The following is a 57,671-nucleotide window of genomic DNA, read 5'->3' as shown; positions in this document are numbered from 1 at the left end:
CAGAGCCGAGACATTCACCGAGGACGACACGCCATGAGCAACAACAACGATCACCAGGCCGCCCTGGAGTATCACCAGTTCCCGACGCCGGGCAAGATCTCCGTGACGGCCAGCAAGCCGCTCGTCACGCAGCGCGACCTGGCGCTCGCCTACACGCCGGGTGTTGCCATCCCGTGTCAGGAAATCGCGGCCGATCCGGCGCAGTCGTTCAAGTACACGGCGCGCGGCAATCTGGTCGGGGTGATCACGAATGGTTCGGCCGTGCTCGGTCTGGGCAACATCGGTGCGCTCGCCTCCAAGCCGGTGATGGAAGGCAAGGCTGTCCTGTTCAAGAAATTCGCCGGAATCGATGTGTTCGACATCGAAATCACCGAGAGCGATCCGGACAAGCTCGTCGAGATCATTGCCAGCCTCGAAGCCACGTTTGGCGGTATCAACCTGGAAGACATCAAGGCCCCGGAGTGCTTCACCGTCGAGCGCAAGCTGCGCGAGCGGATGAAAATCCCTGTCTTTCATGATGACCAGCACGGCACCGCCATCACCGTGAGCGCCGCATTCATCAACGGCCTGAAGGTCGTTGGCAAGGACATCCGCGAAGTGAAGGTGGTCACCTCGGGGGCCGGCGCTGCCGCGCTCGCTTGCCTGGACCTGATGGTCGACCTGGGCCTGCCGGTCGAGAACGTCTGGGCGACCGACATCGATGGCGTGGTCTATGAAGGCCGTGCGGCCGGCATGGACCCGGACAAAGCGCGTTTCGCGCAGAAAACCGATAAGCGCACCCTCGCCGAAGTGATCGAGGGCGCCGACGTGTTCCTCGGCCTGTCCGCCGGTGGCGTGCTCAAGCCGGAAATGCTCAAGACGATGGCGTCGCGTCCGCTGATTCTGGCGCTTGCCAATCCGACGCCGGAGATATTCCCCGAAGAGGCTCGCGCCGCGCGCGACGACGTGGTGCTCGCCACGGGCCGTTCGGACTTCCCGAATCAGGTCAACAACGTGCTGTGCTTCCCGTACATCTTCCGCGGCGCGCTCGACGTTGGGGCGACCACGATCACGCGCAGCATGGAAATCGCCGCCGTCCACGCGATTGCCGGTCTGGCGCAGGAAGAACCGAATGATTCCGTCGCCACGGCCTATGGTGCGTACGACCTGTCGTTCGGGCCGGAATACCTGATTCCGAAGCCGTTCGATTCGCGACTTATCGTACGTATCGCGCCGGCCGTGGCGCGTGCCGCCATGGAAGACGGTGTGGCCACCCGGCCGATCACCGATTTCGACGCGTACGCCGAACAGTTGCAGCAGTTCGTGTATCACTCGGGCGCGTTCATGAAGCCGATCTTCTCGGCGGCCAAGCAACTGGTGCGCGACGGCGGCAAGGCCCGTATCGTGTTCGCGGAAGGCGAGGAAGAGCGCGTGTTGCGCGCGGTGCAGGTGATCGTCGACGAAAAGCTGGCCCGCCCGATTCTGGTGGGCCGTCCGGAAGTGCTGCTTGCGCGCATCGAGAAATTCGGTCTGCGCCTGCGTCTGGGCGAAGACGTCGAAGTCACCAACCCGTACTACGACGAGCGCTTCCATCAGTACTGGACCAACTATTGGGAACTGCGCTGCCGTGATGGCATCACGAAGGAAATGGCGCGCGTCGAGATGCGCCGCCGTCTTACGCTGATCGGCGCGATGATGGTGCGTCTGGGAGACGCCGACGGCATGATCTGCGGCACCGTGGGCGCATACCACGACCACCTGCGCTTCGTCGACGAAGTCATCGGCAAGCGGCCTGGCGCGAACACCTACGCGGCGATGAACATTCTGCTGCTCGACAAGCGCACCGTGGCACTTGTGGATACGCACGTCAACGACGACCCGACGGCCGAACAGATCGCCGAGTTCACGCTGGCGGCCGCCAAGCAGATGACGTGGCTGAACCTCAACCCGAAGGTCGCGCTGCTCTCGCGCTCGAACTTCGGCTCGGGCAGCGCGGCGTCGGGCACGAAGATGCGCCGTGTGCTGGAGATGGTCACGGCGCAGGCGCCGGAGCTGGAGATCGACGGCGAAATGCACGGCGACTGCGCGCTCGACGAAGCGCTGCGCAGCCGTATCCTTCCGCATTCGCGTCTGAAGGGCGCCGCCAACCTGCTGGTGTGCCCGAACGTGGACTCGGGCAACATCGCCTACAACCTGCTCAAGACGGGCGCCGGCAGCAATGTGGCCGTGGGACCGTTCCTGCTGGGCGTGGGCGCACCGGTCAACGTGCTGACCTCAAGCTCGACGGTGCGACGCATCATCAACATGACGGCCCTCACCGTTATCCAGGCCAATCGTGACTGAAGTCCACACGGCGCTCGCGCTCGGGTAGTTTTCCCGGTGCGTGGCGCCGGTCGCGACGGCCCCGGCAGGTCAGATTTTTCAGACCGTTCGTCAGCCCCGGCAGGTTTGGCAGCCGCATCGACGTGATGCGCCGCCAGCCGCGCCGGGGTTTTTCCGTTTTCGCTATCCCTGCCTCGGGCCGCAACGGCTTGCCGAGCAGCGTCGTGCAGAGCCATTCGAGCAGGCCGCACATCACGAAGTAGATCAGCGCGACGAACGCAAAGACTTCGGCCGGATAGACCATCAACCGGCTGTTGACCTGCGTGGCGACGAAGGACAATTCCGCCACGCCGACGATGTACGCGAGCGACGTGTCTTTGACCAGCGACACCCACTGATTGATGAACGATGGCGTCATGATGCGCAGCGCCTGAGGCAACACGATGTGACGCAGTGTCTGCGCGCGCGTGAGCCCAAGCGACATACCCGCTTGCCACTGCGCCGTGCCCACGCCGCGAATTCCCGCGAAGACCGTATGCGACAGGTACGCGCCGCCGATCAGGGCGAGCGCACAGGCCACCGTGGCCAGGCCGGGCACATTGACGTTGAACAGGATCGGCAGCAGAAAGTAAGTCCAGAAGATCAGCATCAAGACGGGAATGGCGCGAAAGAAGCCGATCACGAACGTGAGCGTCCAGCGCGCCGGGCCGCCGAGCATCGCGAGCGCGATGCCGCCCGCGAGTCCCAGCACGCCGGAGGCCAGCGCACTGATCGTGGCGAGCACGAGTGTGAGTGCCGCGCCCGAGAGCGGGCCGTCGGGAAAGTCGCCCCAGAGCAGATAGGGCAGGTTGTCGAGTACGGCGGAGAAATTCATGAAGGCTTCCGGGAGGTCGCTCGGGTGGCTGTCTCAGCGCGACGGGGCGGCGGCATGACGATGCGTGGTGGCGACACTCACGGCTTCGATCAGCGCAATCGCGCCGATATAGAAGAGCGTGGCGATGCCGAACGCCTGAAACGTCTTGAACGTTTCGGTCTCCACCTGCCGCGACGCATACGACAGTTCGGCCAGCCCGATGGCCATCGTCAGCGATGAGTTCTTCACTACGTTCATGTACTGGCCGAACAACGGCGGCATGGCGATGCGCACGGCTTGCGGCAGCACGACGTGACGAAAGACGGCAACGCGGCTCAGTCCAAGGGCGGCGGCGGCCTGCGTCTGTCCGGCAGGCACGCCGCGCAGTCCCGCTCGAATTTCTTCGCCGATGAACGCCGTCGTGTAGATCGTGAGCCCGATGAAGCCGGCGAGCGTCTCGAGCGTGGGCCAGCGAATGTCGAACAGCACGAGATGCCAACGGTGAGGTTGTGAGAGCCACAGCACGGCACCGGCGGGCAGCAGTGCCGACACACCGAAGTACCAGAAGAACAGTTGCACCAGCAGCGGGGTGTTGCGCATGAGCGCGACGAAGGCGGTGGCGGGGCGTGCGAGCAGTGCGTTACGCGAGTCTCGTGCGAGTGCCAGTCCGAAGCCAAGCCAGGTGGCGGCGGCGCTCACGGCAATCGCAAGCGCGAGCGTGACGCCGAAGCCTTGCAGCAGCCAGCCGACATATTTCGGGGCGAGCCAGTCGATCATGACGGGAATTCCAAGGCAAAACGCCGGGTGCGCACGGGGCTTTCACCGCGTGCGCCCCGGCGAGGCCGACGGGCAAGCGTCAGGCCTTGTCGCCGATCTTGAACAGACGCGGAAGCGGCTGGGCCGTGTTCGGGCCGAACCAGCGGTCGTAAATGTTGGCGGCGGTGCCGTCTTTCTCGAGTCCGCGCAGCGTATCGTTCACGAAGGCGGTCAGGCGTGCCTCACCCTTGGGAACGCCCACGCCCATGTAGTCGTTCGAAATCGTGAACGCCGGGATCTCGTAGTTCTGCTTGTCCGGCACGTTGGCCAGCAGGCCGACGAGCTTCGGACCATCCTGCGTGATCGCCTGGACCGTGCCGGTGCGCAGTGCGGCGAACGCGAACGGCGTGTCGTCGAACGCCACGATCGTCGCCTTCGGGAATTTCTCTCGCAGCGTGATTTCGTTGGTCGTGCCCTTGTCGGCGCCGATGCGCAGCGCGCTCAGTTGATCGGGCGACGACAGCGTGCCCTTCTTCGCGAGGAACTGCTGACCCGACGAGAAGTACGGAATGCTGAAATCGATCTGCTTGGCGCGCTCGTCTGTGATGGTGAAGTTCGCCAGCACGAGATCGACCTTCTTCGAGGTGAGGAACGGAATGCGGTTGGCCGGGTTTGTCGGCTGGATTTCGAGCTTCACGCCGAGCTTGTCGGCCAGCGCTTTCGCATAGTCGACGTCGAGGCCGACGATCTTGTGCGACTTCGCGTCGACGTAGCCGAACGGCGGGTTGCTGTCGAACGTGGCAACGCGCAGCACGCCGGCCTTTTTGATGTCGTCGAGCTTGTCGGCGTGCGCGGCAAGGGGCGCGAAGGCCGCGACCGAAAGCAGCGCGGCAGCGAGAGTCGACACAGTGAGTCGTGCGCGTGGTTGGCGAGTCTTGTTTTGCATGGCCTGTTGGGCTCCGTTTTGCGTAGATCCGTCTCGAGTCCCGGTCTTGCCAACGCAAACGGCGGACAGACATTGGCGGGGACCGGCTGCGGGTAGCAGCGAGCGGGTTCTCTACGATAACGGCGCACCCACGCGCGCCCAACCAATCGATTTTTCTTAGCAAAACGCCGGCGCTGATAAGCGCCGGCGTACAGGCCATGCTGAGGAACAAGGGAAAGGGATCAGTCGCGATGACCGTAACCGTTCCCACGATCGTGGTCATCGTGACGATCCGGTCCCCGGCCGCGATCCCCATGATCTCCGCGATCCCCATGATCTCCACGATCTCCGTGATCCCAGCCACCGCGGTTCAGCTCCCAGCCATGCGGACCCTGATGCCAGGCCGGTGCGCGATAGGCATACCCCGGACGTTCAAGTTCCCAATGGCCGCCGTGCCACACGTGGCGGTGGCCGTCCCAGTCCCAGAATCCCGGCGCCCAGACATACCCGACGCGCGGCGGCGGAACCGGCTCGTAGCGCGGTGCGGGCGGCGCCCCGATGCTGATCGAAACGCCCACCTGGGCATGTGCCGGTGCCACGGCAAAACCGCCGAGCGTGGCAGCAACGAGCGCAATGGTCAGAGTCAGTTTTTTCATATTCGCCCCCTTTGAAAGCGATGTTTTGGTACATCTTCATCGTAAGAGGGGAACGCGTCCGTTACGAAGCAAATAGTCGTAAGAAAGTGTTGAAAATGTTTCGTTCCATTCGCCGAAAAGCCCGTAGGCTCGGCGTTCGCAGCGGTTGGCGCGTGATCGGGATGGCTCGCCGATCGCTGCGAACGTTGGGTATTACACCTTCGACGCGCGCTGATGACGGAATTCCTGCGTGCGTCCGCCGTATCCATAGGCCGCAGCGCGGGCGTCGATGACATGAATGTAGGAGCACGTGTGCACGTTACCGAGCAGCCCCGAGAGCGTTTCGAAGACCTGTGCGATGAACTGCGCCTTCTCGGCTTTGGTGTTGGTCTCGTCCGTCACGCTGATATCCAGATGGAAGGCGTTTTTCCCTTGTTCCGACAGCGGCGCACCGCCGATGAACCAGCGTGCATGCGGAATATAGTCAACGGTCACGGCAATCACCTCGGGTGCCTTGTGCAGCGTGTCGACGGTCAATTGCGACACGGCGCGCACGGCCTCGCGGGTGAGCGTGTCGTCGGGCGTGCCAGAAAGTTGCAAAACGATGTGAGGCATGGTGCGACTCCCAAAGGTTGAGTGATGTGCGAAGACAACGACGTCAGTCTAGGGAGAGGTTTGACATCGGAAAAGCGGGAATTTATGATTCCATCCATCGGTTTCTTCAATGGGTGGGATGATGGCTCCCGGATTCGATTTCGATCAGTTGCGTACTTTCGTCGCCGTGGCCGAAGCGGGCAGCCTCTCGGCGGCTGCGCCGCGCGTGTTTCTGTCGCAGTCGTCGGTGAGCGAGCAGGTTCGCAAGCTCGAGGAACGCGTTGGCGTCGCGTTGTTCACGCGCAGTAAGCAAGGTGTGGCGACGACGCCGGCAGGCGAGCGCCTTCTGACCCATGCGCGGCAGTTGATCGCACAGGCCGAGCGGGCGTGGCACGACGTGCGCGGGTTCTCGCTCGCGGGCGAGTTGCGGCTGGCGATCACGGATTACTTTCGCCCAGGCGACGTGGCGCGCATGCTGCGGCACCTCAGCGTGGCGTATCCCTCGCTGCGCATTCACGTGACGATTCTGAAAAGTGGCGTGATCGAGTCGGGCTACGACGGCGGCGACTTCGACATCGGTCTGTCGATGCGTGTGCTTGGCAAAGCCCTCGGCCGCGACACGGTCACTGGCACCCGGACGTTGGGGCGAGAGTCGCTCGACTGGGTGGCGTCGCCCGATTTCGTGCTGGGGGAAGGGACCCCGCTACCGCTGCTCGTGCTGCCGGACACCTGCGCGTTGCACCGCTTTACCACGCAATGGCTTGACGAGCATCGCGTGCCTTACACGATTGCGCATGTGGCGTCTGGGGTGGCGGGTTTGCAGTTGGCGTTGAGCGCGGGGCTGGGGGTGGCGTGCCTGAATGCGTCGGCGGCGGGGCCGGCGCTTGCGCGCATCGAGACGCTGATACCCGGGCGGCGCTTGCCTTCGCTGCCGCACGCAGAGTTTCATCTGCTACCCCCGCGCCGTGGCGAACCCGGATGGGTCACGCAGGCGCGCGATGCGTTGGCCGAGCAGCTTACAGCGCGTTGAGCGGAATCTTCAGATAGCGCGTGCCGTTAGCCTCCGGCGCGGGCATGTCGCCTGCGCGAATGTTGACCTGGACGGCGGGCAGGATCAGCGTCGGCATGTCGAGCGTCCTGTCGCGGGCTTCGCGCATGGCGACGAAGGCGTCCTCGTCGATGCCGTCGTGAACGTGGATGTTTGCCCGGCGCTGCTCGCCGACCGTCGTCTGCCAGTTCGCCGCGCGTCCGGCCGGCGGATAGTCGTGGCACATGAACAGCCGGGTCGACTCGGGCAACGCCAGCAGTCGGCGAATCGAGCGAAACAGCGTATGGGCATTGCCGCCGGGGAAGTCACAGCGTGCGGTGCCGACATCGGGCATGAAGAGCGTGTCGCCCACGAAGACGGCGTCGCCCACGCGATAGGCCATGTCGGCCGGCGTATGGCCCGGCACGAACATCGCCTGCGCCTGCAATGCGCCGATGGCGAACGTCTCACCGTCGTCGAACAGGTGGTCGAATTGCGAGCCGTCGGGCGGTACGTCGGCGCCCAGATGAAACAGCTTCTTGAAGACATGCTGGACGTCGCGGATGTGCGCACCGATGGCGATGCGCCCGCCCACATGGTCTTTGAGCCAGCGCGCCGCAGACAGGTGATCGGCATGCGCATGCGTCTCGAGAATCCAGTCGACCGTCAACTGGTGTGCCGCGACGAAGTCGAGGACACGCTCGGCCGACGCCGTGTGCGTGCGGCCCGCTTTGGGATCGTAGTCGAGCACCGGATCGATGATCGCCGCGTGTCCGCCCGGCGCATCGAACACGACATACGTTACCGTCGCGGTAGCGGTGTCGAAGAAGGCTTCGATGTGTGCTGGCGTGGCTGACATGACCGGCTCCTGCAAAAATTTATCAATTCATATATTATAAATCAGTAAAGTGTACGCAATCGACGTGACATCGCGTCGCGCCGCGACTTCCTGATTTGCATCGATCCTGCCATGCCTCGAGTGACTGCGCTATCCCCTGTCGGCCGGGCGAGCGTCTCCGCAGACGTTGCGCCGCTTGACATCGCGCGCTTGCGAACCGCCGCGCGCGACGCCACGGCGCTGCTGCGCGCGCTCGCCAACGAAGACCGTCTGCTGATTCTGTGCCAGCTCACGCAAGGGGAGTTGTCCGTCGGCGAACTGGAAGCGCAACTCGACATCCGGCAACCGACGCTCTCGCAGCAACTTGCCGTACTGCGCACCGAGGCGCTGGTGAGAACGCGTCGTGACGGCAAGCGCATCTACTATTCGGTCGCAGACGGCGAAGTGCTTGCCGTGCTGGCTTGCCTCTACGATCAGTTCTGTCCGAAATCCTGATGGCTTTGTTTCCCACCGCCACGTTTGCTTGACGAAAGGCTTCGCCCATGACTCTGGATACCCTTCATTTCACGCCGTGGACCGCGTTGGCCGGTGGCGTGCTGATTGGACTCGCCGCCGTCTGGCTCATGCTGGCGGCCGGACGCATCGCCGGAATCTCCGGCATCGTAGGTGGCCTGCTGCGCCCCAGCGCCGGGGATGTGGGTTGGCGCGTCACATTCATCGCGGGACTAGTGGCAGCGCCTTGGGTGTATCGCGCCGTGGCTGTCGTGCCCGAAGCGCAGATTGATGCCGGCACCGCCATGCTCGTCGCGGCCGGTTTGCTGGTTGGCTTCGGCACACGGCTCGGGTCGGGCTGCACAAGCGGCCATGGGGTGTGCGGTCTCTCTCGATTGTCTTGGCGCTCGCTCGTCGCCACGCTGTGTTTCATGGCGACCGGCTTTCTGACGGTGTTTGTCGTGCGGCATGTCCTCAACGTGGGAGGTGGCGTATGAAGAAGCTGGTTTTTGCATTTGCTGGCGGGCTCGTCTTCGGGCTTGGGCTGATTCTCGCGGGCATGGCCAATCCGGCAAAGGTGCTGGGCTTTCTCGATGTGACCGGCAAGTGGGATCCGTCGCTGGCGTTTGTCATGGGCGGGGCCATCGCCGTGGGGCTCGTCGGATTCCGGCTGGCGCGTTCACGGCCAATGGCGTGGACGGGCGAGCCGCGTGTCTGGCCTGCCTCGCGCGGTCTCGACAAACGGCTCGTGCTCGGCGCGTTGCTGTTCGGTGTCGGCTGGGGAATGGCCGGGATTTGCCCGGGCCCGGCGCTCGTATTGCTTGGCGCGGGGTCCGGCAAAGGGCTGCTGTTTGTCGTCGCGATGATCGCCGGCATGGCGCTGCACGCGGGTTTCGCCCGCGTGAGCGCGAAATAAGGCACGAAATAAGGCCGGAAATAAGGCTGGAGATGGCGCTCCCGGCTCAGTGTTTGCCTGCCAGCTCCGTGCCCGCGTCGGCGGGTAGCTGGCGGGTGACCGGGATTGATAGCCACGAGAACAGCCCGATCACGAGGAACGCCGGGAGGAAGTCGCTGGCCGTCAGGTGTTCGTGACCAGCCAGCCGGCTGCTCGCCTGCAGCACCATCCCCGAAATCGTCACACCCAATCCCAGCGACAACTGCTGCACTACGCTCGCGAGGCTAGTTGCACGGCTCGCGTCGGCACTCGCAATGTCGGCGTACACGATCGAGTTCAGGCAGGTGAATTGCAGCGACGGGAAGAAACCGCCGAACGCCACCACGCCCAGCATCACGAGCACCGGTGTGTCGTGCGTGAACAGCCCATAGGACGAGAGCGCCAGTCCTGCCAGTGCCGCGTTGACGATCAGCACACGGCGGAAGCCGAATTTCGCCAGCACCCGTTGCGCGATGGCCTTCATGAAAATCGCACCGAACGCCGACGCGCAGGTGATCATGCCGGATTCGAACGGGTCCATCTGCAGCCCCTCCTGCAGCGCCAGCGGCAGCAGAAATGGCACTGCCCCCAAACCGATGCGAAAGAGCGAGCCACCGACGACACTGGCGTGGAACGTCGGAATGCGCAGGAGACGGAAGTCGAGCAGCGGCGCTTCCACGCGATTCGCGTGCCGCCAGTAGGCGTAGACAAACCACGCCCCTAATACGCACATGGCGATCACGACGCTGTCGGCGACCTGATGTTCGCCGATCATCGCCAGCCCCAGCATGAGCAGACCGCTGCCGAGTGCAGAGAGAACAAAGCCGAGGGTGTCGAGGCGGCCGGCGTCGCCCCCGCGCTCGTTGTCGATGTACTTGCCCGCGAGGTAGATGCCGAGCAAGCTGACCGGAATGTTGATGAAGAAGATCCAGCGCCAGTGCAGATAGGCCGTAATGGCACCGCCGAGCGGCGGGCCGATGACCGGGCCGAGCAGCGCGGGCATCGTCAGATAGCCAATGGCCTTGACCAGATCATGCTTGGGCACCGCGCGAAAGATCACGAGGCGGCCGACCGGCACCATCATTGCGCCGCCGACACCTTGCAGGAAGCGGGCGAACACGAACGTCGGCAACGAAAACGATAACGCGCACAGGATCGATCCGGCCATGAAAATGCCGATCGCGGTGCGAAAGACGTTACGCGCCCCGAAGCGGTCGGAGACCCAGCCGCAGATCGGGATGAAGATGCCCAGCCCGACCACATAGGCGGTGAGCGCCATCTTCAGTGAGATCGGGTCTTGGTGCAGATCGCGTGCCATGGCTGGCAGCGACGTAGTGATCACCGTGGCGTCGATGTTCTCCATGAACAGAGCGCAGGCGATGATGAGCGGGATGATGACGGCGCGCGACACGATGGGGGAACGGCTGGCGCAAAGATTCCGATTGTCACACGATTTAAGCGTTCGCTTCAATCGTAAAGGCGACGCTCATCGTTTGTCGGTCGCCAATTCGTTGGCATCCAGCCGATACAGCACGTGACGGCGCAGCCGATGGCCGGGCGGAATCAACGGATGGAGAAAGTCCTCGTCCGGGCAGTGGCGCATGCCGATACGCTGCATGACCGCTCGTGAGCGGACGTTGGCGGGCACGGTGAACGAAACCAGTCCGTCGAGGCCCAGCGTTTCGAACGCGAACCGTACCGCGGCGCTCGCCGCTTCCGTTGCATATCCCTTCGACCACCATGGGGATGCGAGCCGCCAGCCGATCTCCACCGCCGGCACGAAAGGGGCGTCGAAACCGACGCGCATCAACCCCACGAAGCCGGCGAAAGGCGTCACGCCCGGAATCTCCAGCGCCCACGGGCCGTAGCCATGCGTCTCGATATGCTGCGCCAGCCGGTGGGCGACGGCGTCGCTCTGGGCCCGATCGAGCGTCGTCGGAAAATGGCGCATGACTTCGCGATCGGCGTTGAGTGCGGCAAAAAGCGGCAGATCGTCTGTGCGCCACTGACGCAAGATCGTGCGCTCGGTCGTGAGCGTAGGCGCGGGTGTGCCGAAAGGCGAGGGAGTATCCACGGCAATGTTCGAAGTCGTCATGCGCTCAAAATCCCTGTTGAATCAGTTCGAATTCAGACGGCCATTGCCGATCAGCACAAATCAGGATTTGCTTAATTTCAACCGCGCCAATACAGCCGTCTCTCCGGTAACCCTTGTCGCATGGGCCTTGGCCGGTATCCGGGGGGCAACAATTCTCCTATCTTACGAAAACGCTTCCAATTCGGGAAATGAGATCGATGCATGAGATTGACGTATACGTCAACAATTTGGTGCGGGTATCGCTATGTCCCGATTTATCAGTATGTCGACACCCGGATGGTCATAGAAAGATTATTGTCGCCGATATCGGCAAAACCCTCATTGGGAGGAACGATGGGCCTGGTATCCGCCGATATCAATCCGATGTCGGGCAAAAGCCGTCTAATTCTCGAGGAAATCGTCAACTCGGCTTATCCGTAAATCGCGGTACCCGATACGCGTGCTTCGAATGAACAAGGTGCTTCGGATAACAGAATGATCGGAATGAAATTAAATATTTATGATCGTATATCTTGAGTCGATCGAATGATCGCCACATCGGTGTTGCGGGCAAGAGAACCTGATGTCGGTAAATACTTACCAAATCTTGCTGGATGGCGCGTGAACCTATAGTGCCGCGAGGAGTCCTGATCACTGCGCGTAGCATTCGTTCCATATTGCAGGGAAATTGGCATCGCTTATCGAGGGATATCGGTGACGCAGGCGCGGCGGTAATCCTCGATTCGTGCCCCGATTCTGTGCATTTTCTGAAGCACCGATCGGACAATTCAATGAGGTTTGTGCGTGCGCAGACTCATTTGCCGGAAATGCCGTTTTCAAATTATTAAAACTCGTGCTATTTTAAGTGGCGATCCATTTTAACAACGTAAGGACACGCCAGATGGCAAGCTACAAGGAACTCGTCGCTCAACGCGAGAAGATCGAAAAGCAAATCGAAGAGGCCCGGACCCGTGAAGTGGCTCAGGTCATCGCCGAAGTCAAACAGAAGATCCAGGAATACGAACTGACTGCGAAGGATCTGGGTCTTGCCGTGACGGAAGGCCGCCGCCGCGCCGCTCGTGCACAGATTGCGCCGAAGTACATGAATCCGGCGACCGGCGAAACGTGGTCGGGCCGCGGCCGCGCGCCGAAGTGGGTCGGGAAGAATAAAGAGAAGTTCCTGATCAAGTAATTCGCCGGCGTCAGCCGGACTGGCATTGCCGGTCACATGCCAGGGAGGTCGGGGAGCCGACAGCCGCTGCGACCCCCTGAGGTCGTAGCGTCTTGCCATCTCAACCGTGTCCCTGAGAGCAGTAAAGCAGCAGCCCAGTAGTCGCAGCGCCCCCAACCTTGGATCGCCTGGCTGTGGCTTGATGTGATGCAGTGCCCGAAATGAAAAACCCGCCGTTCGTTTATCGACGGCGGGTTTTTTCATTGGGCGGGAATCGGCACGCGGAGCGTGTGAGGCGAGCGGAACGAGGGGGCGCCCGGCGCCGACGCCTTGGCTAACCCTGCACCGGGTGGCTTACTCCGCGCCCGGATCGTCCGGGGGGAACATCAGTGTGACCTGCAGGCCGCCCGAGGTGCGGTTGCTGAACGATACGCGCCCGCCCAACTGCTGGGTGAGCTTGTCGACGATGGCGAGGCCCAGTCCGCAATGGGCATTGCCGCCGCGCGCCGGGTCCAGGCGCACGAAGGGGCGCACGATCCGGTTGATGTCTTCGTTCGGAATGCCCGGACCGCTGTCTTCGATCACGAGACGCCAGCCGCTGGCGTCCTGCGAGGTGCGGATCGCGAGCGGCGCCCGGCCGTATGTCACCGCGTTGTCGAGCAGATTGTTCACGATACGCTCGAGGTAGGTCTGGCGTAGCTTGAAGCCCGGCCCGGCCTGCAAGTCCAGTTCGATGGCGTAGCCCTGATCGAGGAACGGGGCAATCAGCGAAGGAATGCGGGCTTCCACCGGCGACGCCGCGCTGTCCATTTCAATGCCCCTGGCAAACAGCAGGAACTGATCGACGATCCGGGTCATCGATTCGGCATCGCGCGTAATACCCTCGCTCATATGCACATCGTCGATCATTTCGGCGCGCAGGCGTAACCGTGCGAGCGGCGTTTTCAGGTCGTGGGCGATACCAGCCAGCATCGTATTGCGCTCGCGGTCGGTTTGCACGATGTCGTGACTCATGCGATTGAAACGCTCGGTCAGTTGACGCAACTCCAGCGGGCCGCGCTCCTTGACCTGCGTTCGAACGCGATGGGTCGCGAGTTGCTCGGCTGCCGCGGCCATATCCCGCACGGGCCGCTGCAACTGCCAGGCGGCAAACAGCGCAAAGATGACAGTAATGCCGAGCACGGCGGCCAGACCCGGCAGAATCGTGGCGGTGCCCGGCGGATTGCGCACGGACAGCACTGGCGTGGCGATCCAGTAGTCGCGGCCCGGCAACCGCGCCCAGATGCGCGGTGGCGGCGTGCGCTCCACGCGCAATTGCGTGCCGGCTGGCAGGCGCCGGGCCAGTTCGGTCGTCAGGCGGGCGTTCTTGCTGGTCGGCTCGAAGACGTCGCCATGCGCGAACGAGGCCGGTACGACTTGCACGAGATCGGGCAGCGTGAGCGTCGAGTTGCCGTCATGCACTTGCGACGCGGCCTTGATGATGAACGCCATTTGTTCGGCGGCGTTCTGCACGCGCGTGTCGTCATGATCGCTGCGCAGGATCGTGAGATACGAGAAATGGCTGATGACCAGTGCGGCAATGATGAGCACCGCCAGCCGGCCAAACAGCGTGTCGAAACGGCGCTTCATGCGATGCTCCGCATGTGCGCCGGGGTAAGCAGTGTCGGCTGCATGCCGGAGTCCTTGTCAGACCGGGAGATGACGTCTTCGAACCGGACGGTGACCGAACGCAACGGTGATAAAAGGCCGCGTTCGGCACCGGTCCATCAACCGATGGCCATATCGGCGCGTTGGCCGTCGGGAACGAAGATGTAACCACGCCCGCGCACGGTCTGAATAAAGCGCGGGCTCTGCGCGTCTTCGTCGAGCAGGCGGCGCAAGCGCCAGATCTGCACGTCGATGCCGCGGTCGTTGACGTCGCTGTCCGCGCCGTAGAGCAATTCGATGATGCGTTCGCGCGACAGCACTTGCATGGCATGGTTCACCAGCAGTCGCAGCAACCCGTATTCACCGTCCGAAAGTGTGAGCAATTGGGCATCGCGAGTGAGCGTGCGGCTACGGAAGTCGAGCACGAACGGGCCGAATGCGTAGTTTTCGCGCTGCTCGGGCACAGCGGCGTCGGGCGACTTGCGACGGCGCAGCACGGCGTTGATCCGGGCCAGCAGTTCGCGCGGGCTGAACGGTTTGCCGAGATAGTCGTCGGCGCCGATTTCCAGCCCCACGATACGGTCGATCTCGTCGCTGCGCGCCGTGAGCAGGATCACCGGCACGTCGTCGTTGCGCGCACGCAAATCACGCAGTGCCGTGAGACCGTCAACCTTGGGCATCATCAGGTCTAGCACGATCAGGGCGGGACGCTCACGCTCGAGGCGTGCGGCCAGCCCATCGCCGTCATGCATCACCGCGACCGAGAAGCCATGGCGGCTCAGGTACTCGCGCAGCAGATCACGCAGATCGGGATCGTCGTCGACAACAAGAATCTTCATATTCGTTCGGACAGGTAGTGTCGTCATGATAGTGGCCTCCCCGCGCGGCTTTACACGCGTTTTGTTTCCGGGCATTACAGTCTTGGTCATCTGTAACGATGCGTAATAATAGAGCCAGCTTTGATTACGCACGAATTTCGCGCCTGTCACGTAAGCTTCGCTCTACCCAATGCGCCGCCGTTTGGGCGGCAATTTCGGTCTACCCAATCGCACATCTCGCGCCGCGAGAGCGCTGCGACAAGGCAATGCCCGGCCCGGCACCGCGCCGCAAGACACCGCGCAGGGGAGCCGATGCGAACCATCGGCCACGCTGCCGGTCTTTCAGCAGCAACGCCTTCGCTTGCCGGCACGGAAAGCTGTTGTAATCGGCCATCGCATCGGACTTTCACAACGGTCTGCTATGCTGATCAGCCGAAACCGGCACAAGGCGCCGTCCAGGATGATACCGGGCGTTTCCGGGCAATTTGCCGCGCCGCAGCAATCAGATAAAAAAGTATGTCGTCCGCATTGGACGAATCCGCTAACTACTCCGCTGTTACGAGGAAGTCATGACCGAGCACGGTCCCCACGGTTCGGAACAACCGAACGGTTCTGATCGGCCCACGTCCCCCACCCCCGGGGCGCAACGCAACACAGGGGCAGTCCAGGCGCCATCACGTATGCGCCGCTGGCTCGTGCCCGGTGTCATCGGGCTGATCGTCGTGCTCATCGCGGGCGGTGTCTATTACCGGCTGCACGCCCAAAATGCCCAGGGCCCCGCTCAGGCGGGCGGCCGCCGTGGCGGTCCGCCGGCCGGTATGGCCGGGGCGCCTGCCACGCCTGTCACTGCGGCCGAGGCGAAGACGGGCGACTTGCCGGTCTTCCTCAGCGGGCTGGGCACGGTCACTCCGACGCGCAGCGTCACCGTGCATTCGCGGGTCGACGGCCAACTCATGAAGGTGCATTTCAAGGAAGGCGACATGGTCAAGGAAGGCCAGTTGCTTGCCGAAATCGATCCGCGTCCGTTCCAGGTGCAGGTCACGCAGATGGAGGGCCAGCTCGCCCACGATCAGGCACTGCTCAAGAACGCCCAGCTCGACCTTGCCCGTTACGAGACCCTCCTGAAGCAGGACTCGATTGCCGGACAGACCGTCGATACCCAGCGCGCGCTCGTTAAGCAGTACGAAGGCACGGTCAAGTCCGACGAAGGCCAGCTCGGCAACGCCCGCCTGCAATTGAGCTACGCGAGCGTGACCGCACCGGTCTCCGGGCTGGCGGGGCTGCGTCAGGTCGATCCGGGCAATATCATTCACGCTTCGGACACCAACGGTATCGTGATTATCAACGAAGTCACGCCGATTACTGTCGTCTACACCATTCCTGAAGACAATCTGCCAAAGGTGGTCAAGCGTTCGCGCAGCGGCGAGACGCTGCTTGTCGAAGCCTTCGACCGGGCCGGAAAGATCAAGCTCGCGAGCGGCAAGCTCGCCTCCATCGACAACCAGATCGACACGACGACCGGAACCGTCAAGCTCAAGGCCGAGTTCGCCAATGGCGAGGGCTTGCTGTTCCCGAACCAGTTCGTCAACGTGAAGATGCTCGTCGACACGCTCAAGGGCGCCACGCTGATTCCGAGCGCGGCTGTGCAGCGCGGCACGCAGGGCAGCTTCGTCTACGCCGTGCAGCCGGATCAGACCATCAAGCTCAAGACCGTGAAGCTCGGGCCGACCGACGGCACCCACGTGGCAGTGGAGTCGGGCGTCGCACCGGGCGAGAAACTCGTGATCGACGGCATGGACAAGCTGCGTGATGGCGCCAAGGTCGAGGTGATTACGGCCGAGAGCCGCGCGGCGGCCGTCGCACCGCGTGCCCCGGGCGAGAAGCGCAACGGCAACGGCGGGCATCGCCGTCCGGCGCAATAGAACGCCGTCGCGTGACGCCACGCGGCGCCTCGCGCGCTCAAGCCCGACCACGCCCCCAGAGACGCCCCTGAACGTAGCCAATGAATCCGTCCCGCCCGTTTATTCTCCGACCGGTCGCCACATCGTTGCTGATGCTGGCGATCCTGCTTGCCGGTTTCGTCGCCTACCGGCTGCTGCCGCTCTCGGCGCTGCCGGAAGTCGACTATCCGACGATTCAGGTGGTCACGCTTTATCCGGGGGCGAGTCCGGACGTCATGACCTCGTCGGTCACGGCCCCGCTGGAGCGTCAGTTCGGTCAGATGCCGGGCCTGAACCAGATGTCCTCGACCAGTTCGGGGGGCGCGTCGGTCATCACGTTGCAGTTTTCGCTCGACCTCGGACTCGACGTCGCCGAACAGGAAGTGCAGGCCGCGATCAACAGCGCCAGCAACCTGCTGCCGAGCGATCTGCCGATGCCGCCGATCTACAGCAAGGTCAACCCGGCCGACACGCCGATCCTGACGCTGGCGATCATGTCGAAGACCATGCCGCTGCCCAAGCTGGAGGATCTGGTCGACACACGCGTCGCGCAAAAGATCTCGCAGTTGCCCGGCATCGGTCTGGTGAGTATTTCGGGCGGACAGCGTCCGGCCGTGCGTATTCAGGTCAATCCGCGCGCGATCACATCGTACGGACTCAATATCGAAGACGTTCGCACGTCCATCGCGGCGGCCAACGTCAATCAGGCGAAGGGGAGTTTCGACGGTCCGTTACGCGCCTCGACCATCGATGCCAACGACCAGCTCGCCTCTGCCGACGAATATCGCAATCTCGTCATTGCTTACAAGAATGGCGGCCCGATCCGGCTTTCCGACATTGCGGACGTCATCGACGGTGCGGAGAACACCAAGCTCGCCGCGTGGGCCGACACCACGCCGGCCATTGTGCTGAACGTGCAGCGCCAGCCGGGCGCGAACGTGATCGAGACAGTCAACAAGGTCAAGGCGCTGTTGCCGCAATTGCAGGCCGCGCTGCCGGGCAGCATCGACGTCAAGCTGCTCACCGACCGCACCACGACGATTCGCGCCTCGGTCTCCGACGTGCAGTTCGAACTCATCCTCGCCGTCGCCCTCGTGGTGATGGTGATCTTCCTGTTCCTGCGTAACGTCTCGGCGACCATCATCCCGAGCGTGGCCGTGCCGCTGTCGCTGGTCGGCACGTTCGGCGTCATGTATCTGGCCGGCTTCTCGATCAACAACCTGACGCTCATGGCGCTGACCATCGCGACCGGCTTCGTGGTCGACGACGCCATCGTGATGATCGAGAACATCGCGCGTTACATGGAGCAGGGGGAAAAGCCGTTGCAGGCGGCGCTCAAGGGCGCGGAGCAGATCGGCTTCACGATCATTTCGCTGACCTTCTCGCTGATCGCGGTGCTGATTCCGCTGCTGTTCATGGGGGACGTCGTTGGCCGCCTGTTCCGCGAATTTGCGATCACGCTGGCGGTGTCGATCCTCATCTCGGCCGTGGTGTCGCTCACGCTCACCCCCATGATGTGCGCGAAGCTGCTGCGCCATGTCCCGGAAGACAAGCAGGGCAAGTTCTATCGCAAGACCGGCGAGATCTTCGATCGCATCATCGCGAAGTACGGCGAATGGCTTACGTGGGTGCTTGATCGTCAGCCGGCCACGCTGCTCGTCGCGCTGGGCACACTCGTGCTCACGGTGCTGCTGTACATGTGGGTGCCGAAGGGGTTCTTCCCGGTACAGGACACGGGGGTGATCCAGGGCATCTCCGAAGCGCCGCAGTCAATCTCGTTCGCCGCGATGGGCGAGCGTCAGCAAGCGCTGGTCGCCGCTGTGCTTGAAGATCCGGCTGTCGAGTCGGTGTCGTCGTTCATCGGGGTCGACGGCGTAAACGCCACGCTCAACAGCGGGCGTTTGCTCATCAACCTGAAGGACAAGGGCGTGCGCGGGCTCGATGCCTCGGAAGTCATTCGCCGCATTCAACCCGAAGTCGCGAAGGTGCCGGGCATCGCGCTCTTCATGCAGCCGGTGCAGGATCTGACCATCGAAGACCGCATCAGTCGAACGCAGTATCAGTTCACGCTGCAGGACCCGAGTCTGGATACGCTCGGCGTCTGGGTGCCGAAACTCGTCGAGAAGCTGCAACACCTGCCGCAACTGGCAGACGTCACGAGCGATCTGCAAGTCAACGGCTTGCAGGCCTATGTGGACATCGACCGCGATACCGCAAGCCGGCTGGGCGTCACCCCGTCTGCCGTCGACCAGACGCTTTACAGCGCGTTCGGTCAGCGGCTGATTTCGACGATCTATACGCAGGCGTCGCAATACCGTGTGGTGCTCGAAGTGGCAGACGACTTCCAGCGCGGGCCCGATGCACTCAAGGGCATTTACGTCGCGTCGGCCTCGGGCGTGCAGGTGCCGCTCACGTCGTTCGCGAAGATCGTGGAAAAGCCCACGCCACTGGCGATCAACCATCAGGCGCAGTTCCCGGCCGCGACGATCTCGTTCAACCTCGCCAGGGGCGCGTCGCTGGGCGACGCCGTGAAGGCCATCACGCAGGCCGAAGACGCCATCGGTCTGCCCGCGAGCACGCAGACGACGTTCCAGGGTGCGGCACAGGCCTTCCAGGCGTCGCTCTCGAACACGTTGTGGCTGATTCTCGCGGCGGTGGTGACGATGTATATCGTGCTGGGTGTGCTCTATGAGAGCTACATCCACCCGATCACGATTCTGTCGACGCTGCCGTCGGCCGGTGTCGGGGCGCTGCTGGCCCTCATGGTCTCCGGCAACGACATCAGCATCATCGCGATCATCGGCATCATTCTGCTGATCGGTATCGTCAAGAAGAATGCCATCATGATGATCGACTTCGCGCTCGAGGCGGAGCGCGAACACGGCATGACGCCGCGCGAGGCCATTTATCAGGCGTGCCTGCTGCGTTTCCGTCCGATTCTGATGACGACGATGGCCGCCGTGCTGGGCGCGCTGCCGCTCATGCTGGGCTCCGGCGTGGGCTCGGAGTTGCGCCAGCCGCTGGGTATCACGATGGTGGGCGGGCTGATGGTCAGTCAGGTGCTGACGTTGTTCACTACGCCAGTGATCTACCTGTGGTTCGACCGCTTGGCCGCGCGGGCGCGTGCCTGGCGCGAACGGCGCTTCGGGCCGTCGGACGACCACACGCCGGGTGATCACGGCAACCCGGGCGGCAGTGCTGGCCCGGTCACGACGGACGGTCAGGCACGATGAACCTGTCGGCCGTCTTCATCCGGCGCTCGGTCGCGACCGTGCTGCTCACCATCGGGGTGACGCTGGCGGGCATCGTCGCGTTCGGGCTGCTGCCCGTCTCGCCGCTGCCGCAAGTGGATTTCCCGACGATCTCCGTCTCGGCGTCACTGCCGGGCGCCAGCCCCGAGACGATGGCCGCGAGCGTGGCCACGCCGCTGGAGCGCTCGCTCGGCCGCATTGCCGGCGTGACGGAAATGACGTCAAGCAGTTCGCTGGGATCGACCCGCATCACGCTGCAATTCGATCTCTCGCGAGATATCAACGGTGCGGCGCGCGATGTGCAGGCGGCGATCAATGCCGCGCGCAGTCTGCTGCCATCGGGGCTGCCGAGCAATCCGACCTATCGCAAGGTGAATCCGGCGAGCGCGCCGGTCATGATTATTGCGTTGACCTCGGAGAGCATGACGCGCGGGCAGATGTACGACGCTGCGTCGACCATCCTCGCGCAGAAGATCTCGCAGCTCGAAGGCGTGGGCGACGTGACCGTTGGCGGCAGTTCGTTGCCGGCGGTGCGCGTCGAACTCAACCCGACGGCGCTCAACAAGTACCAGATTCCGCTGGAGACCGTGCGTACCGCGATTCAGGCGGTCAACGCGAACCGCCCGAAGGGAGCGCTTGAAGACGGCGATCAGCGCTGGCAGATTCTCGCCAACGATCAGGCGAAGACGGCAAAGGAATACCTGCCGGTCATCGTCACCTATCGGGACGGGCGGCCGGTACGTCTGGCCGACATCGCCGACGTGGTCGACTCGGTACAGGACTTGCGCAATGCCGGTTCGGCCAACGGCAAGCCGTCGGTGCTGCTCATCATCACGACGCAGCCGGGTGCGAACATCATCGAGACGGTCGATGGAATCAACAAGATCCTGCCGAATCTGCGCGCCTCGATCCCGGCCGCGATCAATCTCGACGTGGTGATGGACCGCACGCCGACGATCCGCGCGTCGCTCAGGGAAGTCGAACGCACGCTGCTGATCTCGATTGCGCTCGTGATCATGGTGGTGTTCATTTTCCTGCGGAACTGGCGTGCGACGTTAATACCCAGCGTGGCCGTGCCCGTCTCGCTGATCGGCACGTTCGGGGTGATGTACCTGTGCGGCTTCAGTCTCGACAACCTGTCGCTCATGTCGCTCACCATCGCGACGGGCTTCGTGGTCGACGATGCCATTGTGGTGCTGGAGAACATCTCGCGTCACATCGAAGAGGGGTTGAGTCCGTTCGCCGCGGCGCTCAAGGGGACGCGCGAAGTGGGCTTCACCGTGCTCTCGATGAGCATTTCGCTCGTGGCGGTATTTATCCCGTTGCTGCTAATGGGCGGTATTGTCGGGCGTTTGTTCCGCGAATTCGCGGTCACGCTCTCAGCGGCCATCATCGTCTCGCTGGTCGTCTCGCTCACGACCACACCGATGATGTGTGCGCGTTTGCTCAAGGGCAAGCCTGCGCCGGGTGTGCCCGCCGGCACGGCGCCCCTCGCACCGGCGCCGCCGCCGCGCCCGTCCATCTGGACACGCATGGGCGGCTGGACCGAGCGGGCGTTCGACGCCATGTTGCGCGAATACGAACGCTCGCTGACATGGGCGCTGCGTCACGGGCCGCTGATGTTGCTGATCCTGTTCGCGACGATCTGTCTGAATGTCTGGCTCTATACCGTGGTGCCCAAGGGCTTCTTCCCGCAACAGGACACGGGGCGGATGATCGGCTTCATTCAGGCCGACCAGGCGATCTCGTTCCAGGCCATGGAGAAGAAACTGGCCGACTTCATCAAGATCGTGCAGGCCGACCCGGATGTGGCGACGGTCACGGGCTTTACCGGCGGGTCGAACCGCAATGGCGGCTCGATGTTCGTCACGCTCAAGCCGCTGGGCGTACGCAAGCTCTCTGCCGATCAGGTCATTGCGCGACTGCGCGGCAAGCTGGCAAAGGAGCCGGGGGCGATGCTGTATCTGCAATCGGTGCAGGATATTCGCGTGGGCGGGCGCTCAAGCAACGCGCAGTATCAGTACACGTTGCAGGCCGACGATCTTCAGCAGTTGCGCGAGTGGGAGCCGAAGGTGCGCAATGCGATCTCGCGTTTGCCCAATCTCGTGGACGTGAACACGGATCAGCAGGACAAGGGGTTGCAGACGACGCTCGACGTCGACCGCGATCAGGCGTCACGGCTGGGGCTCACGATGAGCCAGATCGATAACGTGCTCAACGACGCTTTCGGGCAGCGTCAGGTCTCCACCATCTACAACCCGCTCAATCAGTACAAGGTCGTGATGGAGGTCGCGCCACAGTGGTGGCAAAGCCCGGAATCGCTCAAGGACATCTATGTGGTGACGTCGGCGGGCGCACAAGTGCCGCTCTCGGCGTTCGCCCGTTACCGCCCGACGAATACCGCGCTGGGGGTTTCGCACCAGGGACAGTTCGCGGCGAGCACGATTTCGTTCAACCTGCCGCCGGGCGTCTCGCTGTCCGAGGCGCAGGCGTCGATCAACGATGCCGTCGGCCGGCTGGGCATGCCCACGTCGGTACAGGGCAGTTTCCAGGGCACGGCGCAGGCTTTCCAGTCGGCCCTGTCGTCGCAGCCGATCCTGATCCTCACGGCACTGCTCACGGTGTATATCGTGCTGGGCGTGCTCTATGAGAGCTACATCCATCCGCTCACCATTCTGTCGACGCTGCCATCGGCAGGCGTGGGGGCCTTGCTGGCGCTGTTGCTGTTCAACACCGAGTTCAGCATCATCGCGCTCATCGGCGTGATTCTGCTGATCGGGATTGTGAAGAAGAACGCGATCATGATGATCGACTTCGCGCTCGATGCGCAGCGGCGGCAGAACATGCCGCCGCGTGAGGCCATTTACCATGCGTGCGTGCTGCGCTTCCGCCCGATCATGATGACCACGATGGCGGCCATGCTCGGTGCGATTCCGCTCGCGCTGGGCACCGGGGATGGTGCGGAATTGCGCCAGCCACTGGGCATCGCCATTGTGGGTGGCCTGCTCGTGAGTCAGGTGCTCACGCTCTATACGACGCCGGTGGTGTATCTGTATCTCGACCGTGTGCGCCTGCGCTGGGCGCGATGGCGTACTCGTGGCCGGACCGGCCACAGCGATGTCGGGGAGGTGGGCCATGGCTGATGCCGTTCGTCGCGTGCGCCGCGCGCTCGCCTGTGGGCTTCGCGGCGCGTTTTCCGAAACTTCTGTCCCGGCCGATGGGCCGATGTATGCCATGGCACAACCGTTGAACCGTCAAGTCCTTACCGTTCGTTCTCATGCGGGAACCGCCTCGGCAGCGGGGCAAGGGCGGGGCGTTGCGACACCTGCGCGCGCGCGCCGTACGGCGACGTTTCTTGCCGCGAGCGCTGTGCTGTGGCTCGCGGGCTGCGCGGTGGGGCCCGATTATGTGCGTCCGGACGTCGATACGCCGGCTGCGTTCAAGGAAACCGGCGACTGGAAGCTCGCCGAGCCGAGCGACGCTGTGTCCAAGGGCGAGTGGTGGGCCATCTATAAGGACCCCGTGCTCTCCGAGTTGATGGCGCAGGTCGACGTCAACAATCAGAACATCAAGATTGCCGAGGCGAACTACCGGCAGGCGCTGGCCGTGGCCTCGCAAGCGCGCTCGGCCTTCTTCCCGACGATTGGCGCCGACGCCGGCCTCACGCGCGCCAGTTCGCGTGTGAGCAGCACGGCGGTGAGCGGTTCGGGTGTGGGCGGTATCTCGAACAGCTACAGCCTGTCGGGCACGGCGAGCTGGGAGCCTGACATCTGGGGCAGCGTGCGCCGCTCGGTCGAGGCCGGTAACGCCAGCGCCGAGGCGAGCGCAGCCGAGCTGGCCAATGCGCGTCTGTCGGCACAGGCGTTGCTCGCGCAGAACTACTTCGACCTGCGGGTAACGGATGCACAGAGAGCGTTGCTCGAGCGCACCGTCGCTGCCTATGAACAGACGCTCAAACTGACGCAGAACCAGTACGCCGTCGGCGTGGCGCAGCGCTCTGATGTGATTCAGGCGCAAACGCAACTGCAATCGGCGCAGGCATCTGCGATCGACATCGAAGTGACGCGCGCGCAACTGGAGCACGCGATTGCGCTGCTCGTCGGCAAGGCCCCGGCGGCGTTTGCGCTGACGGTGGCGCCGTTACGTGCCGCACTGCCGCCGGTGCCGGTGAGCCTGCCGTCGAAATTGCTGGAGCGCCGGCCCGACATTGCCTCGGCCGAGCGCTCGGTCGCGGCGGCCAACGCGAAGATCGGCGTGGCCAAGGCAGCCTTCTTCCCGACACTCTCGCTCTCGGCGACGGGGGGCTTCCAAAGCAGCAGCTTCGCCAACTGGCTCACGCTGCCGAGCCGCTTCTGGTCGGTCGGTCCCGCGCTGGCGGCCACGCTCTTCGACGGTGGCTTGCGGCGGGCGCAGACCGACGCGGCCATTGCTGCCTACGACGCACAGGTCGCGACCTACCGGCAGACGGTGCTGACGGCATTCCAATCGGTCGAGGACAACCTCGCCGCGCTGAACTATCTGGGACGTGAGTCCGTCGTGCAGAACCAGGCCGTGCAGTCGTCGCGCGAAGCGCTGCAATTGATCCTCAATCAGTACAAGGCAGGTACCGTCAGTTTTCAGAACGTGTTGACGGCGCAGGCGACCGCGTACACCACCGAGCGTACGGCGCTGACGATCCTCGGCCGTCAATTCACGGCCAACGTTCTGCTCGTGACGGCGCTTGGCGGCGGTTGGCATGGGTTGCCGTCTGAGGGCGCGAACAGCGTTGCCCAACAAGCGGCGGCGACATCTGACGCCGCCAGTCCTGCGAACCGCGGCGGCACGCAAGAGTAAAGCGCCTGCCGGATATCCTCGCGATTGGCCGGTCGAGTTCGTCATCGACCGGCCATGCCTCCGCATTTCGCGTCTTTGTACTACGCATTTTCCGACGCTCGCGACGCGCGGATCACTAAATCCGATCTCGGTGTTTAAGGTAATTCCGAACTTCACAATCGGAATAGCGGAAGCACCTGCCGCGAATGCTCCGAATGCCGGTGACGCGAGTAGCACAGACTGCGATGTCATGCGTCTGAGCAATTTCACCTCTGAGCGAGCCCCGTCAAGCCGTTAGGGAGCAGTACCCGCTCTATCAGGCAGCATGCGGACGTCCCGCACATTGACCACACCGCGTGGCAGGCATGCCCGGCGGCGTTGACTATGTGACGTTTCCCAGCCGGTCGGCATGATCCCTTTTTGCCAGAATGAACGCGCTTCGTTGCGATGGCAGGCGCGAAGCACCGCGCGCACCTTGCGGCGGTGACGGTGCTGTCAGATGACGAAAAAGGGGAGGGGGCAACGATGACGATCAATGTCGTGGTCGCGGACGACCATCCGATTGTGCGTTATGGAATACGACGTCTGCTCGAAGAGCGGGAAATGATCCATCTGGTCGGCGAAGCGGCCAATTCGTCAGAACTCGTGAACTTGCTGGCCAAGGAGCCATGCGACATTCTGGTGACGGATTTCTCGATGCCGGGGGGGAATTTCAAGGACGGGCTTTTTCTTATTGGCTACGTGCGCCGATATTTTCCTAACATCAAGATCATCGTCGTGACGATGCTTGAAAATCTGGCGATTCTTCGCGGCGTGCTCAAGCTCGGCGTGCATTCGATTCTCTCCAAGCTCGACGAGCAGAGTTCGATTGCCGACATCGTTTGCGTAGTGGCGGACGGCAGCCGCTACATCCCGGCGGGACTGGCGACAAGGCTGCACGACTCGGTGGTCGACGACACGGAGATCGACGCGTCGAAGCTATCGGGCCGCGAGGTTGAGGTCGTGCGGCTGTTCGTCTCGGGGCTCACGATCAGCGAAATCGCGTTCCAGCTCAGCCGCAGCGTGAAGACGGTCAGCTCGCAGAAAACCAACGCCATGCGCAAGCTCGGACTGGATCGCGACGTCGATCTGTATCACTACGCCACGCGCACGGGCATCACCTGAGGGGGGCTGCCGGCCGGATATCCCGGACATCCCGGACATTCAGGCCTCAGGCCGGCAGCCGAATACCCCGCATGTCGCGCAGAATCAACTCGCCCGCCCGAAGCATCTGCTTGAGCTGATGCACCACCTGCTTGATTTCCTGCACATGGGTTTCGGACGCGTCGGGTTGCTGCTCCTGCGCGACGACCAGCGCATCCAGACGCCGTGTGTAATCGCGCATCGCCTCGCTCGCGGCTTGCGTGTCGGTCGGCACCGACGCCGCCGGCGCCGCCACCGCTTGCGAGAGCAGGTCGCTGATCGCCGCGACGACCTGTCCCAGCTCACCGCTCTTGTCTGCCGCGATCTGACGCGGCAGTACATCCGCCATGCCGGTGATGTACGACGCCATCACATGGTTCTGCACCAGAAGATCGTTGAGTTCGCCGACCGAGACCTGCTTGGACTTCGGCTCGAGCATCATGCGTTTGAAGGCCGCGCCGAAATTCCCGAAGGCGATGTGCATATCCTTGCGCGCCATGCGATAGGCGAAGTCATCGCGCTTGCCCTCACGACCGGCGCACGATTCGAGATAGGCGCGCGTCGACTGCACGGCCTGCCGGATGAGCGGCCCCATCAGCCGGTATTCCCAGTACGGGAACAGGTACGAGCAGACCAGCGCCACGGCCGACCCGATGAGCGTGTCGATGGCGCGCTCGCCGACCACGGACAGAGACCCGGGCAACAGGAAGTGAAACAGCAGCAGCACGTAAGACGACATGAACACGACCGACAGGCCGTAGTTGAACAGCGACAGGCTGTTGCCCATGACCATGCAGAAGAACATGAGTGCGAGCAGCACCCAGGGCTTGTGTACGAAGGACAGAATGAGCAGCACGCTGACGCAGCCCACAAGCGTGCCGGTCAGACGCTGGGCGTTCTTCTGCTTGGTCAGGCTGAAGCCGGGCTTCAGAATCACGATGATCGTGAGCAACACCCAGTAGCTGTGCGCCTGCCCGGCAAGCAGCGACCAGTTCTCGCAGATGATGAGCCCGGCCGAAATCGCGATCGTCACCCGCAACGCATGGCGAAAACTCGGTGACGAAAAAGTCAGATTCTTCCAGAGCAATTTCGGAGAATAGCTCTGTCGCGAAGTGAAGCGAACGAGCGCCTGATCGATCTGCACTTCGGTCGCCGAGCCGGCCGTTGCGAGATTGGTGTTGCGGTGCATGCGCTCCACGATACGCGTGCTGCTCCACACGCGACGGAAGGTGTTGGTGAGTGCCTGATATGCCTCTGGCGCACGCTGTGGCAGCAACTGCTTGCGCATCAATTCGATCTCGTACTCGATGGCCCGGAATTCCGCGCGCCAACTGCGCTGGGCCCGCGACGGCTCATTGGTGGCGATGGCGTAACCGATGGCGTCCACTTCGTTCGCGATCTTGCGGACCATGTCGCGGAAGAACAGGAGCACGTCATTGTTGGCGAACTCCCGGCGAAGCATTGGATAGTCGGTGTGTACCGACACCACCACCTCATGCAGATCGACGATGTTGATGAACAGGTTGAACAGCATCGTGCGACGCGGTTCGAGCTTGCCGATGCGCAGGCGCGGCAGATTGCGAAGAATGATCTCGCGCGCGGCCTGCTGCTTTTCCACGACATTGACCTGCGCGGCGATCAAACGCCGATAGCAATCATCGATATCGGTTGTTGTGTCGTAGAACGCCGCCTTGGCTTCCAGATACTGCGCCGTGACGAAGAAACACTCGGCGAGGGTCTGCTGCTCGATGCGAAACCACCAGACGCGGCAGACAATGAGACTGAAATAGGTGTACCAGAGACCGCCCGCCAGAACGGCACCGGCGTCGAGCACTGCCTGATGGCGCGTCAGATCAGCCTCGACGTTGAGCACCATCATCATCAGGCAGGCGAAGCTCACCAGCGAGGCGCGATAGCCATAGATCACGAGCATCGACAGACCGAAGGTCAGAATCAGCGAGGTAATCCAGAGCTGCCACGGCTGCGCGGCGGTAGCCATGCCGGTGATCAGCACGGTGAGGGCGCCGAGCAGCGTGCAACTGAGCAGTTCCGTGTGCTTGTGACGCAGCGGCCCGTTGATGTCGACCACGCTCGCGCACAGAGCCCCCGAAGCGACTTCGATGCCGAGCAGGTGCTGGTCCATCCCCCAGAAGAGCACGAGGGCGGGCAGCACGACCCCCACTGCCTGACGGGTGCCGGTGAAGAAGTAATGGCTATATAGGAATTTCTTGATATCTGTCTGGTAGTCCATGCGTCGGGTGCGAGGGTTCCGCAGCAAAGCCGGCCGCGCGATGGGGGCGCGGCGCATTGAGAGTCTAGCCGAAGCCCCGCGCGCCGCGAAGAGGGGATACCGCCGGTGACAAGCGGTGCGAGGACGTGCTTGCGAGGCGGCGCGACGCCGGTGTCACTCATGATGGGGCAGGTTTTCGGATCTGCCCGATCGGCTTCGCCGCGGTGCTTTTGCTATGCTTGCGAACAGACTCGCTCAGCCGCCACGCCCGCATGCTCCACCTATTCTTCTCCAACCGGTTCACCACGCTCGAAGCCGCGCTGCTGCGCGATCTCGCCCAGGCACCTGGCGGTGCCGGTGAATCCGGCAATCCGTTCGAGACGGAAACCATCGTCGTGCCAAGTGTGGCGGTGCGGCGCCGGCTCGAACTGGACTATGCCGATGTCTTCGGCGTGTGCGCCAACGTCCGTCTGACGTACCTCGCCCAATGGCTGTGGGACATGGCAGGCAAGCTGCTCACGGTGCCGGAGAGTTCGCCGTTTGCGCCGGACCGTCTCGTCTGGCCGCTGTACCAATGTCTGGCGCAGCCGTGGGTCGCGGCCTCGCCTCGTCTGGCGGGCTATCTGTCGGGCGCGGACGATGTGATGCGCTTCGAGCTGGCCGACCGTCTGGCACACCTTTACGACCAATACCTGACGTACCGGCCGAACTGGCTCGAGCGGTGGCAGTCCGGCGACGTCATCGAGCCGGGGGCGGCCACGGGCTGGGGGGAGGTTCAGCGCGATGACGAAGCGTGGCAGAGCGCATTGTGGCGGCAGGTGCTGGCGCATCTCGATATTCGCGAGCGTCACCCGACGCTGAGGGCTATCGACCGGATCGAGCAACTGACGCCGCAGACCGTGCCTGCCGGATGGCCGTCGCGCGTATCGGTGTTCGCGCTCTCGTCGATGCCGCCGCTGTCGATGGTGTTGCTCAAGGCGATGTCTCGCCTGATCGACGTTCACCTATACGTGCTCAACCCGTGCGAGAGCTACTGGTTCGATATTGTGCCGCCGTCGCGTCTGTCGTATCTGATGCGCCGGGACGGGGCGGCCCACCGGGAAGTGGGGCATCCGTTGCTCGCCGAATGGGGCCGGCAGACGCAGTCGCACATTGACGCCCTGTACGCCGACCTTGCGCCGCAAGCCGTGGAGGACCGGGCGCTGTTCCAGCCCAATCCCGCGCCGACGCTGCTCGCCGCTCTGCAAAACGGCATTCTCTCGCTGGACGACGGCCGCTATGGGCCGCCCGAGGGTGTCGGTGCCGACGGATCGGTGCAGGTGCATGTATGCCACAGCCTCGCGCGTCAAATCGAAGTACTGCACGACCGATTGCTGGCGTGCTTCGACGAGATTCCCGATCTGCGTCCCGACGACGTGCTGATCACCGTGCCGGATCTCGGCCGGGCGGCACCGCTCATCGATGCCGTGTTTGGTACCGCGACGCCGCGCATCCCCTATCTGGTCACCGGTCTGCCGCCCACGCGGACCAACCCGGTGGCCCGCGCCTTTGCGTCGATTCTGGCGTTGCCGCAGCAGCGCGTGGCGGCGTCGAGTCTCGTGGAGCTGGCGCGCACCGAGGCTGTGGCCCAATGCTACGACCTGGGCGGCAACGCCCTCGACGCCATCCAGAACTGGCTTCACGCGGCCGGTGCCCGGCGCGGCTGGCGTGGCGATGCCCTGCTGCGACTCGATACGCCGCACACGGCGGCAGCATCGGCAGCCGAAGCCGGCGTGGCGCCCGCGTTGGAGCGGCACACGCTGGGCGATGCCATGATGCGTTTATTCCTTGGCTACGCCTTACCCGACGACGCGATGCCGGTGGATGACTGGCTGCCTGTCGGGGGAATCGAAGGGGGACGTGCCGAACTGCTGGGCCAATTGGCGCGACTGATCGACGATCTCGATGCGACAGCCGTGGCGTTGCAAACCGAACGCACAGGGCTCGGGTGGCGCGATCAGTTGCTGGCCATGCTGGAACAATTTTTCTCCGACGAACCGCGTTTTGCCGACGATGTCGCCGAAGTGCGCATGGCCATCGAGCAAATCGGTTCTGCCATTGCCGACGGCGCGCCTGAAGTGCGGGTGCCCGTGGAAGTGGTGGCACGCGTGCTCGCCGATGCGCTCGACGACCCGACCCGTGGCGGCGTGCCGTCGGGACGGGTGACGTTCGCGGCGATTCCGAGTCTGCGGCTGCTGCCGTACCGTGTCGTGTGCATGCTCGGTATGGACGACGGCGTGCTGCCGGGGCGTGTGCGGGCCGACGAATTCGACTTGATGCGTGCGCTGCCACAGCGAGGCGATCGCCAGCGCCGCGACGACGAGCGCAATCTCTTCCTCGATCTGATGCTGAGTGCTCAGGATCGCTTTCTGATGACCTACACCGGGCGAAGTGTGCGTGACAACGCGCCGTTGCCGCCATCGACCGCGGTGGACGAATTGCTCGACTTCACCGGGCAGTTTCTTGCCCCGGTGTCGCAAGGGTACAGCCTCGAGGACCAGCGCGAAGCGCGCGAGCGTCTGGTGGTGTTGCATCCGTTGCAGCCGTTTTCTCCGGCATATTTCGACGGGCACGATGCGTCCCTGTTTAGTTACGACGCGTCCAATGGCGAGGCGGCGCAGCAGTTGGCGGACCAACTGGCGTCTCCCGCACCGGAGGCTCCCGCCGTCCCCTTCGTGCGTGAGCCGTTGCCTGCGGTCGCACAAACCCATCTGACGCTCGATGACCTGCTGCGCTTCTGGCGTCACCCGGGCAGAGCCTGGGCGCGCGACAGGCTGGGCCTGTCGCTAGGCGAGATGTTGACCGAGGTTGAAGACGAAGAGCCTTTCGCACTCGATTGGGCCGGACGCGATGCGCTCGCGGCGCGTTTGCTGCCGCGGCTCTTGCGTCACGATGGGCGCGATGTGCGCACGCACACCGACGCCATCGAGCGCATTGCGAACGTGAGTCACGAGTTGCCGGGCGGGGCAACAGGTGCCGTCTGGCGCCGAAGGGAACTGGGCGGCCTGCGTGCATTGGCGACGCAGGTGAGGGAGGCGCAAGCCGAGGGCACGCAGGAGCTTCTGGTGACGCTGCCGTTGAAACCTGCGTTGCCGCCGTCGTGGCGCGAGTCGACAGATACGGAATGGCACGGTGACGCCACCCTGTCTGCGGAATGCCTGTTGCAGGGGCGTTTGGCGCCGGTGTCGCGTTACGGGCTGGTGATGTATCGATACGGCAGCATGCGTCCGAGCGACCTGCTGGCTGCGTGGCTGGCGCATCTCGCGCTTTGTGCGCATCTTCAACAACCCGGGCATGCCGGGTTGGATGTGGCGGCCAGAACCCTCTGGTACGGGGAAGACGAGACGTTTGCCTTGCGTGCGGTGGATGACGCGGCCACGCTGCTGGGGCAGTGGGTGGCGTTGTATCGGCTGGGGCAGACGCGACCGTTGCCATTCTTTGCGCGCAGCGCCTGGAAGCTGGCGAGTACCGGCAAGCCCGGTGAGGCCGAGAGTGCGTGGCTGGGTTCGGCCTTCGCGCGCGGCGACGCGGACGACCCCTACACGCGACTGATCTGGCGGGGCGTCGCCAACCCGCTGGCATCGCCATTCGATTGGCTCGCCAACACGATATTCGGTCCGGTGGTGCAACACCTTGAAGTCGTGGAGGGCGCATGACGCAGCTCATCGACCTCGATGTCTTCGGTTGCGATCTCGACGGCGTTTGCCTCATCGAGGCGTCAGCCGGTACCGGCAAGACCTGGAACATCTGTGCGCTGTACGTGCGCTTGCTGCTGGAAAAGCAACTCACGGTCGAGCAGATTCTCGTCGTCACCTTCACCAATGCCGCCACAGCCGAGTTGCGTGAGCGCATCCGCGGGCGGCTGGCCGGACTGGTCGCTGCGATGGCGCCGGTTTTCGGTGAGGACGACGACGCGGCAAACGAAGACGCAGAAGACGAATTTCCGGACTTCGATCCCGATGCCAGCGACGATCCCCTGTTCAACGTGATGATCGCGGGGTTGATCGATCGCGGTGAGATGGCGCCGAAGGCCATTCGCGACTGTCTTCAAACCGCGTTACGCGCGTTCGATCAGGCATCGATTCATACGATTCACGGGTTTTGCCAACGCGCCCTCGCAGAGGTGCCATTCGCCGCCGGGTTGCCGTTCGCCTACGAACTGGTGCCGGACGACAACGGCGTGCGTCACGATCTGGCGGTCGAATTCTGGCGACGTGTGGTTGAACCGCTGGCGGCGCAGGACGACGGTTTCGCCGCGTGGCTGGTGGATCGCAAACGCTCGCCGGGCACGCTCACGGACCAACTGGCGCGCCGTCTGAAGAAGCCGATGTCTGAACTGCGTTGGCCCCCAGCGGTGGACGGCGACGCGCAAACGTCGCCCGACTCGGCATTGCTCGCGACTTATGCGGTGGCCTCCGACTGCTGGGAAGCCGAGGCCTCGGTGATTGCAGATCTGATGCGTGCCGCATTGCCGTCGTACAAGAAGAACATCTATCACGAGACGTCGCTCGCCCAGGCCGTATCAGCATGGCAGCGCTACCTCAATGCACGCGACGCAGGCGCGCTGCTGAGTCCCAAGGCGGAACTGCTCACGACGACGCGACTGGCCAAGGACATCAAGAAGGGCGAGACGCCACCGGATCACCGGTTCTTCGAGATGGCCGACGTTCTCGTGCGCGCGCGTGCCGACGCCGACGAGCGTTACGCGATGCAATGGCTGCGGATTCTGCGCGAGTGGCTGACCCAGGCTCCCGATCAACTGGCGCTTCGCAAGCGTGAGTTGCGCGTGGTGTCGTTCGACGATCTGCTTGGCAATATCGCGCGCGCGCTGACCCAGCATCCCGATCTGGCCGACGCCTTGCGCGCCCGATATCCCTGCGCATTGATCGACGAGTTTCAGGATACCGACCCGCTGCAGTTCGCCATTTTCAGTGCGGTGTATGGGCAGCGGGCGACATCTGCGCCGGACGAGACCCCGGGACCGATGTTCATGGTCGGCGACCCGAAGCAGGCGATTTACAGCTTTCGGGCGGCGGATCTCCACACGTATCTGGCCGCCCGCGAGAACGCCGACGCGGCATATACGCTCGCCGTGAATCAGCGCTCGACGCCGGCCATCATCGAGGCGGGCAACCGTCTGTTCGGGGCCAACGATCGGGCGTTCGTGCTCGATGGACTCGAATACCCGCCGGTGCGTCCGGGGGCTCGGCGGCGTCCGCCGTTCTCCGATGTCCGCGAGGTCGCCGACTTCACCGTCTGGTGGCTGCCGGACGACGACGAACCGCTGTCGAAGGACGAAGCGCAACAAGCCTGCGCGCGTGCCACGGCCGCCGAGGTGGCGCGCTTGCTCGCGGGCGCGTCACGCCACGAGGTACGCGTGGGCGAGCGGCCGCTCGCCCCGGCCGACATTGCCGTGATCGTGCAGACGCACCGGCAGGGGGCGTTGATGAAGGCGATGCTCGCGGAACATGCCGTAGGGAGTGTGGAGCTGACACAGGACTCCGTGTTTGCGAGTGAGGAAGCGGAAACGCTGCTTCGCGTGCTACGCGCGGTGGAGTCACCCGGCGACGTGCGTGCGCTGCGTGCGGCGCTCGCCACCGAATTGTTCGGGCTCGATGCAACGGCCCTGTATCGCATGCAGACCAGCGAAGCCTCCGATGCGGAAGCGATCGCGTGGATCGAGCGATTGCAACGCTATCGTCAGTTGTGGAGCGACCGCGGCTTCTCGGCAATGTGGCGCACGCTGATGCGAGAGCTGGGGCTGGCGGCACGTCTGGTTGCGCAGTCGGGTGGCGAACGGCGTCTGACGAACTTCATGCATCTGGCCGAGCTTGCGCAGGCACGCTGGGCGGAGCAGCCGGGCATGCCTGCACTGCTGCGCTGGCTGGCATCGCAACGCAATGTGAGTGGCGGCGAGGAAGCCCAATTGCGACTCGAGTCGGATCAGAATCTTGTGCAGATCGTGACCGTTCACAAATCGAAGGGGCTCGAGTACGGCGTGGTTTTCTGTCCGTTCCTTTGGGACGGTGCGGTGCGTGACGGCGGAAGTCTCGATGGACTTGAGTATCACGACGGCCCGACCGCGGTCATCGACTTCACAGACGCGGCCGGCAAGGGCTCACCGGCGGCGGCCGCGCTACGGCAGGAGCAGTCGGCAGAGCAGGCGCGGCTGTTGTACGTGGCGCTCACGCGTGCGGTTTATCGTTGCTATCTGGCGGCGGGCATTTACTCGTCGCGCCGGAGCGTGAAAGAGGCATGTGGCGGCATGCTGAACTGGTTGGCCGCGGGACAGGGCATGGCGTTCGACGCCTGGATCACCTCGACGGTCGATACCGACGAACGGGTGGCGACGATCCGGTCGGCGTGGAAGGTATTGGCTGGGGGCCCTCTGGCCGTCGTGCCGCTGCCGACAGGCGCTGCACTGGATGCCGGTGCGCGCGTCGTGCACGACGCGGCACCCGAAATCACCACGCGTGCCAGTACGCGGGCTTTGCGTGAAGTCTGGCGCATTGGCAGCTTCTCGGGCCTGTTGGCCGGCATGCACACAGGGCCGCAATTAGGCGGCGGTCAGCTCAGTGCGCCGGAGCGCACACGTCCCGACTACGACGCGCAAGCGAATGCCGGGCCGACGTTTGCTTTGCCGCCGGAGGGCGACGATGCCTGGCCGCCGTTGGACGACATTCTTCGTTTCCCGCGCGGCCCCGCTGCCGGCGAGAGTCTGCACCGTGTGTTCGAACTGGCCGACTTCCAGTCGCGCGCGCAGTGGCCGCATGCTGTCTCGCGAGCGCTGCGCGAGCGTCCGCCGGGGCGCGGTGCCGAACACAACGATACGTGGCGGGCCATGATGATGAACATGCTGGCTGACACCCTTGCGACGCCGCTGCGTCCCGGCCTGCATCTGGCTGACGTTGCGTTGACGGAGCGGCTCACCGAAATGGAGTTCACGTATCCGGCCGATGCCGTGTCGCTGGATGCGTTGCGTGGCTTGTTGCGCCAGTTCGGATACCCGGATCTGCCGCTCGACGCTACGGTGTTGCGTGGCTACCTCAAGGGCTTCATCGATCTGGTGTTCCGGCATAGCGGTCAGTGGTGGATTCTCGACTGGAAGTCGAACTACCTCGGCACGGCACCCGAGAACTACGGCGCAGACGGCCTGCGCGAAGCGATGGCCGAGCATGGCTATCACCTCCAATACCTGCTCTATACCCTGGCGTTGCACCGCTATTTGCAGCGGCGTATGCCTCACTACGATTACGACCGCGATATGGGGGGCAGCCTCTACCTCTTTGTCCGGGGCGTTCGGCCTGACTGGGCCAGTGCGCATCTGGCAGGTGACGATGTGCCGGGGGTCTTCTTCGACAAGCCGTCGCGAGAGATGGTCGAAGCGCTCGACCGGTTGTTCGCTGCGGGCGAAAACGCGGCGCTGGCACAAGCGCTGTCGCTTGACGCGCGCAATGGTACCGCTGCCGCCGACGGGGAGGGCGCATGAGCGATATGCGTCATATGGGAGATTCGTCCAGTGCCTCGCTGGCCGATAGCGGTGTCGTGCGGCTGGCTCAGGGGTTTGCACGCCGAATGGCGCTGCTCGCGCGCGGGCATGGAGCGGAAGACGTGACGTGCCGCTATGTCTGGCGTGCCGCGCTTGCGGTGAGTCTCGCCACGGCGGAGGGTCACGTCTGCGTGCCGCTCGATAATCTGCTGGATGCGCAAGCCAGCGGCGAACTGTTTCCCGGCGATGCACCGGCCTTGTCCGTCTGGCGTGATGCGCTCTTCGCCAGCGGCTTGTGCGCCCCGGCCAATCTCGCGTCGGCGCTGGCGGGCGACGCGCAGTCCGACGCCTTCCCGTTGCTGCTCGACGATCAGGATCGGCTCTATCTCGCGCGATACTACGGTTATGAGGCTCGTCTGGCGGCGGCGCTCGGGCGCAAGTTATCGCTGAGCGCGCGTACGCCGGTGACGTCGGAAGACCGCGCGCGTCTGAGGCGCTACTTTGGTGAGGGCGTGCTCGCCTCGCCGGAAGGGCAACGCGAACCCAACTGGCAAATGGCGGCAGCAGCACTTGCCTTGCAACGCTCGCTGGTGGTGCTCAGTGGCGGCCCCGGCACAGGCAAGACGACCACGGTAGTGGGGTTGCTCGCGTGCCTGCTGGAGCGCGATGCCAACCTGCGGGTGGCGCTCGCGGCGCCCACAGGCAAGGCGGCGCAGCGCATGCAGGAGGCCTTGAGCGCGCGGCAGGATCTCCCGGAATCAGTACGTCAGGCGCTGCCTGACGCGGCGGTGACGTTGCACCGGTTGCTTGGCGTCTTGCCCGAATCTGCGGAACAGGTCGGCCGTCGCTTCCGCCACCACGCGGGCAACCCGCTGCCCTACGATCTGATTGTCGTGGATGAGGCATCGATGATCGATTTGTCGATGGCCACGCAGTTGCTCGAAGCGGTGCCTGAAGGCGCACGTCTGATCCTGTTGGGGGACAAAGACCAATTGGCAGCGGTCGAGGCGGGAGCCGTCTTCGGGGAACTGAGTGCACAACGTGCGTTTTCCCCGGACATGCGCTTGCGCCTGTTATCTGCCCTCGAATGGCCTGCGAACGAACCGCCCCGGTCAGGGCCGCTGGCGGCAAGCGCCAACGGCAAACAGGGCGTGGCAGGACCAGACGCGCGAGCGTCGCAGGGTCTCGAAGACGCCGTCGTGTGGCTGGAGCGCACCTATCGATTCGGCGCTCATTCGGCCATTGGCCGTCTGGCCACCGCCATCAAGGCGGGCAAGGTCATCGAGGCGCGCAAGGAGTTCACCCTCCCCGACAGCGAGCGCGATACGCGCTTGGCCGCCGCAGGATCGGAATGGGGGGCAGCGCGAGCAGAGAGAGAGCCGAGAGGGGATGAGGCGGGCGCAGACCGCGTGATGCTTTGCGAGGATGGCGGCATACAGTTGTCACCCGCCAATCTGAGCGCGCTGGCCGACGGCTATTCGGCGTATCTCGATGCGCTCGCGGAAGCGGTGACGACGATCGGACAACTTGGCGACCCGGCGGCGGCGACCCCTGCCGATATCTCCATGGTTGCGCAACCGGTATTCTCGGCGTTCGGCCAGTTCCGCGTCTTGTGTGCGACCCGAGGCGGACGGCGAGGTGTCGAGTTCCTCGGCGCGCAACTCACGGCGCTGCTGGCCCGCCGGGCGGGAGCCGCGCTCGGGGCGGGGGGCGGCGCGTGGTTCGCGGGGCGCCCGGTGTTGGTGACGCAGAACGAGTACGCGCTGAACCTGTTCAATGGCGATATCGGCATCGCGTTACCCCTCGGCCCGTCCGGCACGCTGCGTGTGGCGTTCGCGACGCCGGACGGCGCGTATCGCCTCTACTCGCCCGCTAGCCTGCCTGCGCATGAAACGGCGTTCGCCATGACGATCCACAAGTCGCAGGGTTCGGAATTCGAGCGCGTGGCGATGGTGCTGCCGGAGCAGGCGAGCCGGGTGCTGTCGCGCGAGCTGATCTACACGGGGGTGACCCGGGCACGTCGTCAGGCATGGCTTTACGCGCCGTGGCCGGTGATTGCGTCGGCCATCGCGCGGCCGACGCAGCGCGATGGCGGATTGACCGACCGGTTGAGGGAGGTATTGGCTACGATGCCGGCTTCGACGCTGCGATAGCGGCCTCGGCCACCGAGCCCAAACGTGTGACGAGTAACTGGTCGATCTTGTAATTGTCGATGTCGACCACTTCGAACTTGTAGCCGGCAGCCTCGGTCGCTTCGGATTTTTTCGGAATGCGCTTGAGCTGATAAATCATGAACCCGGCGATGGTTTCAAACTCGCCTTCGCCGGGAAGTTCGTCGATATCGAGCGCCTTTTTCACGTCTTCGACCGAGGTCACGCCGTCGACGAGCCACGAGTGCTCGTCGCGTTGCACGATCTGATCTTCGTCGGCAGGGTGAATGACGTCGCCCATGAGCGCGCCCACGATATCGTTAAGCGTCACCACGCCCACGACCAGACCGTATTCGTTGATGATGACGGCAAAGCCCTCGCGGGTTTCCTTGAAGCGCGCAAGCGCTTCGGACAGATTGAGCGTGTCGGGAATGACCAGCAGTTTCTTCGCATAGAGCCGATCCAGATTGCGGATCACGCTCGACAGATCTTCGCTGGCAATACGCTGGAGCAAATCCTTCGAGTCGACGTAGCCAAGCACGTTGTCGATCTCGTCGCGGCACACGAGATATTTCGAGTGCGGGCTTTCGATCATCTTCTGGCGGATGCTGCGCTCGTCTTCCGCGATGGTGAAGTACACCACGTCGTCGCGAAACGTCATGACCGAGCCGACCGTGCGCGATTCCAGCTCGAACACGTTTTCGATCAAGTGGAGTTCCTGTTTGCGGACCACACCCGCTTGCGCCCCTGCGCCGACCATGGCCGCAATGTCTTCCGAGGTGATGTTCTCGATGGCATGGGTGGGGAGCTTGAACATGCGCAGGAATATGTTCGCCACCCCGTTGAACAGATAGACGAGCGGGCGCAGGACCTTCAGGCATAGCAGCATCGGATCGATGATGGCCGTGGCGACCCGCTCGGGATTGACCATCGCGAGGCGCTTGGGAATCAGATCGGCGAACTGGATGAAGGCGATCGTGATGAACAGGAACGAGCCGATGCCGGAGAGCCGCAAGGCGAGCGCCTGATCGGTAAACGTCGAGAGCCAGCCGAACAGGTAACTGGTCAGGAAGCTCTCGCCCAGCACCCCGCCAAGCACGGCAACCGCATTGACGCCGATCTGCACGACGGTGAAGAAATTGCCGGGCTGCTCCTTGAGCGCGAGCACCTTGACGGCCTGCAGGTCGCCTTTTTCCATGAGCACCTGCAGCTTGGTGCGTTTGGCGGCGGTCAGAGAGATTTCGGCGGCGGAAAAGAAGGCGCTCACCAGAACCAGCAAGAAGATACTGAAAAGAAAACCGTAACCACTCATATTGTTATCCCTGAAAGTGCGAGAGCGGGTACATTGCCGCGACGCAGGCCGGACCCGTTCGCACGGGGAAGGGGCCGGTAGCAGGGAAACATTTCAAAACAAGGCCGGTGGGCCATCATTTTGAGATGCTTTCGGGCGGGAGCGCGGGAAGCGCGTCCCCGTTCCGGTGCCAACGGCGAGCGAAATGTGCCGTGTGCCCCGTCTGGCGGGCCGCGTCAGCCGCGTCGGCTGTACCGCTGTCCGATAGCATGCCATAAGTTCGGGGCAGGCCGACAGCGCTTCCTGTCAGGCCGGCCGGGGGCTGAGCGTCGCTGTCTACGTCCGGGCGGTGCCTTACCCGAGCTGCGAGACCTCGTGTACAGAACCGACAATGGGCGTTCACCCCCTCGGGCATCGTGAAAGCCGCTTCGACGCCGTGTCGAAGCCGTGGCGATGGGCCACGCTTCTCTTTTCTGAGGACTGCACGACGATGAATGGCATACAGGCATCCCATTACTCGCCCGGTATGGGCAACATTTCGGCACCGGCACCGATCGTGCTCGATCAGGGGGCAGGACTCGCCAATGCCGCCGGCATCCCGCTGGTGCGCATTGCGAACGCCCGCGCCGAGGCGGTAGCGCACCCCTGGACGGTACGCGATACGCGCGCCATGCCGGTGCCGCAAAGCATGAACAAGGCATTCGGCGACGATTTCCTGGGCGCTTCGGCGCAATCCGAAGCCTCACCCGGGAAATCCTCTGATGCGTTCCTTGCGGTGCCCGCCGACGTGCACACTACCGATCTTCCCCAGACGCCATTGGCTGCCCCCACGAGCGGCGTAACGCGTGGCGTGCAACCGGTGCTGAGCGCGTCCGCTATAGAAACCCTTCATGTCTGCGCCAGTGCGTACAACATCAATGCGCGGCTCGGGTCGCTGGACGGTCGCCATCACCCGGTCTGCATGCCCGACGACCGCAGCGAGCGCGCACAGATTTGCCGCGATATCGTGAATGGGTCGTTACTCGGGACGGGCGGGCGCAACGGTACGGTGCCGTTCGAAACGAGCCGTGACGACGTAACGACCATCGTCGCGGACACCGCCAGGCGGTGGACGGGCCACCCCGCGCTCGCTGGCAAGAAGGAGTGGTCCAGAGCGTGCGACGAACTGGAGTCGCCCGCCACGTTCATCGGGAAGGTGTGCGAGCGCCTGCATCAGGGATCTCGCGTTCTGCCCACGCGTGCGAGCACCGAGTGGATGCTTCGCGTGGGGTGCGCCAACGGCCTGCCGATGCATCAGGCGATGGTGCGATCCGATTTGCCGTCCTCGGTCGGACTTGGCACCGACGAATGGGTCAAGCTCACCCTCGGCATCGAGCAACTCGGCGAGCGCCACTGGGAGATGCGCCACGCGGAAGTGATGGATGCGGCGGCGCTGCCGGCGTCAAACACGCAGGCCTTCACAGCGCTGGCCACGTTGATGTCGTCGAAGCCACCGCACATCGCGACGCAGCGGCTGCGCAACCAACTCACGATGCGAGGCTTGCCGACGGCGCCGGGCGGCACCACAACCGATGTGTCAGCGCGGGGATAGGCCCAGGATGAGCGCAGCACGTCAGCCATAAAAAACGCGCCCGGTGTTCGCCGGGCGCGTTGGCATTTCGCATTGGCGATTGGCTTGCGCGCGTTTAGCGTGACTTACGGCGCGCAAGCCCATCACGTCAGGTGCGGCGATAGATTTCGGCGCCGCTCTTGACGAACTCGACTGCCTTCACTTCCATGCCCTGCTTGAGCGCCGCTTCGTCGGTAATACCCTGCTTGGCGGCGTAATCGCGCACGTCCTGCGTGATCTTCATCGAGCAGAAGTGCGGTCCGCACATCGAGCAGAAGTGGGCAACCTTGGCGGAATCCTTCGGCAGCGTTTCGTCGTGGAATTCGCGTGCCTTGTCCGGATCGAGGCCCAGATTGAACTGGTCTTCCCAACGGAATTCGAAGCGTGCCTTCGACAGGGCATTGTCACGAATCTGCGAGCCGGGATGGCCCTTCGCCAGATCGGCGGCGTGCGCGGCAAGTTTGTACGTGATGATGCCTTCCTTCACGTCGTCCTTGTTGGGCAAGCCGAGGTGTTCCTTCGGCGTGACGTAGCACAGCATGGCCGTGCCGTACCAGCCGATGGTTGCGGCGCCGATCCCCGAGGTGATGTGGTCGTAGCCCGGCGCGATGTCGGTCGTGAGCGGTCCGAGCGTGTAGAACGGGGCTTCGTCGCAGTACTCGAGCTGGAGATCCATGTTCTCCTTGATGAGCTGCATCGGCACGTGGCCCGGGCCTTCGATCATGACCTGAACGTCGTGCTTCCAGGCGACCTGCGTGAGTTCGCCCAGCGTCTTCAGTTCGGAGAGTTGTGCTTCGTCGTTGGCGTCGTAGATCGAGCCCGGACGCAGACCGTCGCCGAGCGAGAACGCGACGTCATATGCCTTCATGATTTCGCAAATCTCTTCGAAATGCGTGTACAGGAAGCTTTCCTTGTGATGCGCGAGGCACCACTTGGCCATGATCGAGCCGCCGCGGCTCACAATGCCGGTCATGCGGTTGGCGGTCATCGGCACGTACGCGAGGCGCACACCGGCGTGAATCGTGAAGTAATCCACGCCTTGCTCGGCCTGCTCGATGAGCGTGTCGCGGAACATTTCCCACGTCAGCTCTTCGGCCTTGCCGTTCACCTTCTCGAGCGCCTGATAGATCGGCACCGTGCCGATGGGCACCGGGCTGTTGCGCAGAATCCACTCGCGCGTCTCGTGGATGTGCTTGCCGGTCGACAGATCCATCACCGTGTCGCCACCCCAGCGGATCGCCCACGTCATCTTGTCGACTTCTTCGCCGATCGACGACGTCACGGCCGAGTTGCCGATGTTCGCGTTGATCTTCACGAGGAAGTTGCGGCCGATGATCATCGGCTCCGATTCCGGGTGGTTGATGTTGTTGGGGATGATGGCGCGGCCGCGGGCGATTTCGCTGCGCACGAATTCCGGCGTGATCTCGGCGGGAATGCTGGCGCCGAAATGCTGCCCCGGATGCTGGCGCGAGAGCAGTTTGGCCAGACGCTCGCCTTGCGGGCCGGCGTTGCGCACGCTTTCGATATATTCCTGACGGCGCAGGTTTTCGCGAATGGCGATGTATTCCATCTCGGGCGTGATGATGCCCTGACGCGCGTAGTGCATCTGCGTCACGTTCTTGCCGGCCTTGGCGCGGCGCGGCGTGCGATGCAGGCCGGGGAAACGCAGGTCGGCGGTCGCGGCGTCGGCGGCACGCTCACGGCCGAACGAGGAAGTCAGGCCCGGCAGCGCTTCGGTGTCGCCGCGCTCTTCGATCCAGGCGGCGCGCAAGGCGGGCAGGCCGGAGCGAATGTCGATACGAGCGTCGGGATCGGTGTACGGACCCGACGTGTCGTAGACGAAGATCGGCGGGTTCTTCTCGCCGCCGAAGCTCGTCGGCGTGTCGGCTTGCGAGATTTCGCGCATCGGAACACGGATGTCGGGGCGCGAGCCGGTGACGTAGATCTTTCGGGAATTCGGCAGCGGTGCGATCGCGGCTTCGTCCACGCGCGCGTTGGCTGAGAGGAACTTCGGATTGGCGTTCATGCAATGTCTCCTGGCGGGGCACGTGTTGACGCCGACAAATTCGGCGCAAAGCGGCTCAGGGGCATGAACGGGGGCGAGGAACTTCTACGCTCCCTGCGCTGGCATTATCCAGATCAGGTTCTAAGGGTATTTCTCACCCACAACTCACGTTGCAGGACCCCTGCGCTAGCTTTGCGGCAACGATACACCGACATGCCCGGCAAACACAAGCACGATGTGTCCCGAAAAACGTGAACGGCCGATGGTGCGATGCGGCATGAAAGTTGCGCAGGGAAACCTCGCGTGCGATGGCTGAGTCAGGTGCCGGCGCGGGCTTTGTCGTCTTCGTCGAACGCGTGCGCGAGCCGTTGGGTGACATCGACGGCAAGCGCTTCGGGCACGTTGGTGAAGCTCATCACGAGCGCTGGCGGCAATTGGCGGGCGACGCTGAAGAACGAGAGCGCTCCCGGTGCGATACCGTGCCGGAACGCCGTGCGGCACAGGGCGCGATCATGGCGATGTGGCTCCAGCCAGCCGAGCAGATGCATGCCGCCCGCCTGTTGTGCGAGTTCGATGCGTCCAGGCAGGTATTGACGCAGTGCCTGCGCGAGCGCGGCGCGGCGTTCCCCATAGAGCTGGCGCATGCGCTTGATATGGCGGCTGAAATGTCCCTGCGTGATGAAGTCGGTGACGGTGGCCTGCTCGATCCATCCCTGGGCCGGCGACGCCAGCGATGCGTTGCCGATGAACGCATCGCACAGCGCAGATGGCACGACCAGATAGCCCAGCCGCAAGCCGGGAAACAACACTTTGCTGAACGACCCGGCATAGAGCACTCGCTCCCCGCCATCCAGGCTCTTGAGGGCAGGCAGCGGCGCGCCGGTGTAGCGGAATTCGCTGTCGTAATCGTCTTCGACGATCCACGCGTCGTGCGTCTGGGCCCAAGCCAGCAGGGCAAGACGACGCGCGAGCGGCAGCGTGACCGACAAGGGTGACTGGTGCGAAGGGGTGACGACCGCGAGCCGTGCGTGGGGGGCGATCTGCTCGCCCGCTGCGACATCGAGACCGTCTTGATCGACAGGCACCGGCACCAGTGTGGCACCCGTCATCCGAAGCCCTTCCTGCGCGCGGAAATAGCCCGGATCCTCACACCAGACGGCGTCGCCCGGGCGCAGCAGCACCCGTGAAATCAACGCGAGTGCGCCCTGATAGCCAGCGGTCACGATGATCTGCCCGGGCTCGCAATGAATGCCTCGTGCGATCGCCAGATATCCCGCGATAGCTTCGCGCAACGGCGCAAAACCGATGGCGTTCTGGTAAAGCAGTCCCTCGGGCGAGAGATGCCGCGCATGACGCGCCGCCAGCCGTGCCCAAAGTTTTCGCGGAAACTCGTCGAGGGACGGCATACCGTTCTGGAGCGGCATCGGCATGCCGAAGGCGTTCAGCGGGATACAGCCGGGGTGCTCGGGCAAATCGCGGCCGGGGATCTCGGGGGCTTCGGTCTTTTCGCCAATGTCTGGCGCGGGACGGCTCGCGCGGATGGCGTGGGTGCGGGGCGGCAAGGCTTTGGCGGCCGCCCCGAGACGCGTGCCGTCCAGTTGAGGATTGACACGACTGCCTGCGGCGCCGCGTCCAATGACAAAGCCTTCCGCGACCAGCCGCTCATAAGCGGCCTCGACCGTGCCGCGCGCCACGCCGAGTTCGCTGGCGAGTGCCCGCGTTGACGGCAGCCGGCTTGACGGCGCGAGCTTACCCGAGAGAATGCCGTCGCGGATGCGTTCGTAAAGCGCGCGGTAGGTGGGAACGCCGATGGTTTGCGCGGCATCGGCCAGATGCAAGGCTGCAAGCGCAGGAGGGCTGGATTTGTCTGACATCGCGCAATGCCTCGCGTGGCGTTTTGGGCGGGATAGCCGCTCGATTCGGAAGATTCCGGACACCATGTCTTGTGGTTTCCGGCCCGGCCGACTTTGGCCTGGTGATTCTATTCGGTTTTGGCTCTTCTGAATGAGACAAGGCGTGCGTATCGTCAGGGGGTGAATGCGCTGCATGTTTGGCGAACGCATGCACCTGTTAGCTCGGCAATTTCTGAACCGAACGGAGAATCGACTCATGCTGCGACTGAACTACATCAAGGCTGCCCCACGCGCCTATGAACATCTGGGCACGTTGAGCCACTATTTTCACGACTGTGGCTTACCCGACGGTCTGGTCGAACTGGTCTGGCTGCGCGCGTCGCAACTCAACGGCTGCGCGTTCTGCATCGACATGCACGTCGCCGACGGCCTGAAACTGGGCATCGAGCCGCGCCGTCTGTATCTTCTCAACGCCTGGCGCGAGACCGAGTTGTACTCCCCGGCGGAACGTGCCGCACTGGCATGGACGGAAGCCGTCACGAACGTTCAGGACGGCCACGTGCCGGACGAGGTGTTCGCCGACCTGCGCGCGCATTATGACGATAAGAACATCGCCGATCTGACGTTCGCTATCGCCACGATCAATGCGTGGAACCGGATGGCGATTGCGTTTCGCGCGCCGCTGCCGAAAACACCGCAAGGCGTGCGTTGAGATTTGCGTTTTGATGTCTGCGCGCCGCGTCGGCCGGAAGCAGGTTCCGGGCGGAAGCCAACGCTACTGCGCCAGGCGCACCTCTCGCTGAAACTCGCGCGGCATCAGCCGTAGCGCGTCGCGGAAGAACCGCCGGTCGGGCGGCGGCAGCATCGGCAGCACGCGGCCCAGCGACTGGGCGGCGTGCAGCGCCTGCGGCGAGTCGCCGTCCTGATGCAGCGCGAACCACAACATTTCGAACCACAGATTGGCGAGCTGCAACGGCTCGAAGCGAACGCGCCCCTCTTCATGATCGGCGAGCGTCGTGGCCACTACATCCGTCCATCGCGTGAAACCTTTGGCCCGAGAGAAGGGCGCACCGAACGGTTGCACGGCGTCGAGAAAGGCGTCGACGGCGAGCGGCGTACTCGCGCGCAACGTCGCCAGATCGGGGTCGCGCCGCACCGGCACAGCGCCCCGTGCGATACGCAGCAAAAAGACGGTATTCCAGACCGAGTTGCCGCCCACGCCGAAGCGGTCGCAGATCCATTCCGACAGACCGATCCAGCGCAGCGCCTGACGTTGCACCTCGGTGGCGGCGAGGCGTCTGCCGGAATCGATGAGCGCGCCCTGCCAGAACAGCCATAACGACAACCCGATGTTGGCCGCGACGTGCTGTGCGAGTTCGATGGAATCTGCTTCGAAGGCAGCTTGCAGGGCGTCGGAAAAGGCCGCCAGCGCATTCGCGGCCGACTGTGCCCGCGCAGCCATCGGACCCGGGCGCGCGGCATGAGACTTGTACAGCAACGCCTGCAGGTTACGGCTCTCGAAGCGGATACGCGGGTTGTAGACGAGGCACGGTGCGAGCGACGCGTCGTCACCGATACGTTGCAGATGCGCAAACGCGCCCGCCTCGTCGCGCAATGCGTACGCTTGCCACGCCTGCACGATCCAGTGCATGGCGCGTAACGTCGGGGAGCCCGGCGGATTCGCGCCAAAGGTCGCGGCGAGCGTAGCGAGCGTCTGCTTCGTGCGCGCAGCGTCGCCCGTACGGCGCCACACGATTGTCTCGGCGAGCAGCGCAATGCCTCGTTGCACGTCGTCGACGGCACACACCTGCGCCGCATGGAACGACGGGATCGCGCCCGTGCGCTGACGCCGACCCTCGCCTTGCGAAGCCGCATACGGCGGCGCGAAGAACACCCCGTCCTGCATGTCGCGCTTCCCGAGCGTCAGGTGATGCCAGAACGCGATGTCCTGCATGACGTAATCGAGCGCAGGCGATTGCGTGTCCGGGACCGCATCCGGCGGCAGCCCGAGGAATGCGGCAACGGCGCGGCGCGGGTCGTCGGGCGTGGTGTCTCCGATTGCCACAACGATGCGCGACATCTCATGCCGGGCGAGCCAGAAGGGCCCTTTGCCTCGCCCGCGCGTGGGTAGCAGACGGACATCGGCGTGCCTGTCGTCGCCCCAGCCGACAGCGACGCCCCAGCGCGCAAAGTCCGAGAACGCGCGACTGATCAGCATGCGCAGATCGCCTGCGACTCCCGACGGCCCGAAACGGATCTTCAGCGACGCCAGCGAGACGGACGACGCCTCGTAATGCGCCGCGTAATAGACCCGCATCAACAACCATAGGCTTTGATAGCGCACCGGCCGACCATCGATTCTCTGAGGGGCGTCGAGGTGCACGACGAGCACCGGCGCTTCGGCGGCGGCAGAGGGCATGAGGCTTGGGCGAGGTGTGTCGGACATGGCGTCGAGGGGTATCGAGTCGCGCCGGGCGGCGGACGACATCCACGGCATTTACGAAATCGTCGGAGGGGCGCACCGATGATACGGCGGTTACGTCGGTTACGGTAGCTTTGCTTTGCACCTGTCGAAACGCACACTATCCTGCAAGCGCTTCCGGAAAGACGGCGCCTGGCCAGCGCCATTGCCCGCGTTCCTGCCATCTTGATGGCATCCCATGAAATAAGGATAACGAAATGAAAAACATGATCTCTCGCTGGCGGTGCGGCGTCTTTGGGCCGCGCGTCGCGCTCGCGTTCCTCTCTTTGGCTGTGCTCGCGGCCCCGGCAACGGCGACGGCGACGGAACCGGCGAAGGCGGCTGCGGTGCGCATGACGGAGCGTGCCGACTGGGGCAAGCTCTTCGACGCGGAGGGCGTCAAGGGAACGATTGTGGTGCTCGACGCGCGCACGCAGACTTATCAGGCGTTCGACACGGCGCGTGCCGAGCGGCAAATGTCTCCGGCGTCGACGTACAAGATCTTCAACAGCCTGCTCGCGCTCGAGTCAGGAGCCCTCGACAACGAGCGCGAGATCATTCCCTGGGACGGTAAGCCGCGCCGGGGGAAGCACTGGAATGCGGCAATGGATTTGCGCACTGCCTTCCGAGTTTCGTGCCTGCCGTGCTATCAGATCGTCTCGCACAAGATTGCGCGTCAGTTTGCACAGGCCAAGCTCGCTGAAGTCGGCTATGGCAATCACACGATCGGGCGCGCGGCCGATGCTTATTGGGTCGACGACAGTCTCCAGATCTCGGCCCGAGAGCAGGTCGACTTCCTGCAACGGCTCGCGCGCGGAACGTTGCCGTTTTCGGCGCGCTCGCAAGACATCGTGCGTCAGATCTCGATTGTCGAAGCCAATCAGGATTACGTGCTGCACGGCAAGACGGGTTGGTTCGTCGACAAGAAACCCGATATCGGCTGGTGGGTGGGCTGGATCGAGCGCGATGGCAACATCACGAGCGTGGCGTTGAACATCGATCTGAAGGACGACGCCGATGCGCCGAAGCGCGCGCGTATCGTACGTGCGGTGCTGAAGGATCTACAGTTGATCTGAGACGCGGCGCACGTCTGCGTGTGAATCGCGCGGCGCGCGCGCCAACCGGCGCCGCCACCGCGCGATGTCCGCACCTTACAAGGCGCGGCCGTATTTGAGCGCGGCGGCAATTTCCGCCACATGACGGCCTTGCGTTTTCGCGATCTTCAACTCGTTCTGGCTGGGGTGACGCGAACCGTCGGCGCCTGCGAGCGTGGTCGCGCCGTAAGGGGTGCCGCCGGTAATTTCACTCATGTTGGTGAGGCCCGGCTCGGTGTACGGCACGCCGACGATAACCATGCCGTGGTGAAGCAGTGTGGTGTGAAAGCTGGTAATGGTCGTTTCCTGACCGCCATGCTGCGTTCCCGTGCTGGCGAATACGCTGCCGACTTTGCCGACGAGCAAGCCCTTGGCCCACAAGCCGCCGGTTTGATCGAGGAAGTTGCGCATCTGCGCGGTCATGTTGCCGAAGCGGGTCGGGGTGCCGAAGATGATGGCGTCGTAGTCGGCTAGCTGATCGACACGGGCGACGGGCACGTTCGCGAACGCGGCACGCGCGGCTTTCGCGCCGCTCTTCTCGAGAATGTCGTCGGGGACGAGCTCAGGGACTTGCATCACGGTGACGTCGGCGCCGGCGACGCTGCGCGCGCCTTCGGCTACCGCTTCGGCCATCTTGTAGATGTGCCCGAACATGCTGTAGAACACCACCAGAATCTTGGCGTTGGCCATGTGAATCTCCTCAAGGGTCGACAGACGCCGGCGCCGCGGGCGATTCACCACGCGAGGCGAGCCGTTCCATGATAGTCCACGCCCATGACGAAACGTCGAATTCGCCCGGGGGGTAAGCACATGACGAGATGACCCAGCGCAGCGAGGGCATTTCGATCCGCAGGGCGTTTTTCCGGAGACGGCCCGGACCCAAGCCGACTTAGCGCAGACGCGAGCCGATGAGGCAACCGAGAGCGAGCGCCGCTATGAGCACTGTGACGCTCGCCGACACGCCGCCCACTAGCGCCAGACCGATGGCGGCAAGGCCGTGCGCCATCACGACGGCGGGAACGAGCAGCATGGCACTCATGACACTCCAGCGCATGACATAGCGCCACATGAAGCGACTCACGACCTGCATGCGTGCGTCGAGTTGATGCCGCTGCCAGAAAGACAGATCGGCTGCCGCGTGGAAGAGCCACAGCGGGCTGAAGTATTTGATGAACAAGTCCATGACGCCACATCGGAAACACAATGCCCGCAGGGCGCGGGCATGCCGTCGAAGCGCGATGGCAAGGCAGACGCCAACGGGCGCCGTCACGCCATCGGGGCTAATCGACGTATTGGGATTGTAGCAGGCGCTCACTTACTTTGTGGCGTCGAAAGCGCATCCCAAGTGGGCTTATGGTGCTGAATGTCGCTCAACGCCTGCGGAAATTTGGGTATTGGGCGACATCGGCCATGATGTCAGGGGCGGCTCGCCGTCTGGGCGGCAAGCGCATGCGGCGTGCCGGCTGTGATTTGCTGGATCAGTTCCCAGACGGACTGAGCGGCGGGGGAGAGCGTCCGGTTCTTGCGGCGCACGAGCATGATCGTGCGATCGAGCTGCGGCACGAGCGGCAGGGCGACAAGTCGTCCGCCGTTCTCCGGCAGCCCGGGCATCGCCGGCAGCGCCAGTGCTGGCATGATGCTGATGCCGATACCCGCTTCGACCATGCGGAAGACGGTAATGGCATGGCCGACTTCCTGCGCTATCTGACAATAGGCGCCATGCTCGGCCAGCGCGCGATCGATCAGCGGGCGGCTGCCCGACGCATAGTCGAGCAGCACCAGCTTCTCGCCATTGAGTTCCTTCCATGTCACCTGCGCCTGCTTCGCGAAGCGATGTGAGCGGTCGCACACCACGAGGAACGGTTCGACCATGATGGGCTCGCCGACCAGATCGTCCGTACCTTCCGAAGCCACGATGACCCCGAAGTCGACCTCGCCGTGTCGCACGCTGTCGGTCGCAAGCGTCTGGACCTGATCGCGCAGCATGAGCGTGATGTCCGGGTAGCGGGCCGCGCAGGCCGAGATGCATTCCGGCATCAGATTGGCGGAGATCGTGGGCGCGCTGGCGACACGCACCCGGCCGCGACGCTCTTCGGCCAGGCCGTGCGTATCGCGCAGGGCACTCTCCAACTCGTCGAGCACCCGGGCGAGCGTTGCCGAGAGGCTAGCGCCCACTTCGGTCAGCGTGACCTCCCGTGTGGTGCGATCTACCAGCTTGAGTCCGAGTTCTTGTTCCAATTCGCGGATACAGCGGCTCACGGCCGGCTGAGTCAGGCCGATGTCCTCGCCAGCACGGCTGAAACTGCCGTGCGCAGCCACTGCGAGGAATACCTTGAGCTGGCGCAGCGAGATATTCATGCGTCTTTGGTATGAATGAAATTTTTAAATGAATTTGTATTTTAACTATCCTTGCGTTCTAATACGTGAAAACCCGTATCGCGAGCGCACACTTCCGGTCACTTTCGATCGCCTGCTGATCGATTGACGACCTCGCTGGCGGCCGACATGCCGTCGCGTCACGTGTCCTGGCGGACGGGCTTTGTCTTTTTTGACGTATTCGAGATTGACGATGGCCAGACCGCGTTTCCTTCCCGACAATTTCACGTTGATGCTTGTGGCGACCGTTGTGCTCGCCAGCTTCCTGCCGGCGCATGGCGAGGGCGAAGTCGCCTTCAATCTGCTCACCAACGTGGCCATTGCCGCATTGTTCTTTCTGCATGGCGCGAAGCTCTCGCGCGAGGCGGTGCTTGCCGGTGCGACGCACTGGCGATTGCACCTGCTGGTGTTCGCCAGCACGTTCGTGATCTTCCCGATCGTCGGCGTGGCGCTCAAACCGGTGCTCTCGTGGATGGTCACGCCTCAGTTGTATCTCGGCATTCTCTTTCTGTGCACGCTGCCTGCGACGGTGCAGTCCGCCATTGCGTTCACCTCGATTGCCCGTGGCAACGTGCCGGCGGCGGTGTGCAGTGCGTCGGCGTCGAGCCTGTTCGGTATCTTCATCACGCCGGTGCTCGTGGGCCTGATCGTTATCCATCACGACGGCAATACCGGCGCGTCGCCGTTCGACTCGATCGGCAACATCATGCTGCAACTGCTCGTGCCCTTCATCGCGGGGCAACTCTCGCGCAAGGCCATCGGCAAGTGGGTCGAGCGCAATCGAACGGTGCTCAAGATCGTTGATCAGGGCTCGATCCTGCTGGTGGTCTACACCGCGTTCAGCGAGGCGGTGAATACCGGCTTGTGGCATCAGATTCCGCCGCTGGCACTGCTTGGCCTGCTGGGCTGCTGCGCCGTGATTCTGACCATCATGCTGGCCGTGACCACGTATTCCGCCCGCTGGCTTGGCTTTTCGCGCGAAGATGAAATCACCATCGTCTTTTGCGGCTCGAAGAAGAGCCTCGCGAGCGGCATTCCGATGGCCAAGGTGCTGTTCGCGACCGGATCGCTTGGCGCGATCGTGTTGCCGCTCATGCTGTTTCATCAGATGCAATTGATGGTCTGCGCCGTCCTGGCTCAACGTTACGCCAACCGCCAGCGCGCGGCACAGGCGGGCAAGAGTGTGAAGCCGGGGGCTGCCAAGCCGGCGGTACGCGATGGCAAGTCCGACGGCAGCGCCAAGGCCGGGGCGGGCCGCTGAAGGCGGATTCCCGGCAAAACGCGGCCCGGCAAGGGCCGCTGTCACACGTTGGTCGTGCGCAAGTGCTAGAATTGCGTTTGTTTCGCTTCTTGACGACCACCCCGGTCCGGCGGCGCCCGACGCATCTGTCTCTCGACAGGCCCCTCTCGCGCCAGCCCCGAGCATGGCGCGCAGCGCCCCTTGAATCTTCGCGAGTGAGCTTTGATGCGGAATCCTTCCGCGTGGCGGCCCCCGTTTTTTTAAAAGAGATGTCCCTTCATCATGGCTGATGTAAATGCTGTTCCGACCCCCGGCTTCGATAGCTTTGGGCTACATGCGGACATCTTGCGGGCCATCGCCGAGCAGGGCTACACCCAACCGACGCCGATTCAGGCACAAGCCATTCCGGTTGTGCTGTCCGGTCGCGACGTCATGGGTGCCGCGCAAACGGGGACGGGCAAGACCGCCAGCTTCTCGCTGCCGATCATCCAGCGCCTGCTGCCCGATGCCAACACGAGTGCTTCGCCGGCCCGTCACCCGGTGCGTGCGCTGATCCTCACGCCGACGCGCGAACTCGCCGATCAGGTCGCCGATAACGTGCGCGCCTATGCAACCCACACGCCGCTGCGTAACACGGTGGTGTTCGGCGGCGTCGACATGAATCCGCAGAAGGACGCCCTGCGACGCGGTGTCGAGATTCTGATCGCAACGCCGGGCCGTTTGCTCGATCACGTCGAGCAGAAGACGGTGAACCTGAGCCAGGTCAAGATGCTCGTGCTCGACGAAGCCGACCGCATGCTGGACATGGGTTTCCTGCCGGATTTGCAGCGCATTCTGAATTTGCTCCCGAAGCAGCGCCAGACACTGCTGTTCTCGGCCACGTTCTCGAACGACATCAAGAAGCTCGCCTCGAGCTATCTCTCGAATCCGGTCACGATCGAAGTGGCTCGCCGCAACGCAACGGCCGATAAGGTCGAGCAGGTCGTCTATGAAGTGGACGAAGACGACAAGCGCGCCGCCGTGGTGCAGATTCTGAATGAACGCGACCTCAAGCAGGTGATCGTGTTCGTCAACAGCAAGGTCGGTGCGAGCCGTCTGGCGCGGCAGTTGGAGCGCGAGGGTATCGTGACGGCGGCCATTCACGGCGACAAGTCGCAGAACGAGCGCATGCAAGCGCTCGAAGCGTTCAAGCAGGGTGGCATTCGCGCGCTGGTGGCGACCGATGTCGCCGCACGCGGTCTGGACATCTCCGATCTGCCGGGCGTGATCAACTACGATCTGCCGTACAACCCGGAAGACTATGTGCACCGCATCGGTCGAACGGGCCGCGCGGGCGCGTCGGGCGAAGCCATCTCGCTGTGCGCACCGGACGAGCGCAAGCAACTCGTGGAAATCGAGAAGCTGATCAAGCGCGAACTCAAGCGCGGTGAGTTGGTGATGGAGCGCCGCAGCCGTTCGCGCGATGATCGTAACGGTGATCGCTACGATCGTGGCGAGCGTACGGATCGCTCGGAGCGAAGCGACCGGGGTGAGCGTCATAGCCGTCACGATGGCTTGCGCGCGAGCCGCAGCGGTGGTGGTTCTGCACCGCGTCGTGTCCGTCCGGAAGACGAATTTTTCTACAAGCCGTACGAGCCGTCGCCCTCGGCAACCGACTCGCAACGAGACACGCGCTCGTCACAGGAATCGGCGGCGCCGACGGCTTTTGGTGCACTGCCTGAAAAGGCGCCGAAACGTCAGGTCGCTGCCTTGCTCGCGGGCTTTCCCCGCAAGGCGAGTACCTAAGGGCGGCACTTACGGCCAGCACTTGGGGCCGGCCCGCCACGCCACAGTCGCGTGGCGCATCGAAAAAAAGCCAGCGTGGTTGCGCTGGCTTTTTTTATGGGTGAATGCAAACGCGAAGGGCGGCTCTCACAGTCCGTGCCGCTCCCGCCATGCCAGCGTCGCTGCGGCATAAAAGTCTTCACGGTAAGCGACGTTGCCGAGCGACGCTGGCAAGCCGAGATGGGAGGCGGCGTCCTTGAGCGCGACGAGAATCGCATCGGGCGTGTCGAGGGCGAGCGGCGCCGCGCCGTTTTGCTTGCTCAGCTTTTCGCCGTCGTCTGCCATGACCAACGGTACGTGCAGATAGCGCGGTGTCGGTGCGTCGAGACATGCTTGCAGATAGATCTGACGCGCCGTCGAGTCCAGCAAGTCCTCTCCGCGCACGATATCGGTAATGCCCTGCGCCTCGTCGTCTACGACCACGGCCAACTGGTACGCCCACTGACCGTCGGCGCGCTTTAGCACGAAGTCGCCGACCTGCGTCGCCAGATCCTGCATTTGCGGACCCATCCAGCGATCTTCGAAGCCGATGCGGGCCGCGTGTCCATCCGGTACGCGCAGACGCCAGGCGCGTGCTGTCTTGCCGTGCAGGCCGTCGCGGCACGTGCCCGGATACGCGAGCGTGCTGTGACGGGCATGCACGCGTGTGAGTGAATCGGCGATTTCGCGGCGTGTACAGCCGCAGGGATACACCAGCCCCCGACTTATGAGCGAGGCGAGCGCTTGTTCATACAGCGCATGCCGTTGGCTCTGCCAGACGACCGGTTCGTCCGAATGCAGACCCAGACGTGTCAGCGTGGCGAGAATGTCTTCGGCCGCCCCTGACACGCATCGCGGTTCGTCCAGATCTTCCATGCGGACGATCCAGACACCATCGTGCGCTCGAGCGTCCAGCCAACTGGCCAGCGCGGTGACGAGCGAGCCGCGATGCAGCGGCCCGGTCGGCGAGGGGGCGAAACGGCCCCGGTAACGGGGCGCTGGGCAGGCAGGTGGCGTGGCGCCGTGCGCCGAAGCGTGGGCCACCGGCGCGCTCAGGCGGAGGTGAGGGCGGCGGGGGCGGTGGGGGTGCCTTCCGGCGCGTTGGCCGCGGGTCGGCTGCCAATGCACGCCGGGCAATGCTCGCCTTCGACGTAATCGGGGCTTCGTTGGTCCTCCGCGGTTACCACGGCGCGGCAAGCGAAGCACTGCTTGGTCGTCGACGGAGCAAGGTCGGGCGTGAGCGCCGTGCGATAGTCGAACACGAAGCAGTCGCCTTGATAGTGCGCGCCACCTACGTCCTCGAAGTACTTGAGAATGCCGCCGTCGAGCTGGTACGTGTGTTCGAGGCCGATATCGCGCATGTAGATCGCCGCCTTCTCGCAGCGAATGCCGCCGGTGCAGAACGACACGATCGTCTTGCCCTCGAAGTCTTTGCGGTGTGCCGCAATGACGTCCGGGAATTCGGAGAACTTCGTCAGGCGGTAATCGATGGCGTTGTCGAACGTACCGACATCGATCTCGAAGTCGTTACGCGTATCGAGCATCACGACCGGGCGGCCTTCGTCGTCCTGGCCGGCATCGAGCCAGCGCTTGAGCGTGGCGGGGTCGACACCGGGCGCGCGGCCATCTGCCGGCTTGATGACCGGCATCTTCATCGTGATGATCTCTTTCTTCTGGCGCACGAGCATCCGGCGGAACGGCTGCGTCTCGGAAAGGCTTTCCTTGACCGTGAGGTCAGCAAACCGGGCATCGGCGCGCAAATCGGCGAGGAAGGCGTCGATAGCCTCACGTGAGCCTGCCAGAAAGAGGTTGATGCCTTCCGGGGCAAGCAGGATGGTGCCCTTCAGGTCGAGCGCCTGACAGCGTTGGAGCAGGGCCGGACGCAGGGTCGCGATGTCGTCGAGCGTGACGAACTTGTACGCAGCGATATTGACGATAGACATGGCAACAAAATTTCGCAAAAGCGTGAAGCAATAAACCGCTATTATCGCCGATTCGGACCCGAAGCACTTTGATTTCACACCGGATTTCGCCAAATCGGACGGCATCCCAGGGCTGAGGCGGAAAAATTCCTAATGCCCGCCCGGAGGTATCCGAAAAGCACGGGAACGCCGGACGTTTCGCGAAGCCAGGCCCGCTATCCGGGGGCGGCGCGTTACAATACCGCCCATGTCAGAACCTCGCTTCGTCCACCTCCGTCTCCATTCCGAATACTCGATCGCCGATGGCATCGTGCGGCTCGACGACGTCGTCAAGGCCGCCGCCAAGGATGGTCAGGGCGCGCTCGCGCTGACCGATCTCGCGAACATGTTCGGCGCCATCCGTTTCTACAAGGAAGCCCGTGGCAAGGGCGTCAAACCGATCATCGGCTGCGACGCCTGGATCACGAATCCGGCCGACCGCGACAAGCCGTCGCGGCTGTTGCTCCTCGCGCGCAACAAGGAAGGCTATCTGAACCTGTGTCAGTTGCTGTCCAAGGCGTGGCTGGGCAATCAGTGGCGTGGACGCGCGGAGATCGAACCGTCTTGGCTTCAGCCGGACGGGCTCGCACGCGGTCTGCTGGCGCTCTCCGGCGCGCAGATGGGCGATATCGGCGCCGCGCTGGCGGCGGGCAATCCCGAGCAGGCGCTGCAATGCGCGAAGCACTGGGCGAGTGCATTCCCGGGGGCCTTTTACATCGAGTTGCAGCGTACCGGTCAGGCGGGCATGGAGACCTACGTACAGCAGGCGGTGCAACTGGCGGCGAAAGCGGGGCTGCCGGTCGTCGCCACGCATCCGATCCAGTTCATGACGGCTGACGATTTCACCGCGCACGAAGCGCGCGTGTGTATCTCGGAAGGCGAGATGCTGGGCAACGCGCGCCGTGTGCGCCGTTTCACGCAGGATCAGAGTTTCCGGACGCAGGACGACATGATCGCCGCGTTCGAGGACGTACCTTCTGCGCTGGCCAACACGGTCGAGATCGCCAAGCGCTGCAACCTGACGCTCGAACTCGGCAAGCCGAAGCTGCCGCTCTTCCCGACGCCGGACGGCATGTCGCTCGACGACTACCTCGTCCATCTGTCGAAAGAGGGGCTGGAGACGCGTCTCGCGCAACTGTTCCCCGACGAAGCCGAGCGTGACAAACAGCGTCCCGATTATTACAAGCGGCTGGACTTCGAGACCGGCACGATCATCAAGATGGGCTTCCCCGGCTACTTCCTGATCGTGGCGGACTTTATTCAATGGGCGAAGAACAACGGTGTGCCCGTTGGCCCGGGCCGTGGCTCGGGCGCGGGTTCGCTGGTCGCTTACGCGCTGGGCATTACCGATCTCGACCCGCTCAAGTACAACCTGCTGTTCGAGCGTTTCCTGAACCCGGAACGCGTTTCGATGCCTGACTTCGATATCGACTTCTGTCAGGACGGGCGCGATCGCGTCATTCAGTATGTGAAGGATAAGTACGGCGCGGACGCCGTTTCGCAGATCGCGACCTTCGGCTCGATGGCCGCCAAGGCGGCGGTGCGCGATGTCGGCCGCGTGCTCGATCTGGGCTACAACTTCGTCGACGGTATCTCCAAGCTGATCCCGTTCAAACCGGGCAAGCACGTCACCATCGATGACGCGCTCAAGGAAGAACCGCAACTCGCCGAGCGCTTCCAGACCGAAGACGAAGTCAAACAGTTGATCGAGCTGGCGCAGCGCGTGGAAGGCCTCACACGTAACGTCGGCATGCACGCGGGTGGCGTGTTGATCGCACCGGGCAAACTGACGGATTTCTGCCCGCTTTACACGCAGGGCA

General features: G+C 63.7%; 40 protein-coding genes, 1 pseudogene and 1 riboswitch (1 of these 42 cut by a window edge). Of the genes and pseudogenes, 21 read left to right on the top strand and 20 right to left on the bottom strand.

The window, feature by feature from the left end:
- The first annotated feature begins 33 nt into the window (after positions 1-33).
- Positions 34-2,322 (top strand): NADP-dependent malic enzyme, encoded by a 2,289-nt coding sequence (locus tag PBR20603_RS12045; RefSeq protein WP_150559770.1) that lies wholly within the window; start codon positions 34-36, stop codon positions 2,320-2,322.
- A gap of 127 nt (positions 2,323-2,449) precedes the next feature.
- Here PBR20603_RS12045 and PBR20603_RS12040 read toward each other — a convergent pair.
- From PBR20603_RS12040 to PBR20603_RS12020, 5 genes and pseudogenes are all read right to left on the bottom strand, one after another.
- A pseudogene (locus PBR20603_RS12040) lies at positions 2,450-3,175 on the bottom strand (amino acid ABC transporter permease); the annotation flags it as partial.
- A 33-nt stretch (positions 3,176-3,208) separates the two neighbouring features.
- Positions 3,209-3,931 carry an amino acid ABC transporter permease gene (locus PBR20603_RS12035; protein WP_150559768.1) on the bottom strand — a complete coding sequence of 241 codons (723 nt, stop codon included), beginning with the start codon at positions 3,929-3,931 and terminating at the stop codon, positions 3,209-3,211.
- 79 nt (positions 3,932-4,010) lie between these two features.
- Positions 4,011-4,856 (bottom strand): ABC transporter substrate-binding protein, encoded by an 846-nt coding sequence (locus PBR20603_RS12030; RefSeq protein ID WP_150559767.1) that lies wholly within the window; start codon positions 4,854-4,856, stop codon positions 4,011-4,013.
- Between the two features lie 221 nt (positions 4,857-5,077).
- On the bottom strand, positions 5,078-5,491 hold the full coding sequence (locus PBR20603_RS12025; RefSeq protein WP_150559766.1) for a YXWGXW repeat-containing protein: 414 nt from the start codon (positions 5,489-5,491) through the stop codon (positions 5,078-5,080).
- 192 nt (positions 5,492-5,683) lie between these two features.
- The gene (locus PBR20603_RS12020) at positions 5,684-6,085 is read right to left on the bottom strand and encodes a tautomerase family protein (RefSeq protein WP_150559765.1); all 402 of its coding nucleotides are present in this window, start codon (positions 6,083-6,085) and stop codon (positions 5,684-5,686) included.
- A 109-nt stretch (positions 6,086-6,194) separates the two neighbouring features.
- Here PBR20603_RS12020 and PBR20603_RS12015 point away from each other — a divergent pair, with 109 nt between their 5' ends.
- Positions 6,195-7,094: a LysR family transcriptional regulator gene (locus tag PBR20603_RS12015; RefSeq protein WP_246174589.1), complete on the top strand. Its 900-nt coding sequence runs from the start codon at positions 6,195-6,197 to the stop codon at positions 7,092-7,094.
- On the opposite strand, the gene PBR20603_RS12010 is transcribed toward PBR20603_RS12015, so the two are convergent.
- On the bottom strand, positions 7,081-7,950 hold the full coding sequence (locus PBR20603_RS12010) for an MBL fold metallo-hydrolase (protein ID WP_150559764.1): 870 nt from the start codon (positions 7,948-7,950) through the stop codon (positions 7,081-7,083). The two genes, PBR20603_RS12015 and PBR20603_RS12010, sit on opposite strands and share 14 nt — an antisense overlap.
- A gap of 111 nt (positions 7,951-8,061) precedes the next feature.
- On the opposite strand from PBR20603_RS12010, the gene PBR20603_RS12005 reads away from it, so the two are divergent.
- From PBR20603_RS12005 to PBR20603_RS11995, 3 genes are read left to right on the top strand one after another with little or no spacing between them, the layout of a single operon-like run.
- The gene (locus tag PBR20603_RS12005) at positions 8,062-8,424 is read left to right on the top strand and encodes an ArsR/SmtB family transcription factor (RefSeq protein WP_150559763.1); all 363 of its coding nucleotides are present in this window, start codon (positions 8,062-8,064) and stop codon (positions 8,422-8,424) included.
- A gap of 47 nt (positions 8,425-8,471) precedes the next feature.
- Positions 8,472-8,918: a YeeE/YedE family protein gene (locus tag PBR20603_RS12000; protein ID WP_150559762.1), complete on the top strand. Its 447-nt coding sequence runs from the start codon at positions 8,472-8,474 to the stop codon at positions 8,916-8,918.
- Positions 8,915-9,337, top strand: coding sequence for a DUF6691 family protein (locus tag PBR20603_RS11995; RefSeq protein ID WP_150559761.1), 423 nt, complete (start codon positions 8,915-8,917; stop codon positions 9,335-9,337). The genes PBR20603_RS12000 and PBR20603_RS11995 overlap by 4 nt, the downstream gene beginning before the upstream one ends.
- Positions 9,338-9,383: 46 nt before the next feature.
- Here the strand turns inward: PBR20603_RS11995 and PBR20603_RS11990 are convergent, their stop codons facing one another.
- Both PBR20603_RS11990 and PBR20603_RS11985 read right to left on the bottom strand, forming a co-directional pair.
- Positions 9,384-10,718: an MFS transporter gene (locus PBR20603_RS11990; RefSeq protein WP_246174624.1), complete on the bottom strand. Its 1,335-nt coding sequence runs from the start codon at positions 10,716-10,718 to the stop codon at positions 9,384-9,386.
- 123 nt (positions 10,719-10,841) lie between these two features.
- Entirely contained in the window at positions 10,842-11,450 is a 609-nt protein-coding gene (locus PBR20603_RS11985; RefSeq protein WP_150559759.1) for a GNAT family N-acetyltransferase, read from the bottom strand.
- Here PBR20603_RS11985 and PBR20603_RS11980 point away from each other — a divergent pair.
- Positions 11,434-11,655, top strand: coding sequence for a hypothetical protein (locus tag PBR20603_RS11980; RefSeq protein WP_150559758.1), 222 nt, complete (start codon positions 11,434-11,436; stop codon positions 11,653-11,655). The two genes, PBR20603_RS11985 and PBR20603_RS11980, sit on opposite strands and share 17 nt — an antisense overlap.
- A gap of 675 nt (positions 11,656-12,330) precedes the next feature.
- Positions 12,331-12,621, top strand: coding sequence for an H-NS histone family protein (locus tag PBR20603_RS11975; RefSeq protein ID WP_150559757.1), 291 nt, complete (start codon positions 12,331-12,333; stop codon positions 12,619-12,621).
- Positions 12,622-12,954: 333 nt separating this feature from the next.
- Here PBR20603_RS11975 and PBR20603_RS11970 read toward each other — a convergent pair whose 3' ends face one another.
- Positions 12,955-14,229 carry an ATP-binding protein gene (locus tag PBR20603_RS11970; RefSeq protein WP_150559756.1) on the bottom strand — a complete coding sequence of 425 codons (1,275 nt, stop codon included), beginning with the start codon at positions 14,227-14,229 and terminating at the stop codon, positions 12,955-12,957.
- A 137-nt stretch (positions 14,230-14,366) separates the two neighbouring features.
- Positions 14,367-15,086: a response regulator gene (locus PBR20603_RS11965; RefSeq protein ID WP_150559755.1), complete on the bottom strand. Its 720-nt coding sequence runs from the start codon at positions 15,084-15,086 to the stop codon at positions 14,367-14,369.
- A gap of 659 nt (positions 15,087-15,745) precedes the next feature.
- Here PBR20603_RS11965 and PBR20603_RS11960 point away from each other — a divergent pair.
- From PBR20603_RS11960 to PBR20603_RS11940, 5 genes are all read left to right on the top strand, one after another.
- Positions 15,746-16,987 (top strand): MdtA/MuxA family multidrug efflux RND transporter periplasmic adaptor subunit, encoded by a 1,242-nt coding sequence (locus PBR20603_RS11960; RefSeq protein WP_150559754.1) that lies wholly within the window; start codon positions 15,746-15,748, stop codon positions 16,985-16,987.
- 80 nt (positions 16,988-17,067) lie between these two features.
- Positions 17,068-20,238, top strand: coding sequence for an MdtB/MuxB family multidrug efflux RND transporter permease subunit (locus PBR20603_RS11955; RefSeq protein WP_150559753.1), 3,171 nt, complete (start codon positions 17,068-17,070; stop codon positions 20,236-20,238).
- A complete protein-coding gene (locus tag PBR20603_RS11950; protein ID WP_150559752.1) occupies positions 20,235-23,399 on the top strand; it encodes a multidrug efflux RND transporter permease subunit in 3,165 nt (1,054 codons plus the stop codon). The genes PBR20603_RS11955 and PBR20603_RS11950 overlap by 4 nt, the downstream gene beginning before the upstream one ends.
- A complete protein-coding gene (locus tag PBR20603_RS11945) occupies positions 23,392-25,089 on the top strand; it encodes an efflux transporter outer membrane subunit (RefSeq protein WP_246174585.1) in 1,698 nt (565 codons plus the stop codon). Before PBR20603_RS11950 ends, PBR20603_RS11945 begins: the two co-directional genes overlap by 8 nt.
- A 504-nt stretch (positions 25,090-25,593) precedes the next feature.
- Positions 25,594-26,232 (top strand): response regulator, encoded by a 639-nt coding sequence (locus PBR20603_RS11940; RefSeq protein WP_174977900.1) that lies wholly within the window; start codon positions 25,594-25,596, stop codon positions 26,230-26,232.
- A gap of 46 nt (positions 26,233-26,278) precedes the next feature.
- On the opposite strand, the gene PBR20603_RS11935 is transcribed toward PBR20603_RS11940, so the two are convergent.
- The gene (locus PBR20603_RS11935) at positions 26,279-28,501 is read right to left on the bottom strand and encodes an FUSC family protein (RefSeq protein WP_150559750.1); all 2,223 of its coding nucleotides are present in this window, start codon (positions 28,499-28,501) and stop codon (positions 26,279-26,281) included.
- 251 nt (positions 28,502-28,752) lie between these two features.
- Here PBR20603_RS11935 and recC point away from each other — a divergent pair, with 251 nt between their 5' ends.
- Genes recC through recD form a run of 3 tightly spaced genes read left to right on the top strand, consistent with a single transcriptional unit; the run spans position 28,753 to position 38,161 of the window.
- A complete protein-coding gene (gene recC / locus PBR20603_RS11930; protein WP_150559749.1) occupies positions 28,753-32,175 on the top strand; it encodes an exodeoxyribonuclease V subunit gamma in 3,423 nt (1,140 codons plus the stop codon).
- Positions 32,172-36,008, top strand: a complete 3,837-nt coding sequence (gene recB, locus PBR20603_RS11925; protein ID WP_150559748.1) for an exodeoxyribonuclease V subunit beta — start codon at positions 32,172-32,174, stop codon at positions 36,006-36,008. Before recC ends, recB begins: the two co-directional genes overlap by 4 nt.
- Positions 36,005-38,161, top strand: coding sequence for an exodeoxyribonuclease V subunit alpha (recD, locus tag PBR20603_RS11920; protein ID WP_150559747.1), 2,157 nt, complete (start codon positions 36,005-36,007; stop codon positions 38,159-38,161). Before recB ends, recD begins: the two co-directional genes overlap by 4 nt.
- Here recD and paeA read toward each other — a convergent pair.
- Entirely contained in the window at positions 38,133-39,470 is a 1,338-nt protein-coding gene (gene paeA / locus PBR20603_RS11915) for a polyamine export protein PaeA (protein WP_150559746.1), read from the bottom strand. The genes recD and paeA overlap by 29 nt on opposite strands.
- A 469-nt stretch (positions 39,471-39,939) precedes the next feature.
- Between paeA and PBR20603_RS11910 the strand changes: the two genes are divergently transcribed.
- Positions 39,940-41,040 carry a hypothetical protein gene (locus PBR20603_RS11910; protein WP_150559745.1) on the top strand — a complete coding sequence of 367 codons (1,101 nt, stop codon included), beginning with the start codon at positions 39,940-39,942 and terminating at the stop codon, positions 41,038-41,040.
- Between the two features lie 127 nt (positions 41,041-41,167).
- Here PBR20603_RS11910 and thiC read toward each other — a convergent pair whose 3' ends face one another.
- Both thiC and pdxR read right to left on the bottom strand, forming a co-directional pair.
- Positions 41,168-43,084 (bottom strand): phosphomethylpyrimidine synthase ThiC, encoded by a 1,917-nt coding sequence (thiC, locus tag PBR20603_RS11905; RefSeq protein WP_150559744.1) that lies wholly within the window; start codon positions 43,082-43,084, stop codon positions 41,168-41,170.
- Between the two features lie 73 nt (positions 43,085-43,157).
- Positions 43,158-43,256: riboswitch (TPP riboswitch) on the bottom strand.
- A gap of 124 nt (positions 43,257-43,380) precedes the next feature.
- Entirely contained in the window at positions 43,381-44,937 is a 1,557-nt protein-coding gene (gene pdxR / locus PBR20603_RS11900; RefSeq protein WP_150559743.1) for a MocR-like pyridoxine biosynthesis transcription factor PdxR, read from the bottom strand.
- Positions 44,938-45,172: 235 nt separating this feature from the next.
- On the opposite strand from pdxR, the gene PBR20603_RS11895 reads away from it, so the two are divergent.
- Positions 45,173-45,628 carry a carboxymuconolactone decarboxylase family protein gene (locus PBR20603_RS11895; RefSeq protein WP_150559742.1) on the top strand — a complete coding sequence of 152 codons (456 nt, stop codon included), beginning with the start codon at positions 45,173-45,175 and terminating at the stop codon, positions 45,626-45,628.
- A 63-nt stretch (positions 45,629-45,691) separates the two neighbouring features.
- Here PBR20603_RS11895 and PBR20603_RS11890 read toward each other — a convergent pair whose 3' ends face one another.
- The gene (locus PBR20603_RS11890) at positions 45,692-47,413 is read right to left on the bottom strand and encodes a hypothetical protein (protein ID WP_150559741.1); all 1,722 of its coding nucleotides are present in this window, start codon (positions 47,411-47,413) and stop codon (positions 45,692-45,694) included.
- 182 nt (positions 47,414-47,595) lie between these two features.
- Between PBR20603_RS11890 and blaOXA the strand changes: the two genes are divergently transcribed.
- Positions 47,596-48,453 carry an OXA-62 family carbapenem-hydrolyzing class D beta-lactamase gene (blaOXA, locus tag PBR20603_RS11885; protein WP_150559740.1) on the top strand — a complete coding sequence of 286 codons (858 nt, stop codon included), beginning with the start codon at positions 47,596-47,598 and terminating at the stop codon, positions 48,451-48,453.
- Between the two features lie 75 nt (positions 48,454-48,528).
- On the opposite strand, the gene wrbA is transcribed toward blaOXA, so the two are convergent.
- From wrbA to PBR20603_RS11870, 3 genes are all read right to left on the bottom strand, one after another.
- Entirely contained in the window at positions 48,529-49,161 is a 633-nt protein-coding gene (gene wrbA / locus PBR20603_RS11880; RefSeq protein ID WP_150559739.1) for an NAD(P)H:quinone oxidoreductase, read from the bottom strand.
- A gap of 199 nt (positions 49,162-49,360) precedes the next feature.
- Positions 49,361-49,654, bottom strand: coding sequence for a hypothetical protein (locus PBR20603_RS11875; protein WP_150559738.1), 294 nt, complete (start codon positions 49,652-49,654; stop codon positions 49,361-49,363).
- Positions 49,655-49,887: 233 nt separating this feature from the next.
- The gene (locus tag PBR20603_RS11870) at positions 49,888-50,829 is read right to left on the bottom strand and encodes a LysR family transcriptional regulator (protein ID WP_150559737.1); all 942 of its coding nucleotides are present in this window, start codon (positions 50,827-50,829) and stop codon (positions 49,888-49,890) included.
- Positions 50,830-51,040: 211 nt separating this feature from the next.
- On the opposite strand from PBR20603_RS11870, the gene PBR20603_RS11865 reads away from it, so the two are divergent.
- Together PBR20603_RS11865 and PBR20603_RS11860 are read left to right on the top strand one after the other, a co-directional pair.
- Positions 51,041-52,108: a bile acid:sodium symporter family protein gene (locus PBR20603_RS11865; RefSeq protein ID WP_150559736.1), complete on the top strand. Its 1,068-nt coding sequence runs from the start codon at positions 51,041-51,043 to the stop codon at positions 52,106-52,108.
- Positions 52,109-52,369: 261 nt separating this feature from the next.
- On the top strand, positions 52,370-53,872 hold the full coding sequence (locus tag PBR20603_RS11860) for a DEAD/DEAH box helicase (RefSeq protein ID WP_150559735.1): 1,503 nt from the start codon (positions 52,370-52,372) through the stop codon (positions 53,870-53,872).
- Between the two features lie 126 nt (positions 53,873-53,998).
- Here the strand turns inward: PBR20603_RS11860 and gluQRS are convergent, their stop codons facing one another.
- Positions 53,999-54,934 carry a tRNA glutamyl-Q(34) synthetase GluQRS gene (gene gluQRS, locus PBR20603_RS11855; RefSeq protein WP_150559734.1) on the bottom strand — a complete coding sequence of 312 codons (936 nt, stop codon included), beginning with the start codon at positions 54,932-54,934 and terminating at the stop codon, positions 53,999-54,001.
- 8 nt (positions 54,935-54,942) lie between these two features.
- On the bottom strand, positions 54,943-55,833 hold the full coding sequence (locus PBR20603_RS11850; RefSeq protein ID WP_150559733.1) for a sulfurtransferase: 891 nt from the start codon (positions 55,831-55,833) through the stop codon (positions 54,943-54,945).
- 217 nt (positions 55,834-56,050) lie between these two features.
- Here PBR20603_RS11850 and dnaE point away from each other — a divergent pair, with 217 nt between their 5' ends.
- Positions 56,051-57,671, top strand: partial view of a DNA polymerase III subunit alpha gene (gene dnaE, locus PBR20603_RS11845; RefSeq protein ID WP_150559732.1) — the 5' portion only. The gene runs 1,964 nt beyond the window's last position; the window shows 1,621 of its 3,585 coding nt (coding positions 1-1,621); its start codon is at positions 56,051-56,053; its stop codon lies off the right edge, out of view.

Origin of the sequence: Pandoraea bronchicola (assembly GCF_902459805.1) — a bacterium.
GTDB lineage: Bacteria > Pseudomonadota > Gammaproteobacteria > Burkholderiales > Burkholderiaceae > Pandoraea > Pandoraea bronchicola.
This window is presented reverse-complemented; position numbering and strand designations above follow the sequence as displayed.

Excerpts from the sequence above, each read along its gene's own strand:
- PBR20603_RS12045 (WP_150559770.1), top strand. The coding sequence starts at position 34 with ATGAGCAACAACAACGATCACCAGGCCGCCCTGGAGTATCACCAGTTC.
- PBR20603_RS12035 (WP_150559768.1), bottom strand. The coding sequence starts at position 3,931 with ATGATCGACTGGCTCGCCCCGAAATATGTCGGCTGGCTGCTGCAAGGC.
- PBR20603_RS12030 (WP_150559767.1), bottom strand. The coding sequence starts at position 4,856 with ATGCAAAACAAGACTCGCCAACCACGCGCACGACTCACTGTGTCGACT.
- PBR20603_RS12025 (WP_150559766.1), bottom strand. The coding sequence starts at position 5,491 with ATGAAAAAACTGACTCTGACCATTGCGCTCGTTGCTGCCACGCTCGGC.
- PBR20603_RS12020 (WP_150559765.1), bottom strand. The coding sequence starts at position 6,085 with ATGCCTCACATCGTTTTGCAACTTTCTGGCACGCCCGACGACACGCTC.
- PBR20603_RS12015 (WP_246174589.1), top strand. The coding sequence starts at position 6,195 with ATGGGTGGGATGATGGCTCCCGGATTCGATTTCGATCAGTTGCGTACT.
- PBR20603_RS12010 (WP_150559764.1), bottom strand. The coding sequence starts at position 7,950 with ATGTCAGCCACGCCAGCACACATCGAAGCCTTCTTCGACACCGCTACC.
- PBR20603_RS12005 (WP_150559763.1), top strand. The coding sequence starts at position 8,062 with ATGCCTCGAGTGACTGCGCTATCCCCTGTCGGCCGGGCGAGCGTCTCC.
- PBR20603_RS12000 (WP_150559762.1), top strand. The coding sequence starts at position 8,472 with ATGACTCTGGATACCCTTCATTTCACGCCGTGGACCGCGTTGGCCGGT.
- PBR20603_RS11995 (WP_150559761.1), top strand. The coding sequence starts at position 8,915 with ATGAAGAAGCTGGTTTTTGCATTTGCTGGCGGGCTCGTCTTCGGGCTT.
- PBR20603_RS11990 (WP_246174624.1), bottom strand. The coding sequence starts at position 10,718 with ATGGAGAACATCGACGCCACGGTGATCACTACGTCGCTGCCAGCCATG.
- PBR20603_RS11980 (WP_150559758.1), top strand. The coding sequence starts at position 11,434 with ATGTTCGAAGTCGTCATGCGCTCAAAATCCCTGTTGAATCAGTTCGAA.
- PBR20603_RS11985 (WP_150559759.1), bottom strand. The coding sequence starts at position 11,450 with ATGACGACTTCGAACATTGCCGTGGATACTCCCTCGCCTTTCGGCACA.
- PBR20603_RS11975 (WP_150559757.1), top strand. The coding sequence starts at position 12,331 with ATGGCAAGCTACAAGGAACTCGTCGCTCAACGCGAGAAGATCGAAAAG.
- PBR20603_RS11970 (WP_150559756.1), bottom strand. The coding sequence starts at position 14,229 with ATGAAGCGCCGTTTCGACACGCTGTTTGGCCGGCTGGCGGTGCTCATC.
- PBR20603_RS11965 (WP_150559755.1), bottom strand. The coding sequence starts at position 15,086 with ATGAAGATTCTTGTTGTCGACGACGATCCCGATCTGCGTGATCTGCTG.
- PBR20603_RS11960 (WP_150559754.1), top strand. The coding sequence starts at position 15,746 with ATGCGCCGCTGGCTCGTGCCCGGTGTCATCGGGCTGATCGTCGTGCTC.
- PBR20603_RS11955 (WP_150559753.1), top strand. The coding sequence starts at position 17,068 with ATGAATCCGTCCCGCCCGTTTATTCTCCGACCGGTCGCCACATCGTTG.
- PBR20603_RS11950 (WP_150559752.1), top strand. The coding sequence starts at position 20,235 with ATGAACCTGTCGGCCGTCTTCATCCGGCGCTCGGTCGCGACCGTGCTG.
- PBR20603_RS11945 (WP_246174585.1), top strand. The coding sequence starts at position 23,392 with ATGGCTGATGCCGTTCGTCGCGTGCGCCGCGCGCTCGCCTGTGGGCTT.
- PBR20603_RS11940 (WP_174977900.1), top strand. The coding sequence starts at position 25,594 with ATGACGATCAATGTCGTGGTCGCGGACGACCATCCGATTGTGCGTTAT.
- PBR20603_RS11935 (WP_150559750.1), bottom strand. The coding sequence starts at position 28,501 with ATGGACTACCAGACAGATATCAAGAAATTCCTATATAGCCATTACTTC.
- recC (WP_150559749.1), top strand. The coding sequence starts at position 28,753 with ATGCTCCACCTATTCTTCTCCAACCGGTTCACCACGCTCGAAGCCGCG.
- recB (WP_150559748.1), top strand. The coding sequence starts at position 32,172 with ATGACGCAGCTCATCGACCTCGATGTCTTCGGTTGCGATCTCGACGGC.
- recD (WP_150559747.1), top strand. The coding sequence starts at position 36,005 with ATGAGCGATATGCGTCATATGGGAGATTCGTCCAGTGCCTCGCTGGCC.
- paeA (WP_150559746.1), bottom strand. The coding sequence starts at position 39,470 with ATGAGTGGTTACGGTTTTCTTTTCAGTATCTTCTTGCTGGTTCTGGTG.
- PBR20603_RS11910 (WP_150559745.1), top strand. The coding sequence starts at position 39,940 with ATGAATGGCATACAGGCATCCCATTACTCGCCCGGTATGGGCAACATT.
- thiC (WP_150559744.1), bottom strand. The coding sequence starts at position 43,084 with ATGAACGCCAATCCGAAGTTCCTCTCAGCCAACGCGCGCGTGGACGAA.
- pdxR (WP_150559743.1), bottom strand. The coding sequence starts at position 44,937 with ATGTCAGACAAATCCAGCCCTCCTGCGCTTGCAGCCTTGCATCTGGCC.
- PBR20603_RS11895 (WP_150559742.1), top strand. The coding sequence starts at position 45,173 with ATGCTGCGACTGAACTACATCAAGGCTGCCCCACGCGCCTATGAACAT.
- PBR20603_RS11890 (WP_150559741.1), bottom strand. The coding sequence starts at position 47,413 with ATGCCGTGGATGTCGTCCGCCGCCCGGCGCGACTCGATACCCCTCGAC.
- blaOXA (WP_150559740.1), top strand. The coding sequence starts at position 47,596 with ATGAAAAACATGATCTCTCGCTGGCGGTGCGGCGTCTTTGGGCCGCGC.
- wrbA (WP_150559739.1), bottom strand. The coding sequence starts at position 49,161 with ATGGCCAACGCCAAGATTCTGGTGGTGTTCTACAGCATGTTCGGGCAC.
- PBR20603_RS11875 (WP_150559738.1), bottom strand. The coding sequence starts at position 49,654 with ATGGACTTGTTCATCAAATACTTCAGCCCGCTGTGGCTCTTCCACGCG.
- PBR20603_RS11870 (WP_150559737.1), bottom strand. The coding sequence starts at position 50,829 with ATGAATATCTCGCTGCGCCAGCTCAAGGTATTCCTCGCAGTGGCTGCG.
- PBR20603_RS11865 (WP_150559736.1), top strand. The coding sequence starts at position 51,041 with ATGGCCAGACCGCGTTTCCTTCCCGACAATTTCACGTTGATGCTTGTG.
- PBR20603_RS11860 (WP_150559735.1), top strand. The coding sequence starts at position 52,370 with ATGGCTGATGTAAATGCTGTTCCGACCCCCGGCTTCGATAGCTTTGGG.
- PBR20603_RS11850 (WP_150559733.1), bottom strand. The coding sequence starts at position 55,833 with ATGTCTATCGTCAATATCGCTGCGTACAAGTTCGTCACGCTCGACGAC.